Source organism: Vreelandella jeotgali Hwa (assembly GCF_000334215.1).
In the GTDB taxonomy this organism is placed as follows: Bacteria; Pseudomonadota; Gammaproteobacteria; order Pseudomonadales; family Halomonadaceae; genus Vreelandella; species Vreelandella jeotgali.
Map to the genome: position 1 here is coordinate 1 of NZ_AMQY01000002.1, position 57,671 is coordinate 57,671.

Consider the following 57,671-nt stretch of genomic DNA (forward strand, 5'->3'; position numbering starts at 1 on the left):
GGGTCCCGTGTGATTAACAACCCGCTTGGTAAATAACTCAGGTCGCTTGGCCTGCCACTCCTTCATCGCCGCAATCGGTGATTGATGATGCAGTGCCTTCTGCGAGATGTGGTGATTGTACAGCCAAGCGTAGCGTTTGAGCGTCTGCTCCAGATCCTCGCCTGAGGTATAGCGCCGGGTGGCCAGCACGTCGCTGATGCGGCCGTTGAACCGTTCTACCATACCGTTCGTCTGCGGCCTTCCCGGCTTGATCAGGCGATGGTCGATACCATGGGCCTGGCACTCCAGATCGAAGGGATGGCGGCCGCTGGGCCTGCGCTCACCTGCCCGCGTGAAGCGATCGGTGAACGACTTGCCGTTGTCAGTCAGCACCGTCTGGATCGTGAAGGGCGCCTTTTCCTCCACACACTTCATGAACGCCTTGGCATCCCTGGCGGACTGGCTGCGCCTGACTTCCAGATAGACCCAACGTGTGGCACGGTCGATGGCAACATATAGGTAGCGCTTTTGCTCCTCGTCGGGCATCTGGGGCAGGTGCTTGATATCGACATGCACATACCCAGGCTCGTAGTCCTTGAAGGGCTTGTGCCGAGGCTTGCCATCATCTCCGGCATCCTGACGGGCCAGTTCCGCGAGTGTCGGCACCTCACGGCGCTTAAGCATGCGATGCAAGCCGGAGCGTGACAACCGAGGATTCAGAAACTCACGTGCCACGACGAGCAAGTCATCCAGACCGAGGCGCAGGAACTCGCGAGCGGCGATCAGCACTTCCTCCTGCTCGGACGTGAGCGTAGCCAGCAGGTTATGGCGTGTATGGGACCGATCATGAACATCGTCGCGGTACCGCCAACGGCGTATCGTCGAATCACCAACACCGTACTGGCGCGCCAACTCGCTATCGCTGATGCTGGCGGGCGCTGCCTGGATGTCAGCACGGATCTTTGGTGTGGTGGTGGCCTGCTTATGCAGCTTGATGTCCATGTCTCTGCTCCCGGATGAACTGCTGTAGAAGCTCTCTTGCTATCAGCAGAGGGTAACTTCTATCACTCATTTGATCATCAGGGACCCTACAGTTAAAGAAGCCCTGGAACTTCATCGGTACAGGGCCAGCTGCGAACGGGAATTTCCACGCCAAGTTAAACTGAGTGTAGTCGTCAAACTCGACTTCCGAACCACCGTCTTTAAAGCCGTTATGGTTCCACTCGTGGGAGTAGAAGACGCTAAAGTCCATAAAGCCGACGGGAACGTCGAACTTGAACGTTGGGCCTACCAGCAGCTGACGTTTGCGCGGGGCGAACTCGGTGTTCTTGGTGTTGAGGTCGACACCGCCGGTCAACGCCACGTCCTTGACCGGGCCGAAGGACAGCGGATCGCCGAACAGCTTGCCGTAGTGCAGCTGGTTGCGGTAGGTGACATAGGCCTCGGTGGCGCCGGTGTCGTCGCCGCTGGCCGGGTCATTGCTGTCGGACTGCAGCAAGTCAATATTCAAGAAGTGCTGGCCCAGCGAGTGGCCGCCTACATAGTTGAACTGCAGAATGTTTTTTTCCACGTCCTTGTCATTCTTCGGTTCGGTAAATTCGGTGCCGTAGCGGTAGCCGATAAAGGAGTCGCTCCAGGTCGCCGCCTGAGCTTGGGTGAAGGCGCAGGCGGCCAGCGTAGTGGCGCCAACCAGCGCAGCCACGGAATGCTTGGTGGTGAACATCAGTCGATACCCTTTGGTTTTATTGTAAGCGTCAGGATCAGCACAAGTGCTGGCTGTTTTGGGGCGGGGCGGCGTGAAGCACTGCTTCATGGCGCTTTTGGCATTGTTGTTCAGTGCCGTTGTTGAGTGCCGCAGCCCGTATCGGATACGTCGTCTCTGGCGTACCGCTTTATTGCCCGTTCCCTGCTTCGGCGCGTTGCCGAAGGCGCATACACCGGACAGGCTTCCGGCCGTGGCCACCGCGTATCCCGAAGTCGGTTCACGATGCCGCCATGCGTTGTATACATGAATAACGTACACAAAACACGAAAACGCCACAACAGTATTGGCGCAATGTTGTCGCTTTTCGCACCGCCGCATTGTGCTTCATGGCTGAAGTGTCTTTGTTCTGGCAATCTGCACGCGGGTAGATGTCTGAAGGGGAACCGCAGTCTCTTTCGCGTGGGATACCGACACAAAAACGACGCCGGAAAGGCGTCGTTTTAGCGCGTTGCGGGTGGCGGTTTATCACGGGGGGCCGGCCGCTGCGCGCCGGCGTCACGGATAACGGCGGGTCAGCTCATCGCGGCATTGGCGCCGAAGATGGCCATCAGGTCGGTTTCCGACTCTCGCGGGCAGAGATCCAGCAGGCTTTCCAGACTGTCGAGGTGATGGTGTACGCCGGCCCTGGCGGCCTCTGCGTCGCCACGCTGGAGGCTTTCCAGCAGGCCGGGATGATCCCCCGCCAGGTAGCAGGAGCCCAGACCGGAACGCTTGTACAGCGCAATCACGATGGAGGTACGCACGATCAGATCGGGGAGCATGGCGCTCAGAATGCGGTTGGGGGTCTGCTCGGCGACCAGGTAGTGAAAACTCAGCGAGTGCTCGATACGCGCCTGCTCGTCGCCCTCGGCGAAGGCCTGCTGTTCGCGGTCGGCATGTTGTTCCAGCCTGTTCAGCGACCGATCATCCAGCTTGCCGGCCTGCAGCGCCGCGGCTTCGCCTTCCACCAGCCGGCGGGCGGAAAACGTATCCCGGGTTTCTTCAATGGTGGGCGCACGCACCCGGGCCACCTGATTGGGCCGCTGGTCGATCACGTATTCCGAAGCCAGCCGCGTCAGCGCCTTGCGTACCACCGAGCGGCTGACGCCGAACACCTCGCCCAGAGTGACCTCGGGCAGCCGGGTATCCGGCGGCAGGCGCTGCATCAATACCGCCGCCCGCACATGATCGACAATATCCTGATCGCTGACGCGCCCGCGCTCCTGCGCCGACTGCGCCAGCGTTTTACGCCAGCCGGAGGTCATCTGCTGCTCTCCCATGATCCTGCATCAGGTTGATGCCATACAAAATAACGCATTCTAGCCTTGAATGACGCCCGGGGAACAGCACCCGAACGCCTGCGCCCGACGTATCGTTCGGCAGCGCCGCCGATTAACGCCCCTGGTGATCGGCGGTCACGCTGAGGATCTTCATGGTATTGGTGCCGCCGTGGGCATTCATGTGGTCACCGCGCGTCATGATGACGCGGTCGTTGACCCGGGTCAGGCCGTGCTGCACCAGTAACGCCAGAGCATTGTCGTTAAGCGCCCCGGCTTCCATGCCGCTGGTATCAAACGCCAGCGATACCACGCCGCGATACAGTGCCATGCGGCGCTGGGCCACGGCGCTGTGGGCCAGCCCCACAATGGGCAGGCCGGAGTGAATGCGCGAGGCAATCAGCGCCGTGTAGCCGCTCGAGGTCATGCAGGCAATCGCCGAGACGCCTTCCAGGTGGTTGGCGGCATACATGGCCGACAGCGCCACGGTCTCGTCGCTGCGGGCGAAGCCCTGATGAATGCGGTGGCCGGATTCCTGGGCGCTGCGTTCGCGCTCGGCGCCCAGCGAGACGCGTTCCATGGCTTCGACGGTTTCCACCGGGTAGTCGCCGGCGGCGGTTTCGGCGGACAGCATCACCGCGTCGGTGCCGTCGAGCACGGCGTTGGCCACGTCAAACACTTCGGCGCGGGTGGGCAACGGCGCTTCGATCATCGACTCCATCATCTGGGTCGCCGTGATCACCGCGCGGTTGAGGCTGCGGGCGTGCTTGATAATGCGCTTTTGCACGCCGATCAGCTCGGAATCGCCGATTTCCACGCCCAGATCTCCCCGGGCGACCATGACCGCTTCGGACGCCCGGATAATACCGTCCAGGGTGTCGTCGTCGGCCACGGCCTCGGCGCGTTCGACCTTGGCCACCAGGCCGATTTCCCGGCCTTTCTCGCCCAGCAGCTTGCGCGCCTCGTCCATGTCGGCGGCGCTACGGGGAAACGACACCGCCATATAGTCCACGCCGATATCCAGCGCGGTTTGCAGGTCTTCCCGATCCTTGTCGGTGAGCGCCGGCGCGGACAGGCCGCCCCCCAGCTTGTTGATGCCCTTGTTGTTGGACAACGTGCCGCCGACAACCACGTGGGTGTGAACTTCCCGGCCCCTGACGGCGTCCACGTCCAGCACCAGACGGCCGTCATCCAGCAGCAGGCGGTCGCCCACGCTCAGGTCGTCGGCCAGGGTCTTGTAGTCACAGCCCACGCGGTGGATATCGCCGTCTTCATTGCCCAGCTCCATGTCCAGCACGAAGGGCTGACCTTCTTCCAGCTCGACTTCGCCGTGGCTGAAGCGGGCAATGCGAATCTTGGGGCCCTGCAAGTCCGCCAGCGCCGCCACGCTGCGGCCGATACGATCGGCGATCTCGCGCACCTGGCGCAGGCGGTTGCGGTGGTCTTCCGCCGAGCCGTGGGAGAAATTGAGGCGTACCACGTCAACGCCGGCGCGCAGCATGCGTTCAAGCTCGCCCTCGCGGTCGCTGGCAGGGCCCAGGGTGGCGACGATCTTGGTACGGCGAATGGGAGCATAGCTATTGTTATTCATAAGAACCTCGGCAGCAGCGGCATGGCGCCAATCAGGGTAACGCGGGTGCGGGGCGAAAAAGGCATCGGATAGCGCCCCGAGCCCGGCGACTTCCTTCGATAAAAATAATGTTGATACGGGAATTTATGTAAATGACCTTGTGCAAAAGCGTCCTCGGCGAAGCGTGTTATCCACACCGGTTATGATCAAGGCGCTGTGGGTAAACGGGCGCACCCAGGTCGTTTACGTAAATTCCTCCAGCCGGTGGCATAAAAAAACGGCATCAGGCGAAACCCGAAAAAAGCGCTGCCTGATGCCGTCAAAATCAACAAGTCACAATGAATAGCAGCGGCAGACGCAACCAGTATCTGCCGTGGTTTCCGGAGCAGGGCGTTACCCTGCCCCGAGCCCGGACAGCCGGGTGGCAGCGGACCGGCGGCTGTGCCGACGGCCCAGTCGGCCCGTATTACTCGCCGATTTCGTGATTGGCCAGCTTTTCCAGCGCGCGCGCCATGCCCGCGTGGTCCCAGTCGGCGCCGCCGTTGGCCGCGCAGGCCTGGAACAGCTGCTGGGCGTTGGCGGTACCCGGCAGCGACATGTTCAGCGTGCGCGCGCCTTCCAGCGCCAGGTTGAGATCTTTCTGGTGCAGCTTGACCTTGAAGCCCGGATCAAAGGTGCGGTCGATCATGCGTCCGCCGTGCACGTCCAGAATCTTGGACTGCGCCAGACCGCCGAGCAGCGACTCGCGCACCTTGGACACGTCAGCGCCCGCCTTGGAGGCGAACAGCAGACCTTCGGATACCGCCTCGATGGTTAGCGCCACCACGATCTGGTTGGCCACCTTGCAGGTCTGGCCGGAGCCGTTTTCGCCGATATGGGTGATGGACTTGCCCATCACTTCCAGAATCGGGTTGGCGCGCTCGAATGCCTTGTCGCTGGCACCGACCATGATGGTCAGTGCGGCGTTGATGGCACCGCCTTCGCCGCCGGAAACCGGTGCGTCGACGTAGTCGCCGCCGGCATCCTGAATGCGCCTGGCGAATTCCTGAGTGGGCACCGGCGCGATCGAGCTCATGTCGATGACCAGGGTGTCCTTCTTGAGGCCGTGGATCACGCCCTCGTCGCCGAACAGTACCTTCTCGACGTCCGGGGTGTCCGGCACCATGGTAATCACGATGTCCGACTCTGCCGCGACCTCCTTGGGGCTGGCGCAGACGTTGGCGCCCTTTTCCTTGAGATCAGAGGGCAGCGGGCTGTTGTGCACCACGGTGTAGATGTCGTGGCCGGCGTCGAGCAGGTGGCCTGCCATCGGGCGACCCATGATACCCAGTCCGATAAAACCGATCTTGCTCATGATATGTCTCCTGTCACGTGAATCGTGCGCGTCGGATAAGTGTCGTTGTGCGCCTGGCCGAATACCGGCAAACGGCGCGCTGCCTAGCGTGCGCTGTCCAGCCAGCCCAGGCCTTCCTTCGTGCCGGCCCTGGGCTTGTATTCACAGCCGATCCAGCCGTCATAGCCCAGCCCGTCGAGATGGCTGAACAGGAAAGGATAGTTGATTTCGCCGGTGCCCGGCTCGTGGCGGCCCGGGTTATCGGCCAGCTGTACGTGGGCGATACGCTTGAGGTGCTTTTCGATGGTCGGCGCGATGTCGCCTTCCATGATCTGCATGTGATAGATGTCGTACTGAAGCTGCAGGTTATCGCTGCCGACCTCGTCGAACAGCGCCAGCGCCTGCTCGGTACGATTGAGGAAGAAGCCGGGAATGTCGCGGGTATTGATCGGTTCGGAGATCAACAGCAGGCCGGCGGCCTTGAGCTTGTCGGCGGCAAAGCGCAGGTTATCCACCAGCGTTTTGTGTGCCTGCGCCTCGCTGACGCCGTCCGGCTTGATGCCCGACAGGCAGTTGACCTGGGTGTTACCCAGCACTTTGGCGTATTCGATGGCCTTGTCGACGCCTTCGCGGAACTCTTCCACGCGGTCCGGGTGGCAGCCAATGCCGCGCTCACCGGCGCCCCAGTCACCCGCCGGCAGGTTGAACAGCACCTGCTCCAGGCCGTTGTCGTCGAGACGCTTTTTGATCTCGGCGGCGTCAAAGTCGTAGGGAAAGAGGTATTCCACGCCCTTGAAGCCCGCGTCGCCGGCTTCCTTGAAGCGATCGAGGAAGTCCACTTCGGTGAACAACATGCTGAGATTGGCAGCAAATTTAGCCATGTAAATCTCCCTGTGTCGTTGCGTTGGTCGCAAAGCGCATTGCATCGGTGTCATGACACCCGGCAGCGTAACGCACAGCTGCCGGGCATGGGGCGCATGTTAGCGCAGGGCGGCGATGGAGCTCGGCGCGTCGGCTTCGTTGTCGGCCAGCGCTTCAAACTCGTTGACGGTACTCAGGTCCTTGCCGCTCATGGAAATGTTGGTGACGCGCTCAAGGATGATTTCCACCACCACCGGTACCTGGTGCTCTTCCTTCAGCTGCTTGGCTTTTTCCAGCGCCGGGGCGATGTCTTCCGGGTCGGTGACGCGGATCGCCTTGCAGCCCAGGCCTTCCACCACGGAGACGTGATCCACGCCGTAGCCGTTGATTTCCGGGCAGTTGATGTTCTCGAACGCCAGCTGTACCTGGTAGTCCATGTCAAAGCCGCGCTGGGACTGGCGGATCAACCCCAGGTAGGAGTTGTTCACCAGCACGTGGATGTAGGGCAGGTTGAACTGCGCACCCGCGGCCAGCTCTTCGATCATGAACTGGAAGTCGTAGTCGCCGGACAGCGCGACAATTTCGGTTTTCGGGTCGGCGCGACGCACGCCCAGCGCCGCCGGCACGGTCCAGCCCAGCGGGCCGGCCTGGCCGCAGTTGATCCAGTGGCGCGGCTTGTACACGTGCAGGAACTGCGCGCCGGCGATTTGCGACAGGCCGATGGCCGATACGTAGCGGGTGTCCTTGCCGAAGGTCTTGTTCATTTCCTGGTACACGCGCTGGGGCTTGACCGGCGTGTCCTTGAAATCGGTCTTGCGCAGCATGGCCGGATCGTTCTTGCGATCGTAGCACTCTTTTGACCAGGCGCTGCGATCCGCCAGCTTGCCGGCGGCTTTCCACTCCTTCGCCACTTCCACGAACATCTCGAGCGCTGCCCTGGCGTCGGAGACGATGCCGTAGTCCGGGCCGAAGATGCGGCCGATCTGAAACGGCTCGATGTCCACATGGACGAACTGACGGCCTTCGGTGTACGCGCCGACATCGCCGGTGTGACGGTTGGCCCAGCGGTTGCCGATGCCCATGACGAAGTCGGATTCGAGCATGGTGGCGTTGCCGTAGCGGTGGTGGGTTTGCAGCCCCACCATGCCGGCCATCAGCTCGTGGTCGTCGGGGATGGTGCCCCAGCCCATCAGCGTGGGAATCACCGGCACGCCGGTGGTTTCGGCAAACTCGGTGAGCAGGTCGCTGGCGTCGGCGTTGATGATCCCGCCACCGGCTACCAGCAGCGGCTTGTCGGACTCGTTGAGCATGCCCAGCGCCTTTTCGACCTGCGGGCGGCTGGCGCTCGGCTTGTACGCCGGCAGCGGCTCGTAGGTATCCGGGTCGAACTCGATTTCGCTCATCTGTACGTCGATGGGCAGGTCGAGCAGCACGGGGCCGGGGCGCGAGCTGCGCATCAGCTGGAAGGCCTGCTGAAAGGCGCGCGGCACCTGGGCCGGCTCCAGCACGGTAATCGCCCACTTGGTCACCGGGCCGGCAATCGCCTGAATATCCACCGCCTGGAAATCTTCCTTGTGCAGCTTGGCCGCCGGCGCCTGGCCGGTAACACACAGAATCGGAATGGAATCGGCGCTGGCCGAGTACAGGCCGGTGATCATGTCGGTGCCGGCCGGGCCGGAGGTGCCCAGGCACACGCCGATGTTATCGGCTTCGGTGCGGGTATAGCCCTCGGCCATGTGCGACGCGCCCTCCACGTGGCGCGCCAGGACGTGATCCACGCCGCCGACCTTGCGCATGGCCGCGTAGAAGGGGTTGATCGCCGCGCCGGGCAGGCCGAACGTCACGTCCACGCCTTCTTTCTTCAATACATGAATGGCAGCTTCTGCCGCAGTCATCCTGGCCATTAGAACTCTCCTCAATGCCTTGATCAGCAAACCCCGGCTACCGGCAGGCGCCAAAGGCTCTGGATAAAACAGGTCCTGCCGTTCGGCCCACCGCCTTTAGCCGTGGTCCCGCGCCAGCCGTCGTGCTGCTTGTATGTTCTGTCTTGCCGAATCGTTTGTGCCGGGCGGCGGGGCTCACTGTCGTCCCCTAATTTGTTGTCTCCTGCTTGTTGTCCCCTACCGGCACGCCCGTTCAACGCCACAATTTTTTGTATACAAGAAGCTGGCTACAGCAGTACTCATTGCCTGTATTCAAAAATATGCGCCACGCGCTGAGCTGTCAATCATTTGTGGAAATATTTTCCACAAAACTGAAAAAGCGCGCAAAGGCACTGCCTGCCGGGCTTTCAGGCGCTACGGCACTGCCAACGCACAGGCAGGAAACAGCGAGACAGAGTGAAAACGAAGAGGGAGCTTTAGCGATGGGCGGCCGGCGGCAGATTCCGCCGGCCCAAGCGGTCAGGCAGACGGGAGCGTCAGCAGCCCCGCTGATTGCGCCAGCGCGGCATCGAAGGCGTTGAGCAGGCGAACGCCGGTCGGCGGCGTCAGCGCTCCGTGGAGCCCGGCCAGGGCCGCGCCGCCCACGATGATGACCGACGGCGCATGGCGAGCGGCCTGGGCGTCAATCAGCCGCTGCAACTCGGGCAGCGCCCGGTCCTGTTCTTCGGGCAGCCGCAGGTCATCCAGCACGATGGCGTCGATACCCAGGCAGTGCCGCGCTATCCCCAGCTGCGTCAGGGTGTCGTCGATCATGCGCGGCCAGCGCTGCCCCGGGGTCACAATCGAGAAACGCTCGCCCAGCTGCATGGCGGTGAGCAACGACGCCTCCAGCATGCTGATCACCGGCACCGGGCTGATATCGCGCACCGCCGCCAGCCCCGGGTCACCAAAACAGCCGAGCAAAAACGCATCCGGCGGCGATGCGGCAGGGTCGCGGTTTGACGTCAGGCACTGCTCGGCCAGGCCGGCAGCCGCCTCGGCGGCTTGGGCACAGGTGCGCGGCGAACCGATATAGGCCGCTCCGTCCGCCGCGGTATGCGCCGACACCCTGGCCACGCCGGCAAGCCGCGTTCGCGCCAGGCGCGCCATGTGATCGGTCATGCCGGTATTGGTGTTGGCGTTGATCAGGGCAAGATGCTGCATCAGCGCACCATGCCAAAGATCTGATGCAGGTCCGGGGCGCTGGCGGTTTCTTCCACGACCGACAGCGACGCCTCGATTTCCTTGAGGTGATGGTGCATCAGGGTTCGGGCGTGGTTGCCTTCGCCGCGTTCCAGCGCGTCCACCAGGTCGTCGTGATCGTGAGCTTCGCAGCCCAGGGGCCCGGTTGTGCCATAGACCGCGAGTATCAGCGATGACCGCGAACACAGCTGACGCACAAAGGCCGCCAGGGTGGCGTTGCCCGACAGCCCGGCGAGGCGTTCGTGGAACGCGGCGGAGAGCTTGATCGCCCGGCTGTGCTCGCCGGCGCGCAGTGCCTCGCGTTCATCGCTGGCCATGCGCTTGAGCTCACGGGCGGCGTCGGCGGTCATGTAGTCGGCCACCTCCGGCATCAGGCCGCATTCAACCAGCTGGCGGGCGGCAAACACATCCCGGGCTTCGCTTTCCGTCGGGCGTGTCACGCTGGCGCCGCGGCGGGGCGTCAGCGTGACCAGCTGTTCCAGCGCCAAACGCTGCAGAATCTTGCGAATACCGGTACGGCTGACATGAAACACCTCGGTCAGCGCGTCTTCGCGCAGCCGGGCGCCGGGGCGCAGCTGGTGCTCGATGATCGCATCGCTGATGGCGTGGTAAATGGCATCATGGCGATCGGCGCCATCACCGTTTTTACCCGCACGGCGAGCACGCGGCACCGCGCTTCCCGGCTCCTGCGGGTGTGGGTGTGAGTGTGGCTGCCCCGACGCCGGCCCGCGCCCCCGCGGACGTTCGTTGGCGCTATCCCGCGACTGCGCCTGCTCCTTGTGTAACGATGCTTGCGCATGCTCTTGCGACTGCCTTGATAAAGGCTCTTGCGACCTTGGCATAGCAGTGTCCTTATCGCCCTGTCCGGTTCCTGTGGCATGGCCGTTACCGGCCCGGTATGTCGTGATTGTGGTTGTTGGTCTGAATTGTTGGTCTTAGTAGTTGCTGGTCGTGGTGGTTGGTCGTAGCTGCTGTCAGTTGGCGGGCTTCGGTATGCAGTTCGTCGTTTATGCCTACTGCTACCCACGCACGCTGTGGCTCACGCACAGGATCGGTGGGTATCCCGGCGTCGGGATAAAACGCTACCGCCAGCCACGCCTTGTATACAAAAATCAGGCGACAAAAAGCGCATTAGACTAAAGGACCAATCGCCCCGACGGCGCTTCTTATGCCTATCGTGCATCTTCCCGACAAACAGCACAATCCTTGCCGCTGCCGGCTTCAATGCCACAAATACAACATTAAAACGCTGTTTTAAAAAGCGATTTATGCTGGGTCCGTTTTTCAGCGATACCATGCCGCCCGGTCCGGAGCAGATCGGCCGCCCGCCGGATGCCGCTCCCGCAACACAAAGAAAAGCCATCAGCGTATTTATTTTATACAATTTCCTTGTGTACAGTGATTCGACCTCAGCGAAACAGAAAGTCCCTTGTAGTGCATACAACACCGACGTATACAATACCGACAGACGACAGTACAGACAGAGACAACAGCGCCTACAACAACAAACGATGGAGAGAATCCTGATGAGTGAAGCCAACGTATCTCCCGAGACGGGGAAGCAGGCCGGGACGCGCAACACCTCCCTGTTTGACTTCTACAGTCGGCCCCGATTCGTGAAGGCCCTGCCGATTGCGCTGCAGCACCTGCTGGCAATGATCGCGGGTGTCATCACGCCGCCCATCATCGTCGCCGGCGTGGTCGGCGCCAGCCCCCAGGAGCAGCTGCTGCTGGTGCAGATTGCGGTACTGGCCTCCGGTGTCTGCACGCTCTTCCACCTGTATGGCGTGTGGAAGTTCGGCGCCCGCCTGCCGGCCATTTTTGGCGTGGGCTTTGCGTACGTGCCAACGCTGATTGCCGTGGGTAACGGATTTGGCATCGAAGGGATTCTCGGCGCCCAGCTGATCGGCGGTATCACCATGATGGTGGTGGGTTACTTCATCCAGTACATCCGCGACCTCTTCCCGCCGGTCGTCGCCGGCACCGTGGTGCTGGTAATCGGCCTGTCGCTCTACGACATTGCCGTGAAGTACATGGCCGGCAACGGCAACCCCACCGCTGAAGGCTTCGGCGACCTGATCAACTGGGCCGTGGGCGGCATTACCCTGGTCACCGTGCTGATCGCCTCGCAGTTCGGCAAGGGCGTGATCAAGCTGTCGGCGATCATCGTCGGCATTGTGGTGGGCTACCTTATTTCTCTGGCGCTGGGCATGGTCGACTTTTCCAACATGCACGACGCCGCCTGGATCGCGGTGCCCAAGGTCATGCCGTTCGAAATGGAATTTCACGGTGCTGCCATCGCCTCCATGGTCGTGATCTGTGTGATCAACTCGGTGCAAACCATTGGCGACCTGTCGGCCACCTCCGTGGGCGGCATGAACCGCGAACTGAAAACCAAGGAACTCACCGGCGGCCTGCTGGGCAACGGTTTGACGACCACGGTCAGTGCCTTTTTCGGCGCGCTGCCGACGTCTACCTTCAGCCAGAACGTGGGCATCGTGGCCATGACCAAGGTCATCAGCCGCTTTGTGATGGCGATTACCGCCGTGTTCATGATTCTTGCCGGCCTGAGCCCCAAGTTCAGCGCGGTGATGACTACCATCCCCTACCCGGTGCTCGGCGGCGCGACCATTACCGTATTCGGCATGATCACCATGACCGGCATCCAGCTGCTGGTTAAAGACGAGATGTCCGCGCGCAACATGACCATCGTGGGCCTGGCGCTGGCGCTGGCGCTGAGCCTGGGTATTACATCGGCGCCCGAGGCGATCGCCCAGTTCCCCGAAGTGCTGCAGAACATCATCGGCGATGCGCCGATCGTGGTGGCGGCCATCGTGGCCTTTGGGCTCAACATCGTACTGCCCAACAAGTCGCTGTCCGATGAAGCCAAGGAGCGTGAAGAAATCGAAGCCGCGGAAGCCGAGGCCAAAACCGATCAGACAACATCATCCGATGCGACCCGCTAGGGACATGGCGGAACGCCGGGAAGGATTCCCGTTCCACGCTGCCGGTTTGGCGGAGTAGTTTCGATGCCGTGGGCACGCCGTGTTCACGGCATTTTTGTATAACGCCAACCCCCGATCCCGGCGGCTGCGTTCCCGTTCCAATCTACTGTTCCACCTTACTGTTCCATCCTGCCGTTCCACCCTGCCGTTCACGGGCCGCCTTGTCTTACGGATGGCCTATCTCCTGAACGGTCCGGTCCCGGGCGGCATGTTTTCCGGGCAGCATGTGCCAACACCGGAGGGCCAGACCCATGCAACTCTGGAACAACCTGACCATGCGCATGAGCTGGACGCTTGTCCTGCTCGCTTTTCTGATACTCCTGCTGGCCCTCAGCGGCACCGGCCTCTACGCCGTTGAACACAGCCGCCAAAGCATCCAGCAGCTGACACGGGTGAACGTCAGCCAGCAGTCAACGCTCAATCGGGCCAACTCGACGCTGCAAAGCGCGCGTATCGGCATGGCCCAGCTTTACCAGACGCTGCGCGAGCGGAACGCCGCGCCGGATGCCGAGGCCCGTCAGCGCCAGACGCGTGACCTGGCAGAACAGCTTGATCAAACCGACAAGATTTTTCAGCGCTTTCTCGAACTGCCGGCCGAGGCGCGCCACGCTACGCTGATTGAACCGGTCAAGACACGCTTTAACCGGCTGCTGGACGCACACCTGCGCCCTCAGCTGAAAGCCCTGAAGCGGGGCAATCTGGCGGCGTATCAGCGCGGGCGCGCCGATGCCCAGAGCGCCTACGACGACTTTTACCAGGACGCCGTGGCGTTTTTCCACACCATCGAAGATCAGGGCAATACCCGGCTGGAGCGCTTTGATCGGGTGGTCAGTCTGTCCACGGCGGCCATCATTGCGGTATTTCTGATGGCGCTGCTGGTGACCGCGGTGGTGTACTGGGGCGTGGGCGCCAACCTGATACGCCCCATCAGGCGTATCATCCGGCACTTTGAAACCATGGCCGAAGGCGACCTTTCGCATCGTCTGGAACAGCGTGGCAGCAACGAGATCGGCCAGCTTTATGCCGCACTCAACCACATGCAGCAGGCGCTGCTGGAAACCGTAACCCGGGTGCGCGAGAGCGGAGGCGAGGTATACACCGGCGCCCGCCATATTGCCCAGGGCAACCAGGACCTGTCGGCGCGTACCGAGCGCCAGTCCGCCTCGCTGACTCAGACGGCCTCCAGCATCGAGGAAATGACCTCGACCATGGAGCGCAGCAGCGATAATGCCTCCCGGGCCCGGCGCGTCGCCGACGATACCGCCGGCAAGGCCGAAGACGGCAGCCAGGTGGTGAACAGCGTGGTCGAACGGATGCAGGCCATCCGCGAAAGCTCGCAGCAAATCACCGATATCATTACCATGATCGACGGCATTGCCTTTCAGACCAATATCCTCGCACTGAATGCCTCGGTAGAGGCGGCACGCGCCGGGGAGCATGGGCGCGGATTCGCCGTGGTCGCCAGCGAGGTCCGCCAGCTCGCCAACCGCAGTGCCAGCGCCGCCACCGATATCCGCCGGCTGATCGACACGTCCGCCGCGCAGGTCGAGGCCGGCGCGCACAAGGCCGACCAGGCCGGCGAAACCATGAGCGGCATTATTGCCTCGGTGAAACACGTCACCGCGCTGATGGAAGACATCGATGGCGCCACCCGGGAGCAGCGCAGCGGCATCCGGGAGATCAATACCGCGGTCAACGACATGGAGCAAACGACCCAGCAAAACGCAGCCATGGTCGAACAGGCCAGCACCGGCGCGCAGCAGCTACAAAGCGAAGCCGACCGCCTGAACCGGGCGGTGGCGCGCTTTACCCTGCCGGGCGAAGACGACAAGCGGACGCTCCCGGCTCCCTGATGGCATGGCCCAAGACCCGTATGATCGGCACGGCACTATTCAGCCGGGCCGTATAGCAACCGGGCCTGGCGTTGATTCGGCGTTCACTGACGCTTTTCACACTGACTCTTTTCACATTTCACACTGACGATTCCTCACAGGAGATACATCATGCGAAAAATCACAGGCTACCTACTGCTGCTCGGACTCGCTTCGGGCCTCGCCGGCTGTGCCTCACAAACGGGTAACAACGCCTCCAACGACACAGCCGATACCGCCGTCGATACCACCCCGGACGTGGCACTGGCCGATACCTACTGGAAGCTCACCGCTCTGGCAGACGGCGAGATAGCCGAACCGATCGACAACCAGCGCGAAGCGCACCTGGTGCTGCACCGCGAAGAACAGCGCCTGGCGGGGGCCACCGGCTGCAACCAGCTGATGGGGAACTACGAGCGCGACGCCAGGCAGATCACCTTTGACCAGGTGGCCACCACCATGATGGCGTGTCACAACGGTGCCGACACCCAGCGGGCCCTGCTCGACGCGCTAGCCCGGACCGACAGCTGGGCCGTGGACGGCAAGACACTGACGCTCAGCGATGATCAGGACGAAACGCTCGCACGCTTCAAGGCCGTGCACCTGTATTAATGCCCGTATTGTTCCCCGTGGCTTGATACCCGCTGTGTCTTGATGCCCGTTGGCCTTTCCCCCGGGCTTTAACCTCGGGGTTAACAACAGCCTCCAGGGTTACAACATCGGAAGTTACAACATCGGAGGAGGTACAACATCGAGGGAAGTACAACAATGGGGGGGTCGCGTAAAAACGCTGGACGAATCGACCACAGGGCGTCACGGTGATGGAGGCAGCGATGGGAGTGCGCTATATTGAAGTGCGCGCTGGCGAAAACGCGCTCCACACCGCAGGAGACAAGGATGCAACGCCGGCTCAGTGCCGTCCTGCCGGTCGTGGCGGTTGCCCTCCGGGCAGCCGCCGGCCAAGCATTCGGTAGCCACGGCAAAACCATCGCGTTTTGCCACGACAACCAGAACCGGCCGCCGAGCCTGTATTTCGCGCATGGCCGGTGGCAAGGCCATGACATGGATGTACTCAACCAGCTGTTTGCCGGCAACGAGCGGGACTTCCACCTCGAAGCCCTGCCCTGGCAGCGCTGCATGCAAAGCACTGCCAAAGGCGAGAACCACCAGGTCGTACTAAGTGCCACCTACAGCGCCCGCCGCGCCCAACGCTACTATTTCAGCGATAGCTACTACTCTCTCGCCCCGGGATATCTCTACACCACGGCGGACGGTCGAAGCCCTCCGGATATCAGCCGCCCGAGCGATTTTTTCCGCTACCGGGTCTGCGGCATGTCCGGCTTCAACTACGACGGCTTCGGAATCGCCAATGCGCAGATGGATCGCGGCGCGAAAGATCTGCCGCAGCTGATCGCCAAGCTGGTCGCCGGTCGCTGCGACATAGCCCTGACCCAGCACGATGTCGCCCAGGCCCTCAAACACCGCAACCGACTGCCGTGGCCCGACGGCCTGGCGCTGCGCAAGGTGCCGCATACCCGCCCGGTGCGCTACTACATGATGGTGTCGCGTCAGGCGCCCAACGCCCGGCAGATCCTGCACTTCATCAACCGCGGTATTCAGCGGCTTGATACACCGGCACCGAGGTCACCATGAAACGCGCCGGACGTCTGCTCGACACCCGCTCGCTCACCGCGCGATTCACCTTTTTCGTGGTCACGCTCACGGTAGTCAGCGGCCTGACGCTGGGCGGCCTGCTGGGCTATGGCAGTATGCGCGACGACGTCAACGAGCAATATGCCAACGCCAACCAGCGGCTCGACTTCATTCAGGAACCGGCTCGGTTTGCGCTCTATCAGCTGGATACGGAAACCGTGGATGTGCTGCTCCAGGGCTTTCAGCAGGGGCCGGCCTATCAGCGTATCGACCTGATCAACGACCAGGGGCAGAACGTCGGCCACGTACGCCATCAGCCCACCCCGCCGGCTCTGCTGACGCCCCTGATCAAGCGCCTCTTTTTCAGCAACCTGCCGGCCCTCCGCGAGCAGCGGCTTTACTACACCTCGCCGTTCAATCCCGAAAAATCGGTCTTCGTGGGCCACCTTGAGGCGGAGTTTGACCTCAACCGGATGATCAACACCGCCACGGCAACGCTGTTTGATACCTTCTGGGCTACCTGCATCCAGGCGCTGGTGCTGGGCATTCTCGTGGCCGTGGTATTTTATGCCGCCGTGGGGCGCCCGCTTCAGGCCATTACCCGGACCATCAGCCGCCATGCCCGGGAAGGCAACCCCTTTGCCACCCTCGATCTGGCGGTCTCGGGCTTCGAACTCAAGCAGCTGGTGCGCCACTACAACAAGCACGCCCACCGCGGCGAGCGCTACTTCAACGAGCTGACCGACGCCAACCGCGTGCTGGACGAGCAGGCCCGGCGTGACCCGCTGACGCTGGACTACAACCGGCGCGAGCTGATCAAGCGTCTCAAGGCGCTGCTGGGCGGGACGGAGCCAAAACCGCCGCTGGCACTGGTTATCTGGGATATTGACGGCTTTGCGCAGACCAACGACCGCTACGGCCAGGATATCGGCGATGCGGCCCTCCGCGAAGTCTCGGCTCATCTGCGCCGGCACTTCAGCGATGCCGCACCGCTCTACCGCCTCCAGGCCGATACCTTCGCCATGCATATCGATCTGGAGCACACTCGGGACGGCCAGGCCGCCGATGACGCGCCGCTGCAACAGCCGCTGGCAGAGACGCTCAGCGTCGAGACCACGCTTGAGGCCGACAAAAGCAGCTCGACCATCGAGCTGACGCTCTCTGCCGGCATCGCCCTGTCGCCGGACCACGCGACAACGCCGGAGTCGCTGCTGCGTGCCGCCCAGCTGGGGCTGGCCAACGCCAAGCACGGCGGCAAGCAATGCCTGCGCAGCTATTCACCCGACGCCGACGACCGGCAAAAACGCAAGGTCGCCGCCCTTGTGCTGCTCAAGGAACGCCTGGCCGACGGCAACTTTACCCTCGCCTACCAGCCCAAGGTGTGCCTGCGCGACGGCTCGCTCAAGGGCTGCGAAGCGCTGTTTCGGCTGGATACTCAGGCCTCGGCCGCGCCCTGGGAGCTGCTGCAGGAAGCCGAAGCCACCGGGCTGATTGTGCCCCTCGGGTTCGAGATCATCCGCCGCGCGCTGATGGAGTTTGCTCCGCTGCTGCCCCGGCTCGGCGATGACTTCCGGCTGGGGATCAATATCTCGCCGCAGCAGCTGGTCGAGCCGGACTTTCACCATCAGCTGCAACAGCTGCTGCAGCATTACCGGTTTCCGCCCGAACACCTGGACCTGGAGATTACCGAGGCCACGCCGCTGATCAACAACCATGCGTTCAACGACAACCACCGCCGGCTGCGCGATATCGGCGTGAGCTTCTCGCTGGACGACTTCGGCACCGGCTATGCCTCGATCGAATACCTGCTGTTCATCGGCTTTGACTTTCTCAAGATCGACCGCCAGTTCGTCAAACACCTGCCCGACGATGCCAACAGCCTGCGAGTCTGCCGCGCCGTTTTGCTGCTTGCCCGGGAGCTGGGCTGCCATACGGTCATCGAAGGCATCGAAACGCCCGAGCAGGAGGCGCTGATGCAGCAGCACCAGGCAACGCTGGGGCAGGGCTTTCTCTATGCCCGGCCGCTGGGCCTCACGGATTTCATCGACTACCTCGCAGCGTCAGAGGGCCCAACCGCGTAAATACCCCGGCCGGGTTGACGATCTCTACCCAAAACCTGCACCTTACGTTAAGGTCAACATGAGTCGCGCCGATTCGCTTCCGACCGGCACTATCGCGCCAGCGCTTCTATACTGATGGCGAACTGCTGCCGACGCCGCGCCGCTGGCCGGATCGGCCGCCAGGGACTCGCAACAGAATACGCACCGGCCGGCGGGTTACCACGCCCCGCCGGGCCGCCAACATCATGGGAGGCCCTCACAAGGGGCCGTCCGTTCCTCAAGCCATTACCCCGGGAAGAGGATTATGACAACAAGAAAGTCCAGCACCGTTTACTCCCCCGTCTTTACCGACGGGTCGGAACACCGCATCCCCACTTTCAAGCTCCTCAAACAGGACGGCTCGCTGTATAAAAACGGCCGGGCGCCGGACCTCGACAAGGCCGAGGCCCGACGCATCTATCACGCCATGGTCACCACCCGAGTGCTCGACGAGCGCATGCTGGCGGCTCAGCGCCAGGGGCGGCTGAGCTTTTACATGCAGTGCACCGGCGAAGAAGCCGCGGTTATCGGCAGCACCGCCGCACTGAGCGATACCGACATGATCATGGCCCAGTACCGTGAACAGGGCGCGCTGGCCTACCGCGGCTTTACCATCGACGAGTTCATGAATCAGCTGTTCGGCAACGACCGGGACTACGGCAAGGGCCGTCAGATGCCCGTTCACTACGGCTCCGACAGGCTGCATTACATGACCATCTCGTCGCCGCTGGCGACCCAGATTTCCCAGGCGACCGGCTATGCCTACGGCCAGAAAATGGCCGGCGACGGAGCCTGCACCATCGTTTATTTTGGCGAGGGCGCGGCCTCGGAGGGCGACTTTCATGCCGGCCTTAACATGGCGGCAGTGCACCGGGTGCCGGCCATCTTCATGTGCCGCAACAACGGCTACGCGATCTCCACCCCGGTGGTAGAGCAGTATGCCGGCGACGGCATCGCACCAAGGGGCTCCGGCTACGGGATGGACACGATCCGCGTGGACGGCAACGATATTCTGGCGGTCTACCAGGCCACCGAAGCCGCCCGCCGACTGGCCGTGGAAGACAACCGTCCGGTCCTGATCGAGGCCATGACCTACCGTCTGGCGGCGCACTCCTCCTCCGATGACCCGTCCGGCTATCGCAGCAAGGACGAAGAGGCGACCTGGCACAGCAAGGACCCCATCCTGCGCATGAAATACTGGCTCGAAGAGCGCGAGTGGTGGAGCGAAAGCGAGGAAAAGGCGCTCCAGGAAAGCCTGCGCCGGGAAGTGCTGGATACCATGAAACAGGCCCAGAAGCGCCCGCCGCCGCCGCTGGAATCGCTGATCACGGATGTGTACGACGAGGTTCCGCCGGCGCTGGATGAACAGTTCGACCGGCTCAAGGCGCATATCCGCCGGCACCCGGATGCCTATCCGAAGTCAGCCGCCCACGTTCAGGGAGGGGAGTGACATGGCAGAAATGAACATGCTGCAGGCCATCAACAACGCCCTCGATACCGCCATGGCGGCCAACGAGCGCGTGCTCTGCTTCGGCGAGGATGTGGGCGTCTTCGGCGGCGTTTTCCGCGCCACCAGCAACCTGCAACAGAAATACGGCCGCGACCGCTGCTTCAACACCCCGCTGGTGGAGCAGGGCATCGTGGGCTTTGCCAACGGCTTGGCCGCCCAGGGTTCGTATCCGGTGGCGGAAATCCAGTTTGCCGACTACATCTTTCCCGCCTTCGACCAGATTGTTAACGAATCGGCCAAGTTCCGCTATCGCTCGGGCAACCTGTTCGACGTCGGCGGCCTGACCATCCGCGCGCCCTACGGCGGCGGCATCGCCGGCGGCCTGTACCATTCCCAGTCGCCGGAAGCCTATTTTGCCCATACGCCGGGGCTTAACGTCGTGGTACCCCGCAACCCGCATCAGGCCAAGGGGCTGTTGCTGGGAGCCATCAACGACCCCAACCCGACGCTGTTTTTTGAACCCAAGCGGCTCTACCGCGCCTCCACCGGCGAAGTGCCGGACGGCGAATACCAGCTGCCTCTCGGCAAGGCCGAGGTTCTCAAGGAAGGCACCGACGTGACGGTGCTAGGCTGGGGTGCGCAGATGGAAGTGATCGACAAGGCCGTGGAAATGACCGAGAAAGACGGCATCTCCTGCGAGGTGATCGACCTGCGTTCGATCCTGCCCTGGGACAGGGAAACCGTCGCCGCTTCGGTGCTTAAAACCGGCCGCCTGGTTATCACTCACGAGGCGCCCATGACCGGCGGCTTTGCCGGTGAAATTGCCGCCGCCATCCAGGAGCGCTGCTTCTTGTATCTGGAATCCCCGATTACCCGGGTAACGGGGCTGGACACGCCTTTCCCGCTGGTGCTGGAAAAAGAACACCTGCCCAACCACCTGAAGGTCTACGAGGCCATTCGGGAAAGCGTCGAGTTCTAAGCGGATAGCCGCACCGGAGAGCAATGACAATGAGTGATTTTATACTGCCCGATATCGGCGAAGGTATCGTGGAATGCGAGCTGGTCAACTGGCTGGTCAGCGAAGGCGACCTGATCGAAGAGGATCAGCCGGTGGCCGAGGTCATGACCGACAAGGCCATGGTGGAAATTCCCGCGCCCTACAAGGGCCGGGTGACTCGCCTGTACTGGAAGGAAGGCGACATTGCCAAAGTGCATGCGCCGCTGTTTGAGCTGGTGGATGAAAGCGGCGAAGCGCCCGACGCTGCACCGGCGCCGGAGGAATCACCCCGGGACGCCCACCAGGAAGTGCCCCCGGTCGCCGAGAAAGCGGCAGCCGAGGTGCCGAGCGAGCCCGCGCCGCTGAGTGCCGCATCGCCCCACCGGCGAATACCCGCCAGCCCCGCCGTGCGCCGACTGGTGCGTGAGTACGACCTGACGCTGGCGTCGATCGCCGGCTCGGGCAAGGACGGCCGAGTGCTCAAATCCGACGTGCTGGCGTATCTCGATCAGCCTGCTACAACGCCTGCGGCCGAGAAAACGGCCGCCGGTACGGCCCCCTCGGGCCTCGGCGATGGCGGCAGCGATAACGTGCGCGTCGAGCCCATCAAGGGCATGCAGGCGGTCATGGCCAAACGCATGGTGGAATCCGCCTCGACCATTCCGCACTTCAACTTCAGCGAAGAGATCGACGTTACCGCGCTGATGAACCTGCGCCAGCAGCTCAAGCCCGACGCCGAAGCCCGGGGAACGCGACTGACGCTGATGCCGTTCATCATGAAGGCGATGGCGCTGGCGATCCGGGACTACCCGGTGCTCAACAGCCAGCTCAACGCCGATGCCACCGAAGTGCACTATCAGCCCGAGTGCAACATCGGCATGGCCGTTGACAGCGATGCCGGCCTGATGGTGCCCAACGTCAAGCGCGTCAATCGGCTTACCCTGCTGGAAATTGCCGATGAAGTCACCCGGCTGACCACCGCGGCACGCGAAGGCCGCGTCAGCCAGGCAGATCTCAAGGGTGGCACGATCAGCATTTCCAACATTGGCGCGCTGGGCGGCACCTATGCCGCACCGATCATCAACGCGCCGGAAGTCGCCATCGTCGCGCTGGGGCGCACACAGCAGCTGCCGCGCTTCGATGCCGATGGCCAGGTGGTAGCGCGCTCGATCATGACCATCAGCTGGGCCGGCGACCACCGCATCATTGACGGCGGCACCATCGCCCGCTTCAACCGACAGTGGCAGGGTTATCTGGAGTCGCCGCAATCCATGCTGCTCGAGCTGGGATAAGGCATGGCGCCGCCGGGTCGGTCAGCGTCGCTTTCGCCGCCGCTGCAGCAGTTCTACATTCCGGAGGAACAGTCGGAATACCTGCTCAGCCACGGCGATGCGCGCAAGCTCAAGGACTGGGTGGCGCTATGCACCACCCAGCTCCTGCAGATGGGCTACGCCGACATCGAGATGATTGGCAAGGGCGCCTACGGCTTTGTCTTTTCCGGCCGGCTGCCGCGCCAGGGCCAGCAGAGCCAGGATAATAGCAAGAGCAGGAGGGATGCCGGGCATGTCTTCAAATTCACCCGCATTACCCTGCCCCGGCATCTGCACGACCGGCTGGAAGACGAAGCCTTTCTCCTCAAACAGGTCAATCATCCTCGGGTGCCGCGCCTGATTGCCTTCCACCACGCCGGCAGCCAGCCCATGCTGGTCATGGAACGCGCTCCCGGCCTCAACCTGGAAGAAATCTCCCTGAACCAGGGGCCGCTGCCCCCGCGCCTGATCCTGCGTATTGCCGACCAGCTCGCGGACATCCTGCGCCATCTGCGCCGCGAGGCCGGCGACGGCCAGCGCCCGCTGGTACACGGCGATATCAAGCCTTCCAACCTGGTGTTTGACCACGACGACGAGACCATTGCCCTGATCGACTGGGGCTCTTCGGTTTTTGCCCAGCTGGACGCCAACCATCAGCACCTTGCCACCAACGTCATGGAGCTGATGTCGGACGACCTGCAGCACACCAACGCGCGGCTCGGCGATGTCTATTTCATCGGCGAGGAACAGCTCAACGGCGGCCTGTCATCGCCGCGATTCGACGAACAGGGCGCCGCTGCAACGCTCTACGCGCTGGCTTCGGGGCAGTCCTGTCGTTTTGGCCACCTGGCCATACCCGCTACTTCGCTGGGGCTGCCCGTGGAATTTGCGCGGATGCTGGACGGCATGCTCGCGCCCGATCCGGCGCTGCGCCAGCGCGCCGGCGACTACTTTCTGCGGGAAATGCCGCGCATCGGACGCACCGTCATGGTCGATCTCCCGACGCCTGCGCCCACCCAGCGCGTCCCCATCTGGACCCGGCAGGCCCGGCGCGATATCGACACGGTCGTCTACAGCTCACGCAAATCGTTCCTGCGCCAGCAGGGCGTCGCCGACACGCTGAGCGAAATCGACGACGTGCAGCTGGACCGTTATTACAAGGACTTCATGCACAACATGGGCGACACCGAGAAGGCATTTCTGGCCGCGGTCAGCCGGCTCGGGCGCTACCCGGTGGAAGGCGGCCTGGCGGTTCGCTGGGACGTTGACGGCGTCTATGTGGATACCTCATTGAACCTGCATGACCCCGACCTCAAGACCGCGTTTATCTCGGCAGTGAACAACATGGTCTACCTGGCGCAGGCGATCTATCGTCAGGGGATCTTCAAGAGCTGCCTGTTCAACGCCCGGGATACTCTGCACATCGAGCGCGACCGGCCGGACGAGCCGTTTGTCCCGCCGTCCGGCATGCGGCTGCCGTATCAGGTCAGTACGGCGCCGGAAGTGGAAGACCGCTCACGGGTGCATTCCTACTTCGAAGACGGCCCCGACCCCGAGGAATTTCTGGTCCTGCCGCCGGTCATCATGAAGGCGTTGGAGGCGCTCAACGACATCCACCACACGGGCATGATCATTTTTGAGGCCCTGCCCCACCACCTCAAGATCCACAGCCAGTACCACCTGCTGGACCCGTCACGGGAAGACGACTTCCGCCATCGCCTGGACGAAATTCTCGGCGCCGTGGACCGGATTACCGGGCTGGGCGTATCCGGCTTCATGAAAATGCCGTACAAGGATGCGCGCTTTTTCCCCTATATCGAACGGCTACCCGAACGCTACTACCCCCGCAACCCGAGGCAGCCGTCGACTACGGGATAACCCGGTACGCGCCGAGGGGCGTATTCCTGCATTTATCCAACAGCGCGTAAAACCTCTTCCTGATGCGCAGAGTGCGAGGAGGATGCCAGGCGTGAGCCATTACCCAACCAGCCACCATAAATGCAAGAGATTATCCGGGTCCGCATGTTGTCTCTTGCGCCACTGCGATGTTGACAGATGCAACACATACCCTCTAATCTCAGCTGTATTAACGCCCCAGGCAGTAAGCCGTCCCATATATCCCGGGATGCGCCGAGCCCTGGGGCGATTTCGTTTCCAGGAACCAGCCCATGCCCACCGCTATACTGGTAGACGGCGCTTACTTTATTAAGCGTTTTCGAAGAATAGAGCCCAATAACGCTTACGACGCCAAGCGCGCGGCAGAGTGCCTACATCGTTGGGCAGTGCGCCACCTGATTGATAGCAATGGCAAGCGTCCGCATCATACGGCTGTACGCCGAGAGCTTTACCGCATCTTTTTTACGATTGCCCACCTATAAGCAAAAAGATGCACAATCCCATCACACAAAAAGCAATTGATTTTTCAAAGACTGAAGAAGCTCGCTTTCGTAATGCTCTGCACTCGGAGCTACTGAACAAAAGGAAGTTGGCAGTTCGCCTTGGACACCTATCAGACGATGCACAATGGACCATCAAGCCGCATATTATTCGCGACCTGATCAAGGGCAAGGCAACGCTGGAAGACCTGGATGAAAGCGATGTGAAAGTGAACACGCGTCAAAAGGGCGTTGATATGCGCATTGGCGTTGACGTGACATCATTGACGCTCAAGCAACAGGTCAATCAGATCATACTGATAGCAGGCGATGCCGACTTTGTACCGGCCGCAAAAATTGCACGCCGAGAAGGTATTGATTTTGTGCTTGATCCCATGTGGCAGCGCATACCATCCGGCCTGCGCGAACATATTGATGGTTTGAGAACCACCTGCCCCAAACCTCAAAAAAACCGGTGAGCGCCAATCCTGGTAGCGGGACACAAAAACAGACCTTCAGCCTGCCCGACCGGCCACTAGAGCGAATAGCCTGGCGGTGGCGACTCATGAAGCTCCAGGTGGGCTGTCATGCTTCTCTCTACTCCCTGCCCAACCAATAGAGCGGTGGCATCATAATCTCCGCTGGTACAGGCGGTGTCCAACGTTTCGTAATAGTCGAGTCGTTCATCTACGCCAGCTTAACGGTTTCTTTTTTCACTTTCCACGAGCCAAAAAAAAGCCCCTGTTTTTCAGGGGCTTGTGCAGCATCTATTACAAAAAACCTTCAGGTGGCGATCAGAACGGAATCTCGTCGTCAAAGTCGTCAAAGTTGCCCGGGTCCGGCGCGCCGAAACCACCACCCGGCTGACCCTGTTGCGGCGGTTGCTGGGGAGGCTGCTGAGGTGGCTGTTGGGGGGCCTGTTGCGGCGGCTGCTGTTGCGGCGCCGGTTGTTGCTGAGGGTAGCCCTGCTGCGGCGCGGGCTGCTGTGGCTGGCCACCCCAGCCCCCCTGCTGTGGATAGCCGCCGCCCTGCTGGGCCATGCCGCCTCCGCCACCGCGGGAATCCAGCATCTGCATGTCGTTACAAACCACTTCGGTGCTGTAGCGATCCTGGCCGTTCTGGTCCTGCCATTTGCGCGTTTGCAGGCGTCCCTCGATATAAACCTTGGAGCCCTTGGCCAGGTACTGCTGGGCAATTTCCGCCGTCTTGTTGAACAGCACAATGCGGTGCCATTCGGTACGTTCCTGGCGCTGGCCGCTCTGGCGGTCCATCCAGTTGTCCGTGGTGGCCACGTTGAGGTTGGCAACCGCCGTACCCGACGGGGCATAACGCACCTCGGGATCCTGGCCAAGGTTGCCGATAAGAATGACTTTGTTGATACCGCGAGCCATCAGATGCTCCTTGATGCGTCAATATAAAGTATCAGCCGGCATGGCCGGCTTCGGGGGTGTCCGACTGCGCTGCGGGCAACAGCGCGTCCAGCGCCGCCTGGTCGAGGGTCTGACGGTTGACCTTGAGATAGGCCACCTGCTCTTCGGGTGCCAGCATCACGTCTTCCACGCCGGTAATGGCAGAAAGGCGTTCCAGCAGGGTGTCCGTCGACTCCGACGAGGCTTCGTCCAGCGGCACGATTTCGCTGGCCAGCGGCGGCGGTTTGGGCATCGACCACATGATACCCCACCATACCAGCGCCAGCGCCGCACAGCCGAGAAACACCGCGTCCAACCCCCAGCCGTGGGACAGCCAGCCGCCCAGGGTACCGCCGAGAAAGGCGCCGAGGAACTGCCCGGTCGAGTATACGCCCATGGCAGTGCCCTTGGAGCCCGCCGGCGCAAGCTTGCTCAACATCGACGGCAGCGTGGCTTCGAGCAGATTAAAGCCGGTGAAAAACACCAGCAGCACGAACAGCCCCGCGCCGTGGGACAGCGGCAGCCCCAGACCGGCCAGACTGAGCGTAATGACCCCGATCGCCAGCAGGCAGATGGGCTTCATCAGCTGCTTTTTCTCCGCCACGATCACCAGCGGCACCATCAGCACAAAGGCCGCGCCCATGATCGCCAGGTACGCGAGGCCATGCCAGGACTTGTCGATACCCGCGTCCACCAGCCGCAGCGGCACCGCGACAAAACTGGCCATGAGCGTCAGGTGCAGGGCAAAAATCGACAGGTCGATGCGCCACAGGTCGGGCCGCGTCAGCACCCTGCCCAGCTGGCTGCGATCCATGCCCACGTCCTTGTGCTTCACCCGGCGCGGTGCAGCGGGCACCCAGCGCCAGAGCACAAACAGCCCCACGCCGGTCATCGCCGTGGTAAACCAGAACACGCTGGACAGCCCGGCAACGGACGCCAGCCAGGGCCCCAGCGCCATGGCCACGGCAAAAGCCACGCCGATGGACAGGCCGATGGTCGCCATGGCCGCCGTGCGCACCTGTTCCCGGGTCTGGTCGGCCAACAGCGCCATGATCGCTGCCGCTACCGCGCCGCTGCCCTGGAGCGCGCGCCCGGCGATGATCCCGACAATCGAGTCGGCCAGCGCCGCCACCGCGCTACCCAGGGCAAACAGCACCAGGCCGATGGCGATCATGCGCTTGCGCCCGAAGCGATCCGACATCAAGCCAAAGGGGATCTGCAGGCAGGCCTGAGTCAGCCCGTAGATCCCCAGCGCCACGCCTACCAGCAGCGGCGTTGACCCGGCGAGGTCGTCCGCATAGATCGCCAGCACCGGCAGCACCATGAAAAGCCCCAGCATGCGCGAGGCGTAAAGCCCGGCCAGACCGCTGATGGCGCGGCGCTCGCTGGGCATCAGTAACGATGAAACCTTGGCCATAAAGCCTCGACGTTGATATCCCGGGCGCGCCCATCATGTTGACGTCTGTCCGTGAGGCCGCCCGCGAAATAAAGGGGGGAAGGCGTCATATTCTAGCGCGCTTGGGCGTCGCTGAAAATGCCGTCACCCGCAGCGGCCAGCCACCGCACACACGGGGCATCGGCCAGCGGCGTTTTGCCCCCGGGGCTCGGCAAACCGTATACTTCTCCTTTTGCCGCGCGTAATGAGGTATTGATGGAAAGCATTCAGGTCAGGGGCGCCCGCACCCACAACCTCAAGCAGATCGATGTCACCCTGCCCCGGGACAAGCTCATCGTGGTGACCGGGCTGTCCGGCTCGGGCAAATCGTCGCTGGCCTTTGACACCCTCTACGCCGAGGGTCAGCGGCGCTACGTCGAATCGCTTTCCACCTACGCGCGCCAGTTTCTGTCGATGATGGAAAAGCCCGATATCGACCACATCGAAGGGCTCTCGCCGGCGATTTCCATCGAGCAGAAGTCCACCTCGCACAACCCGCGCTCTACCGTCGGCACTATCACCGAGATCTACGACTACCTGCGCCTGCTGTTTGCCCGCGCCGGCACGCCGCGCTGCCCCGAGCACGGCCAGGACCTCGAGGCGCAAACCGTCTCGCAAATGGTCGACCAAGTGTTGAACCTCGAAGCCGGCACCAAACTCATGCTGCTCGCCCCGGTGATCAAGGGGCGCAAGGGTGAACACCTGCAGCTGCTGGCCGAGCTGCGAGCCCAGGGCTTTGTCCGCGTGCTGATCGACGGCCAGGTGCTGGAGCTTGACGATATCGCGCCGCTGGACAAGCGCAAGAAGCACGACATCAGCGTCGTCGTCGACCGCTTCAAGGTGCGCGACGATATCGCCCAGCGGCTGGCGGAGTCGTTTGAAACCGCGCTCGCTCTGGCCGACGGCACGGCGATGATCCACTACATGGACGGCGGCGCCGAAGACCTGGCGTTCTCATCTCGCTTTGCCTGCCCCGAGTGTGGCTATTCGCTGGCCGAGCTCGAGCCGCGGATGTTTTCGTTCAACAACCCCGCCGGTGCCTGCAGCGGCTGCGACGGCCTGGGCGTGCAGCAGTATTTTGATGCCGACAAGCTCATCAGCCACCCCGAGCTGTCGCTGGCCGAAGGCGTGATCAAGGGCTGGGATCGGCGCAATATCTACTACTTCACCCAGCTCAAGTCACTGGCGGAGTATTACGGCTTTCCCCTGGAAACGCCGTGGCAGGAACTGACCTCGGGCGAACGCGATATCATCCTCAACGGCACCGGCCGCGAACCGGTGCCGTTTGTCTACGCCAACGATCGCGGGCGCAAGGTAACGCGCGAGCACCCCTTCGAAGGCGTGCTGCCCAACCTCAAGCGGCGCTACCACGAGACCGAGTCTGCCATGCTGCGCGAGGACCTGGCGCGCTATGTCACGTCCAGCGCCTGCACCCGTTGCCACGGCACGCGGCTGCGCCGCGAATCCCGCCACGTCTTCGTTGACGACTACAACATCGCCGATGTCGTGCGCCTGCCCATCGGCAAGTCGCGCGATTACTTCTCGCAGCTGACGCTCGACGGCCGGCGCGGCCAGATTGCCGCCAAAATCGTCACCGAGATCCATTCGCGGCTGGAGTTTCTGGTCAACGTCGGGCTGGACTATCTCAACCTGGAGCGCAGCGCGGATACGCTCTCCGGCGGCGAGGCCCAGCGCATTCGGCTGGCCAGTCAGATCGGCGCGGGGCTGGTCGGCGTGATGTATATCCTCGACGAGCCCTCCATCGGGCTACACCAGCGCGATAACGACCGCCTGCTGAAAACGCTGGAGCGCCTGCGCGACCTGGGCAACACCGTGATCGTGGTGGAGCACGACGAAGAAGCCATTCGCCGCGCTGATCACGTACTGGACATCGGCCCCGGCGCCGGCGTCCACGGCGGCCGGATCGTCGCCCAGGGCACGCCCGACGACGTCACCCATACCCGTGAATCACTTACCGGCCAGTACCTGCGCGGCGAGCGCGAAATCGCCGTACCGCCCCACCGCATTCCCGGCAATCCGGAAAAACAGCTGGTGCTGGCCGGCGCCAGCGGCAACAACCTGCAGGACGTCACCCTGAACCTGCCGCTGGGCTGCTTTGTCTGCGTGACCGGCGTCTCCGGCTCGGGCAAGTCAACGCTGATCAACGGCACCCTGATGCCCATTGCCGCCCGCGACCTCAATCGCGCCACCACGATGTCGCCGGCACCGTACAAGACACTTGACGGACTCGACCAGCTGGACAAGGTCATCGACATTAACCAGAGCCCCATTGGGCGCACGCCACGCTCCAACCCGGCGACCTACACGGGGATTTTCACCCCCATCCGCGAACTCTTTGCCGGCACTCAGGAAGCGCGCGCGCGCGGCTACAAGCCCGGGCGTTTCTCGTTCAACGTCAAGGGCGGGCGCTGCGAAGCCTGCCAGGGCGAAGGCATGATCAAGGTGGAAATGCACTTTCTGCCGGATATCTACGTGCCCTGCGACGTTTGCCGGGGCAAGCGCTACAACCGCGAAACCCTGGATATCCACTACAAGGGCAAGACCATCAACGAAGTGCTGCAGATGACCGTGGAAGAGGCGCTGGAATTCTTCAGCCCGGTACCGGCCATTGCCCGGCGGCTGCAGACGCTGCTGGATGTGGGGCTGTCCTACGTCAAACTGGGGCAGAGCGCGACCACGCTGTCGGGCGGCGAAGCCCAGCGGGTCAAGCTTGCCCGGGAACTGGCCAAGCGTGATACCGGCCAGACCCTGTACATTCTCGACGAGCCCACCACCGGCCTGCACTTCGAGGATATCCGCCAGCTGCTGGTGGTGCTCCACCGCTTGCGCGATCACGGCAACACCGTGCTGGTCATCGAACACAACCTCGACGTCATCAAGACTGCCGACTGGCTGATCGATCTGGGACCCGAAGGCGGCGCCGGCGGCGGCCGTATCATCGCCGAAGGCACGCCGGAAAACGTCGCCACTGTCGAGGCCTCGCACACCGGACGCTTTCTCGCGCCGATGCTGAAGCCGATCGCCGACAAGGCGGCAAAGGCCACTACAAAAAAATAGCGCCCCGCAGGGCGCTATGCTGATCGCTCATTACGCTGAGTGAGCCTGTCAGTCGGTCAAAAACGGATAGTCGGTGTAACCTTCCGCGCCGCCGCCGTAAAAGGTGGTCTGGTCGGGCTCATTAAGGGTCGCTCCCTGACGGAAGCGCTCGACCAGGTCCGGGTTGGCGATATACGAGCGGCCGATCGCCACGGCGTCGGCGGTGCCCGCCTCGATAATCCGCTCGGCACGGTCGGCATCGTAATGACCGCAGAAAACCAGGCTGCCACTAAAGCGCTCGCGCAAGCCGCGGCGGAAATCGTCGGACAGGGTAATATCGCCACCCGCCCAGTTGGGTTCGTTGATGTGCAGATAGGCGATACCGCGTTCGGCCAGCTGGCCGGCGAGATAGAACGCCATCGCTTCGGGCTCGTCGTCGGTCAGGCCGAAGATCTCGATAAACGGCGACAGGCGTACGCCCACGCGGTCAGCGCCGAATACGTCAATCACGGCGTCCACCACTTCCAGCGGAAAGCGCGCGCGGTTTTCCAGTGAGCCACCGTAGCGGTCGGTGCGCTGGTTGCTGCCGGTCGCGAGAAACTGGTTGAGCAAATACGCATTGGCCGCATGCACTTCGATCATATCAAAGCCGGCGCGCCTGGCGCGCACCGCGGCCTGGCGGTAGTCATCCACGACCTCGGCCACTTCTTCCGTTTCGAGCGCCCGGGGCGTGCTGGTGGGGTGGCGCCCGGCGCTGCCGTCGTCAAACTCCACGAAGCACTGGGCGCCCTCGCCTTTCAGCGCGCTGGGCGCCACCGGCGCCTGGCCGTTCGGCTGCACCATCTCGTGGGAGACACGGCCCACATGCCATAGCTGCAGCGCCATGCGCCCGCCCTTGGCGTGCACCGCGTCGACCACGCCTTTCCAGCCGGCTTCCTGGGCGTCGGTCCAGATCCCCGGGGTGTACACATAGCCGCGTGCGCTGGGCGAAATATTGGTGGCCTCGCTAATCACCAGCCCCGCGCCGGCACGCTGGCCGTAATAGGTCTGCTGCAGCGGACCGGGCACGCTGTCGGGGGTGCGGGCGCGGGTCAGCGGCGCCATGAGAATGCGGTTGGGCAGCGTCAGACTGCCAAAATTGACCGGGGTTAACAGCGTTTCGTGTGCCATGAGGTGTCCTTGAACTTGAAAGAGTGTCCTGAAAAATGACCTGACAAAAGGGCAAACAAAGCCCGCCCGGGGAGCAGCGGGCGGGTAAATATCTCGCGTCAAACGCCTTGGCGGCCTGATATCAGAGCTTGACCAGCATCTTGCCCTGGTTGGCACCGGAGAACAGCGCCAGGAAGGCATCGGGCAGACGCTCGAGGCCTTCTTCGACGGTTTCCCGGTAGTCGATTTCGCCGCTGGCGACGCGCGGGCCAAACTCCTTGAGGAAGTCGGCGTGGTGCTGCCAGTGATCGAAGACGATGAAGCCCTGCATGCGCGCCCGGCGGACCAGCAACATCGCCAGGTTGCCGGGGCCGGCGGCCGGGGCGTCATCGTTATAGCGCGCAATCATGCCGCAGACGGCAATCCGTGCGCCGACACGCAGGTTGTTGAGCGCCGCCTCCAGGCAGTCACCACCGACGTTTTCGTAGTAGACGTCAAAGCCTTCGGGGCAGGCGTCTTTCAGCGCCGCGCTCAGCTCGGCGGCGTTCTTGCCCTTGTAGCTCACCGCTTTCACGCCTTTGGACTCGAGCCAGTCGAGCTTGTGCTGGTCGCCGGCGATGCCGACCACTGTGCCGCCCTGAGCCTTGGCCAGCTGGACGGCCAGCGAGCCCACCGCACCGCTGGCGGCACTCACCAGCACGTTATCGCCGGGCTGCATGTCGGCAATGACGTTGAGCCCTACCCAGGCGGTCGTGCCGGGCATGCCCAGCACACCAAGGTAGGCCTGCTCGGGGACGTCGAATTCGGGCAGCGGCTCGACCTGATCCGCCGGCAGCTGGGCAACGTCGCGCCAGCCGGCCATGTGGCGCACCTTGTCGCCCGGGCTAAAGCGCGCGTCGCGGGATTCCATCACCTCGCCCGTCGCCGCGCCTTCCAGCGGCGCGCCCAGGGTGAACGGCTCGATATAGGTGGTAACGCCGTCCATGCGCCCGCGCATGTAAGGATCGACCGACAGCCAGGTATTGCGAACGCGCACTTCGCCTTCGGCCAGAGCGGGCAGCTCCTGCTGCTCCAGGGCGAACAGCTCCCGCGACGGCAATCCTTGAGGGTGTTCATGGATGGTGTAATAACGGCTTTGCATGGTTGTCTCCTTGCAGTATTGATAGCGCAGCGGCGCCTATCTTTGACGCATAGCGTCATACTCGAGGCGCGGCGCTGCGTGAACGTGGGTACTTTATGCCCGCAGCCTCATATCACGCCAATGCAAGATACTTAAATCCACTATGCATTATGCTGATACCATGAGACTTGAAACCGTCTTTCACGACCACAGGGCGATACCGCCATGAATCTTGCCGACCTGGCCCGCCATGATCTCAACGCGCTGGTGACCCTGCACGCTCTGCTCGACTCGCGCAGCGTGACCCACGCCGCTCAGCGGCTGAACCTCAGCCAGCCGGCGGTATCGCGCACGCTGTCACGGCTGCGCCAAGCGTTTGACGACCCGCTGTTTGTGCGCACCCATCGCGGCCTGCGCCCCACCGCCCGAGCCGAAGCTCTGGGGCCGCCGCTGGAACGGCTATTGCAGGAGCTGGGCGCGCTGCTGGCACCGCCGGCGTTCGACCCGGCCAGCACCACGCGGCGCTTTCATATCGCGTCCACCGACTACGGCATGCATGCGTTTCTCGCGCCTCAGTGGCAGCGGCTGAAACAGCAGGCGCCGCATTTGCGCCTGGAAGTGCAAAACGGCAGCGAAGACGTGGAACAGCAGCTGGCGGAAGGCGGGCCCGAGCTGGCGCTGTGCGTGCCCGGCGAGCGGGTGCCGGCGAGCGTGCACGGCCGGGAAGTTGGCCGGGATGGCTTTGTCTGCGTCATGCGCGAGGGGCATCCGCTCGCGCAGCTACCCGAAGACGACTTTACTCTGGAGGCGTTTCTGAGCGCCGACCATCAGCTGATCAGCATGGGCGGGGATGATCGCGGCGCTGTGGATCTGGCGCTGGCCCGGCAGGGGCTGAAACGTCAGGTCAGCCTGCGCCAGCCGCATTTTCTGGCGGCCTTTTCCACGACCGTCGGCAGCGACCTGTTGCTCTGTGTTCCCGGCTGTCTGGCAGCAAGCGTCGCCGACCACTGGCCGCTGGCCGTACGCCAACTACCCCTTGAAGTGCCTTCCTTTGCCTACTGGCTGGTCTGGCACGAACGCCACCAGGCCGACGCCGGCCACCGCTGGCTGCGCCAGACCCTGTTTGACGGGCTTCAGGCGCGTCATCGCACGCTTGGTCAGGGCTACCAGTTCAACCCCACTCCGAGGTTGTAGGTGGTATCGTTGAGATCCTCGACGTTATTTTGCACCCAGTCGGTCTTGACCGACATTTCCAACGAGGCCCAGTCGGTGAGGGGATAGCGCAGACCGGTGTGGGTATCCAGCAAAAAACTGGTGGACTCGGATAGCGCGCGACCGGCGCGGCCGTTGAGGTAGACTTCAAAGCGCCGTTGCCAAAGGTGGCGATTGAACTCCCACTGCAGCACGCCCGAGTCAAACGTCTCGGCATCCTGAGTAGCATAATAATAGCGGTTGCGCAGCAGCAGCGCCGAAAGTGAAAAAGCGCCCAGCTCATTATCCCATAGCTGGTACCCCGGCCCCACGCCGGCCGTTACACGCCGCTTGAGTTCCTCGTCCCAGTCGCGGTCGGTGCTCGCCAGCCCCTGCCAGAAATTCTTCTCGGCAAAGAACCATTTGGGCGTATAGGCCAGGTGCCAATCGTTTTCCCGCCGTTCGCCGTCACGGTACTCACGCTGATAGCTGGCGCGCCACTGGTGCCGCCAGCGCCCGGCGTCGATGCGCTGACGCATATCCAGATCCAGCTCACGGGTATCGGCGGTGCTGTGCTCATACTCGAAGGTAATGTCGATGCCGCCTTTGATGGTTATACCCGGCTTTTCTTCAGGCGTTTCCGCGTCAGGCGATTCAGCTGCAATCGGCGCATTTGGTCGCATGGCGGCGGCCAGGCGCAGCGCCGGCAGGGTGTTGACCGGCACGCTCGGCGCAGATTCCGGCACCACGCGCACCACCTGCTCGGCGGCAAGCGCCAGCTCGCCGGCGACGTCGGTATTCACCCGCCAGCGTTCGGGCGTTTTCTCGATCACCTCGCCGCTGATGCGGTCGCCGTTTTTGAGCCACAGCGTATCGGCCTGCAGCGGCAGAGCCGCCAACGCCAGCGCGATACCCACCAGCCGGTTTACGCCAGGGTGCCACATATCCTGCGGAAAACGCGGGGATTAACCGATTAGCCGCACTTTGACCAGCCGCAGCCGGCGTAGCAGGTGGGGCAGCCGTCCATCATGATCAGCTCGCCGCGGCATTCGGGGCAGTGGCCGATCACCGCCGGCCCCGCCGACTGGTTCGCCTGCCCGGCCTCGTTATCGGCGTCGCCAACGGCTTCAAGCTTGCCGGCTTCCGGCGTCTCGGTGTCTGCTTCGGGCTGGGCGTCATCACCGCGAGCCATGCGCCGGGCGTAGCCCTCGACCAGCTCTTCCACCGGTACCTGGTTGCCGTCCTGGTCGAGAAACCCCCGGCGATACAGGATCTGCTGAATCGACCAGGCAATGGCCGAGACTTCCGAGTCGTGGAACACCGGCTTGCCATAGCGGTTCCAGCCGCAGCGTACCAGCCCCTTGTCCCAGGCGACCTTGCGCAGGTCGGCCACCGCCTGGGTGACGTAGCCGCCCCGGGCGGCGAGCGAGAGGCTGCGCATGGTCGCGGTAATCCACTGGTGCTCGCTGGACAGCTGCCCGGAAGGGAAGAAAAATTCCACCGGACGTTCGATGACCACGCGCTTGCCGCCGATTACGCCTTCCACGGGCATGAAAGACACCAGCAGGTAGACTTTCTTGCGGCCTTCGGCGCCGACGTAGGAGATTTTCTCCGAGACGGCCTCCAGCGTGCCTTCCGGGCGCGACGGGATGCGCACGGTGAGCGGGTTTTCGTCCGGCAGGACCGGCTCGGGGGCAGCGGGTTCATCCTGCTTGATGCGGTAACCCACAATTTTTGAGGTAATTTCAACGGCCATGATGTTCTCCACTCAACAACAGGGGCTGGATTGATAGATACGGTATAAGGCCCGGGACTCAGCCCGGGCCAAGGGCGCTTACCACTTGCCGTAAGTGCCTTCCTTCAGCGCATCAAACAGGTTGGCGGCGTTATGCTCCTCGCCATCGTAGATCACCGTGTCGTTGCCGTTAAGCTCGACGGTTTCGCCGTTTTCCAGCTCGAACTCGTAGGTGGTGTTTTTCAGGTCGTCTTCACGCACCAGCACGCCCTGAAACGCCTCGGGGTTGAAGCGGAAGGTCGTGCAACCCTTGAGACGGCTGTCGTAGGCCTGGAGGTAGAGATCCTGGAACTGCTCGAAGGGAAACTCGGTGGGCACGTTCACCGTCTTGGAAATCGCCGAATCTACCCACTGCTGGGCCGCAGCTTGCACCGCCACGTGCTGCTCGGGCGTCACGCTGTCGGCGGTGATGAAATAGCCCGGCAGGTCGCTTTCCACCGCGTCGGCGGCGATGAAATGACGATAGGCGGCAAGCTCGAACGACACGACCTCGACCTGCTCCTTGGTTTTCTTGCCGGTCTGGATCACGTTGCGGTAATAGCGATGCGAGAACGACGGCTCGATGCCGTTGGAAGCGTTGTTGCCCATGGACAGCGAAATCGTGCCGGTCGGCGCGATAGAGCTGTGGTGGGTAAAGCGCGCGCCGTGCTCGGCCAGCGCGGTCACCAGCTCCGGCTCCAGGTCCGCCACTTTGCCCATGTAGGCGCTGTAGCGAGCGTGGAGAATACGGCCGGGCACCTTGTCGCCCACTTCGTAGCCGTCCTTTTTCAGCTGCGGGCGTTCGCGCAGCATCCGCGGAGTCAGCGTGTGCTCTTCTTCCAGCACCGGCGCCATGCCTTTCTCCTGGGCAAGTTCGAGCGCCTGCTTCCAGCCTTCGATGGCCAGGTGCTGGCTGACCTCTTCGGTAAACGCCAGCGATTCCTTCGAGCCGTAGGGGATCTTGAGCATGGTCATGGTCGAGCCCAGCCCCAGAAAGCCCATGCCGTGGCGGCGCTTGGCCTCGATCTCGCGCTGCTGCTCGGGCAGCGGCAGCCCGGCGATTTCCACTACGTTGTCGAGCATGCGGGTGAAGATCGCCACCACTTCGCGGTAGCGCTTCCAGTCAAAGCGCGGCTTGTCGCTGAAGGGATCAATCACAAAGCGCGTCAGATTCACCGACCCCAGCAGGCAGGCGCCTTCGGGCGGTAATGGCTGCTCACCGCACTGCCCTGTCACCAGCCCATTAAAAATTACTGTATTGTGATCAGCCTGAGTGGTATCGAACACGGCTTCACGGCCAATGTGCTCCACAGAACTAATAGTAGCTGCGAAAGGCTGGGTTTTATTCAGTTTTTTATCTACCGTCCATTGTTGGTGCTTATCATTCTTATAATCGAGCAAAAAGCCAATTTCTTGCATGAACCATTCACGAGACTGCCCGTCAATAATCAGTTCATAATTAGCTTTACAGGCATATTCACGCATACCGCCTTGGCCATCAGGCAAACTGCGTTGGGCAGCATCGCGACGCTTATGGAGTCGACAGAAAACGCCAAAATTTGCAAGTAGCGTCTGTACATCCTGAAGCAGCTCTAATGTACTAGACGCAAGCCGCACCGAGCAGCTCTGCCTGTTACCTGACACATTAACCGTACCATCGGCCTGAAACAGGCCCCGCAGATATCCTTTGACGCACGCTTCGCTGCCACGCCAAACGACTTCAGGAACCTTGAGCTTAGTATTCTTGGTAAAACCATAATGTTCCAGCAACCGCGCCAAAATGACCGAGCGGATAAATACGTGCTGACGCTCAGCGACGGCGACCGGCGCTACTTGGTATTGCCGTCCATTTTTGGCGGAGTGGGCAATCAGCTCGTTAATGTATGCGGCAGTGACGTCAGCCAATGACCGGTCTTCACCCCAAAAATTAACGCATACGGCCTCATGGCCCGCTCCGCGGTGGGTAAAGTGGCCGTCGCCAGCGATAAGTCCAAGCAAAGTGCCCAGCTTCTCGTTGCCTTCGGGGCCAAACTGGCCTTTTCCTGACTGCACCCAGACCTGATCCCCGACCTTTACTTCTTTCAGAGGCACCTTGCCACGCTGAGTATAAAAGTCGTGCCATGCCGTCGCTTTGATTTCATAACCTTCACGGGTAGTCACTCGGTACACATTGGCTTTTTTCGCCGTCATGAAGGCCGGCACGGCTTGGCGGCTCTCCACACCTTCGTTGCCGTTTTCCAGCGCCCTATTGTCTACGCTTACCTGCAGCGCATCTCCGCGCTGATAAAGCTCGCCAATAGGCACCTGCCCAAACTGAGTATGCAATCGTGTGTCCGCCGTCACGCACGGATTAGTAGCGCGGATATCCTCGCAGAACCAGTTGTTGTTCATGCGGTTGACCTGGTCGATCAGGATAAAGCCCGGCTCGGCGTAGTCGTAGGTCGACCCCATGATGGTGTCCCACAGCTCACGGGCCTTGATTACCTCGACGATGCGGCAGGCTACGCGGCCTTCGTCATCCACGCTGTAGCCGTCTTCAATCACCGGCCAGTCGCGGTAGATGATGTCGTCGGCGCTGACATCATCCTTCTCGCCCGGATGCAGCGGGAAGGCCAGCGGCCAGTCGGCGTTGTGCTTGACCGCTTCCATGAATTCGTCGGTAATCAGCAGCGACAGGTTGAACTGGCGCAGCCGACCGGCTTCGCGCTTGGCCTGGATGAACTCGCGCACGTCCGGGTGACCGACGTCAAAGGTGCCCATCTGCGCGCCGCGCCGGCCGCCGGCAGAGGCCACGGTGAAGCACATCTTGTCGTAGATATCCATGAACGCCAGCGGGCCGTTGGTGCCGGCACCGGCGCCAAACACGAATGCTCCCTTGTGGCGCAGGGTGGAAAAATCATAGCCGATGCCCGCGCCGGACTTCAGCGTCATGCCGGCATCCACGACGGAATCGAGAATATCGCGCATGGAATCGCGCACGGTCCGCGACACCGTGCAGTTGATCAGGCTCACCGCGGGCTTGTAGGCTTCCGCGCCGGCGTTGGAAAGAATGCGCCCGGCGGGCACCGCGCCGTTTTCCAGCGCCCAGCGAAACCTGGGCAGCCACTGCTTGGCCTGGTCGCCTTCGACCTCGGCCAACGCTCGGGCGACGCGCTCGAAGGTGGCATTGACGTCGCTGTCGACCGCTTCGCCGTGGCGGTCCTTGAGACGGTATTTGGCGTCCCAGATTTCCCGCGAGGGCATCTGCAGCGGCACATCGTTGGACGATTTAGCGGCCTTGGCAGCGGTACTCATGACGCAAAACTCCTTGCCCTCGCGGGACATGAACGGGAATCAGATAGCGGGCTATAATAGCCGGTGGCCGCGTATTATACGGAGAGAAAAATAGATGTATAGACACATCTATCAATCAACATAAGACAAGAAAATTCAACCCATATACTATATATGGAAATAAGGCCCTATAGCCCGCTAAAACAAGCGCTTGGCTATTACCCTTGAATACGGCCGGTAAAAGCCGTCTTTTTCAACGACTATCAGGCAGCCATTTCATGGAACAGCAACAACCGCCGGCGGGCCCGCGTTGGCTCGCCTTTGCCGCGCTAATCGCCGGCATGCTGATGGGCAGCAGTGCGCAGGCAGCGGCGTTCGACGTCAGCGATGTGGAGACCCACGGCGATTGGCAGGTGGCCACGCTCTCGGCACCCGGCGAGGCTGAGGGACCGCGCCATTTCCGTGCCGTGGAAAGCGCCAGCTATACCGACGCTACCTTGAGCGTCAACGCCACGCCCGGCGTGTGCGATATGCCCTGGCTGGAAATGCGGGTGAGGCTGGATACGCTGGAGCAGGCAACACCGGAGACGCGTGTATTGCCCGCCCAGCTGCGGGTGGACGATAAAACCCTGCAGAAAAGCGTCGTCGAGTTTTTTACCCAACCCGCCAACAACGGCTTTTATGTCCACTTTTACCTGAATGACCGGGCGAGACTGTTGAATGACATGCGTTCCGGCGAGCAGCTATTCCTGGGCTTTGATCTGGGCGAACGCGACCCCTGGTACATGATCTTCAGCATGGACGGGGCGGGCGATGCCATCGACGCTGCACTAACGCGCTGCCGTCGCGCTACCGGCATCTGAAGCGGTATCCGCCGGTTTACGCAACACCAGCTCCACGCGCCGGTTGGCGGCGCGCCCTTCGGTAGTGGCGTTGGCCTCAAGCGGGCGGGTTGCGGCATAGCCCACGGCGCGCATGTGATCCAGGTCGATGCCCTTGTCGCTTAAATGCCGCAGCACCGCAATGGCACGCCCGGCGGATAGCTCCCAGTTGGAAGGAAAGCGTGCCGTGGAGATGGGCACGTTATCCGTATGGCCCTCAATGGAAATCAGGCCACTGAACGATTCCAGCATATCGACCAGGCCGGCAACGACGTCGCGGCCCTGATCGGTCAATCGCGCACGACCGCTGGAAAACAGCAGGCTGTTGTCAATCCGCAGCGTGACGCCCTGCTCCCCCTGACTGACGTCAACGCCGGGAATATCCATGCCGGAAAAGGCCGGGCTCAGGCCGCTGTGGCGCGGCTTGATGCCGGTCGCCATGGACGACAGCGACATGGACGGCACGGCAGTGGCGGAGCGGTCGCGCTGACTTTCGCTGTTCTCGCCGCCGCCGGGCGGTGTCAGTGCCAACAGCAGCACAAACAGCGTAATCAGCAGCGTCAGCACGTCGAGATAGCTGGTCAGCCAGCTTTCATCACCCTCACCGTCACCCCCGGCCGGCATGGGCTCAAGCGTACGGCGGGTATCCTTGTCCAGCATGTGGCTATATTCCTTTTGCCGCTATTCCTTTTTCCGCGCTTTCCTTGCCGACTTTGCCGAGGCTTTATTGCCCGAATCGCGGATTTCATCGTGGTAGTTGGCCACAAAGGAGTTCAGCGTTTCTTCAATGAACGAGGGCAGACGGCGCTTGGTAATCAGTGAAATCCCTTCCAGCACCATGTTCATGGTAATCAGGCGCTCTTCGGTACGCCGTTCCAGCTTCACGGCAATGGGTTTGAAAATCAGGTTGGCCATCAGGATACCGTAGAAGGTGGTGAGCAGCGCCACCGCCATGCGCGGCCCGATTACGTCCAGATCGCCGGCATCCATGACTTCCAGCATGTTCACCAGCCCCACCAGGGTACCGATCATGCCGAACGCGGGGGCATAGGTAGCCATGGTGCGGAAAATCTGTGCTTCGGCGTGCTCGCGCGCTTTCAGCCGGGCAATGCGCCAGCGCAACATATCGAAGATTTCTTCTTCCTTGGTGTTGGCAATCACCAGCTGAATGCCCGAGCGCAGAAAAGGATTCTGGGTGTACTGCAGCTGATCTTCCACCGCGCGCACGTCGCCCTTGAACCATAGCCGCGACATATCCACCAGTTCCTTGATGTCATCGCGTACATAGGTGTTTTCCCGCCGGAAGACCAGCCCCACCAGACGTACGACGCGAATCACCTCGCGCAGCGGATAGCTGATGAACGTGGCCGCCAGAGTGCCGGTCACCACAATCGCCAGTCCCGGCAAATTCAAAAAGCTTTCGGGAGACTCTGCGGTAAAAAACAGCACGCTTACCAGCAGCACAATGCTGGCAAACATGCCGATCAGTGTTGATGGATTCATCGACGGCTCCTCACCGGATGCGTAAAAAACAAGGGGCGTGCATCCTGCACGCCGGCGTTTCTACCATGTGTGTTATGCGCTTTCATCAGAAGACCCGGCCGGGTCGTTCAGCCAGGCGCGCAGACGGCTGACGGCCTGGCTGTGGAGCTGGGAGACGCGAGACTCGGTAACCCCGAGCACCGCCCCGACCTCCTTGAGGTTCAGCTCTTCCTGATAATAAAGCGCCATGAGCAATTTCTCGCGCTCGGGCAGCGCCTCGATAGCCTGTGTCAGGCCTTCACGCTGCTGCTGACCCAGCAGCCGATCGAACGGCAGGCCCAGGGCTTCACCGCCCCCCGGCGCCTCGCCGTTATCCACCGTCAGCTCTTCGTAGGGCAGCAGGTAGCCGCTGTTGGCGTCGTGCAACAGCTGCTGATAGTCCGCGAGCGGCATATCCAGCTCACCGGCAATTTCGGGCTCTTCGGGCGCGCGGCCAAGACGTTGCTCCAGGCGCCGCACGGCGCCATCCACCGAGCGCGCAGCACGACGTACGCTGCGCGGCAACCAGTCGCGCGTGCGCAGCTCGTCCATCATGGCGCCGCGAATTCGCTGGCTGGCAAAGGTGGCGAAGCTGGCTCCCTGGCTGGCATCGAAACGGCCGAGCGCTTCCAACAGGCCCAGCGTACCGGCCTGGATCAGGTCATCCAGCTCGATGCTGGCCGGCAACTTCACCTGCAGACTCAGCGCCTGGCGCCTGACCAGCGGCATATACTCGGTCAGCTGATCCTGTTGCTTGTATTTGCCTTGTGCTGTGTACATCGTCTCGCCTCAAAGCCCTTGATACGTCCCGTTGCCCTTATTGATAGTTCACGATGACTGTTGACTCCTTGACGCGAAACGGGCTTTCCCCGGGGGGCAAACGAAAACGGAATTCCAATGGCGCATCGGCAGGATAGCCGGCAAATGCGCGAGTTGTGCCACGCCGCTGTGTCAGCGACAGGCAATCCTGCGGATGGCATAGCCAGGCATCGACCAATCTGCCCGGCGGCGTGGCAAAACGCCATTGCACGCGCCCCATGACGCGCCCCGCCACGTCGGCGGAGGCCGGCGGCACCGCCGCCTGGGTGGCGCTGGTACGGTCGCTCATCGCCACCATTCTGCCCGGCACCGATACCACCCAGCTGCCGGTCGCCGCCAACCCGGGCGTCAACCCGGCGCCCAGCAGCAGCGTCAGGCACAGCCCCGGTAACCGCGAGGGCGTTGTTACATGGCGCATGCTGTTCTCCCTTCCGCGTTCGGCGATTCACCGACGCTGCTAGCGGGCCAGCACCAGCAGGTCGATGCCGGCATAGGCGTGAGCCGCTCCCTGCAAGTTATCCAGCAAGCCGGCGCGTGGCAAGTGCGGCTCGTGCAGCGCCAAAAGGCGCCTGGGGCCCCCGCCGCGAGCCAGGTCGCACAGGGTGCGATAGGTCTCGGTAAAGGCATCGGCGCTGCTGTCGACCCACAGCGCCCAGCGCGCGTGCTCTTGCGCGAGGCGGGGCAGCGCCGGATCGTCGGGCATCACCGGGCGGACATCCCAGTCGTCCGACGTACCGGCCCAGCGCCGCCCCAGTGCCGACCATTGGCCGAGGCGTTCCTTGACGCGCTCCATCTGGCGCGGCCCGCGGCCGGGTAGCCCGACCACCATGAGCACGGCCCGAGTACGCGGCGAACGCTGCGGCGGCGGTGACGGCGCCGGCTCTGTATCGGGCAATGTCGGCGCAGCGTTGGCCCGGGAGGCGCCGGCAACGTCAGGCATACGTTCATTGGCTTCGCCATTGGCGTTGGCGTCGGCACTGGCGTTGTCGCCGTCATCGGCCTGTTGATGGCGCTGCAGGCTCGCCCACTGGCGCAGCCCGGCGGCCTGATCCGTCCGGTTACCGCTCACACCACGCCCTCCTGGTTGACGCTACCCAGTTGGCGGATCGCATCGCGCGCCATCAGCGCATACAGCAGAGCATCGAGCATGGCCGTATCGCGGCGCCGCCGACGGGCACCCAGCAGCGCCAGCAAATCCCGCCGCAGGGTGGCGGCGGCCTCATCATCGGCCATGTCCAGGTGGCCGACAACGGCTGCGGCACCGCTGGCCATAAGCAGGCGCACTTCGGCGCTGACATCACCGTCGTCATCGTTTCTGATTTGCTCAAAAGCCCGCCTGGTGAGCGCAGCCAGCCCTTCTCCCTGAAGCTGAGTGATCAGCAGTGACAACACTTCGGCACCCAGCCGGCGCGGTGTCAGCCAGTAGCGGCGCACCACGGTTTTGGCGCTTTCGGGATCGCACACCTCACCGTACCACGCCAGCATCGGCCGGCCTTCGTCATCGGAGACTTCGGCGTAGACATTCCACAGCTGCATGTCCCGGGCGCGAAAACGCACGCCCGACTGATGGGTCAGGGTGCTGTCGAGAAACAACTGGCGCAGCGATGTCCGCTCGCCGTCGGCATACACTCGCTGCGCCCCGCGGGACTGGCTGACCCAGGTCAGCCTGCCGGCTTCCAGCCAATCGCAGGTTGCCGCATCGGGCAGCGTCGGCAACAGGTGCACGGCAATACCGTCGCGCTCGGTCAGCGTTTTCACACGCTGCTGCCACCCGGCGGGCTGGCGGTGCTGCAGCCAGGGCAGCGCCAGGGTCGCGCCATCCGGATCCAGCCCCACGTCCGGCATGGCCCAGTCGCAGCCGCGCTCGTTGCGCCTGGCCGACCAGCGCACACCCAGCGCTTCCCCGTCTGCCGGATACATCTCCAGCAGCTGTTCAAGCCGCGTCAGCTGCACAGCGCCGGGCATCGCGGCCAGGTCCCAGCATTGTTCCAGGGCGTCAAAGCCCCCAACCCGGCTGCGCAAGCGTCCCAGCAGCGACGACAGGCGGCGCCCCTGCCCCAGCACGTCCTGCGACCAGCGCGGTAGACGTACCGGTGCCGGAGGTGGCGCCTGGGTGCTGCCCGCCGCTCGCGGGGCGGCGCTGTCCAGCGCCTGGCTCATCAGCTCGGAAGCGTCGGCCACCGCCATATCTTCGGGCACTCGCTGGCCGTGAGAGCCGAACAGCACGCGCATGCCGTGGCGCATGACAATGTCGAGCACCGGTCCCAGGCGGCCGGCCTCGTCCTGCTTGGTAATAATCCCGTCATCCAGCCCGGCACCCGCGGCGCGGGCGGCCTGGCGGTAGCGCAGGACGACTTCTTCCAGCGTCTCCGGCTGGCTGGCGGCATTGAGCAGCAGCGCCATACGGACCCGGGAGTGGCCGTCCTGCAGATGGGCGATCTGTTCGATAACACGCTGATCGCGCTGACTCATGCCGACGGTATCGACGATTACCCATTGTTTGCCCTGCAGTCGGTGCAGCAAATCATCAATGGGCTGTTCGGCATCCAGCGCGTACATGGGAATATCCAGCAGACGCGCATAGATACGCAGCTGCTCGTGGGCACCGATACGAAAGCTGTCCGTGGTAACCAGCGCCACCGGGCGAGTGCCGTGGCGCATGACAAAGCGCGCGGCCAGCTTGGCCGTCGTCGTGGTCTTGCCCACGCCGGTGGGGCCGACCAGCGCGACAATACCGGTCTGGTCGAAAAAAGCGTCTTCGTCATCGAGTACCGCCAGCTTTTGCACCAGCTGCTCGCGCAGCCAGGCCAGTGGCTGATCATTGTCTTCAGGCAACGCGGCGAGCTCGGCCGGCAACCCTTCCAGCAACTCGTTGGCAATTTCCACGCTGAAACCCAGATCAAACAGCATCTGATGCAGACGCACGCGCCAGCCCTGGGGCGTCGTCTTGTCCGGGACGCTGGTGCTGCCGGCGAGCAGCTCGCGCATGTCCTGCATTTCCCTGAGCAGCTTCTCGCTCATGGTAGCCACCGGGTCCGCCGGGCTTGCCGACGACGACGATGCGGATGATGGCGGCGTAGAGGGCGGCTGCGAAGGCGTCTGCTGCGAGGAAGTTGGCTGCGAGAAAGTCGGCTGCGAGGGAGCGGGCTGTGCCTGCTGCGCCTGCTGCTGAACCTGCGCATAGCTGCCCGCAGGGGTTCTGGCGGGAGGCGGCGTCGCCGGCGCATCGGCCGCGGATGACGCCAGGCCGTCTACCGCCCCGTCGGCCATGGCCAGAATTTCCACGCCATCGTCCATCCGGCGGTTGGCCACAATCAGCGCATCGTCGCCGAGCGCATCGCGAACCTGGCGCATAACCTCACGACTGGTGGCTCCCACGAAACGTCTTACGCTCATGCTTTATCCTTTAGCTGGGTTAACCTTGGTGTCCGACGCACGCGATCAGGACCCGCCGCCGACAACCGTCACCACGCGCAGGGTGCGATCATCGGGTATTTCGGCCTGCGACATGACCACCAGATGTCGCAAACGACGGCGCAGGAAGCGTGCCAGAACCGCGCGCAGCGAGTGCTGCACCACCAACACCGGCGGCTCGCCGGCTTCTTCATGGCGCCCCAGCGCCTGCTCGGTCTGCGTCATGAGCGTATCCGCCAGCCCCGGCTCCATGGCGCCGTTGCCGTTCATGGCCTGCAGGAGAACCTGCTCCAGCTGGGCATCCAGCCCCATGACGTTGAGCGTCTCCTGGCCGACAAACCACTGCTGGGTGATCGCACGCCCCAGCGCGACCCGCACCAGCGAGGTGAGCTCGCCGGCATCCTGCTGCTGCGGTGCGTATTCGGCCAGGGTATCGAGAATGGTGCGCATATCGCGGATGGAGACATCTTCTTCCAGCAGGTGCTGCAGAATGCGCTGCAGCACGGTGAGCGAGATGGCCTTGGGCACCACTTCCTCGACCAGGGCCTTCTGATCGTCACCCACTTTATCGAGCAGTTTCTGCACTTCCTGACGCCCCAGCATTTCCGGCGAGTGACGGTGCAGCAGGTGGTTCAGGTGGGTCGCAATCACGGTGCTGGCATCGACCACGGTGTAGCCGAATACCTGGGCATGTTCGCGCTGTTCGCTGTCGATCCACACCGCCGGCAGGCCAAAAGCCGGGTCTTCGGTGGCCGTGCCCTGCAGCTCGCCGGATACCTGACCGGGATCAATCGCCAGCCACTTGCCGGTCTGGGCTTCGGCGCGCCCGATTTCGGCGCCTTTCAGCGACAGCACATAGGCGCTGGGATCGAGCTCCAGGTTATCGCGGATATGCACCACCGGGGGCAAGAAGCCGACTTCCTGGGCAAATTTCTTGCGCACGCTCTTGATGCGCCCCAGCAGTTCTCCCTGCTGACGCGCATCCACCAGAGGGATCAGGCGGTGGCCGACTTCCAGCCCCAGGGTATCCACCAGCTGGACGTCGTCCCAGCTGGCCTCCGGCGTTTCCTGAACCGGAACCGGCGTTTCCGCCATGTCCTGCTCGACCAGCTGCTGATCCTTCTGCCGGGTCAGGAACCACGCCAGCGTTGCCAGCAGCACGGTGAAAATAATGAAGACCAGGTTGGGCATGCCCGGGATGATGCCCAACAGCCCCATGACAATAGCGCCCAGGATCATCACCTGCGGGTTGACGAACAGCTGGCTCATCATCTGCTGGCCAACGTCCTGATCGGTGTTGACCCGCGATACGGTAACGCCGGCGGCCGTCGAGATAACCAGCGCGGGAATCTGTGCGACCAGGCCGTCGCCGATGGTCAGCAGGGTATAAGTCTGGCCGGCATCGGCAAAGCCCATGCCGTGCTGCAGCATGCCGATCATCAGCCCGCCGAGCACGTTGACCACCATGATCACCAGGCCGGCCATGGCGTCGCCGCGCACGAACTTGCTCGCGCCATCCATGGAGCCGTAAAAGTCGGCTTCCTGAGCGACTTCTTCGCGGCGGTTCTTGGCGTCTTCTTCACCGATCAGTCCGGCGTTGAGGTCGGCGTCGATGGCCATCTGTTTGCCGGGCATGGCATCGAGCATGAAACGCGCGCCCACTTCGGCAATACGGCCCGCGCCCTTGGTGATAACCATGAAGTTGATCACCACCAGGATGATGAAAACCACCAGGCCCACCGCAAAGTTGCCGCCAACCAGAAAGGTACCGAACGCTTCGATCACCTTGCCCGCTGCGGCACCGCCTTCATGGCCGTTCAACAGTACGATCCGGGTGGAGGCCACGTTCAAGGACAGGCGCAATAGCGTGGTAAACAGCAACACCGAGGGAAACGCGGCAAATTCCAGCGGTTTTTCGGCAAACATGCTCACCAGCAGGACCAGGATGGCCAGGGCGATATTGAAGGTGAACAGCAGGTCGAGAACGAAGGGCGGCAGGGGCAGAATCATCATGCCCAGAATCATCAGGATGAGCAGCGGCCCGGCCAGCAGCTTCATCCGTACCTCGCCCATCCAGTCACGCTGGTTGAAAAGCTGAGTCATGCTTTTCATGGCGATGCCTCACTGCCGTTGTTACGGCTGTCCATTTCCGGCGGGACCGGAAGGTGTTCGGGGGTTGGGGGCACCTCGCCTCCTTGGTCGGTAACGTGCCTCAGGCGGTACGCCCAGGCCATGACTTCGGCAACAGCGGTATACAGCTGGGCGGGAATTTCCGTATCCAGGTCCACGTGATGGTACAGGGCGCGTGCCAGCGGTGCGGCTTCCAGCCGGGGAACGCGGGCGTCTTCACCGACCTCGCGAATCCTGTCGGCAACCGCGTCGGCCCCTTTGGCTACCAGGCGCGGCGCGCCCATCCTGCCTTCCTGATACTTGAGCGCCACAGCATAGTGGGTCGGGTTGGTAATGACCACGTCGGCGTCGGGGACTTCGCTCATCATGCGCCCGCGCGCCATCGCCTGCTGCTGCTGGCGGATGCGTGCCTTGACCTGGGGATCACCCTCTGACTCCTTGTGCTCGCGCTTGACTTCGTCCTTGCTCATGCGCAATTTCTTGGCATGGCTGTAAAGCTGGAAAGGGATGTCAATCAGAATAACCACGATCAGCGCCAGCACCATCAGACCGGCCGCCTGGGCGGCCATCATTAGTGCCGTTGCCAGCCCCTGGCGTACCGACAGATCCATCAGCGACAGGAACTTGCCCACGTTGAGATACAAAAACGAGGCCGCCACGCTGCCAACCAGCAAGGCCTTGAACAGCGCCTTGAACAGCTCGATCAGCGCCTGAAGGGCAAAAATGCGCTTGATGCCGGACACCGGGTTGAGCTTGGAGATCTTGGGCTGCATCGACTTGGCGGAAATCAGCCAGCCCCCCAGCAGCGCCGGTGCGACCATGGCAATCAAGGCCAGCAGCAAGTATAACGGCATCATGGCAAACAGCACGCGCTTGCCCGAATCCAGCGCAGCGATCAGCATCGACGTGGTTTCAAACACCTGGCGGCGATCAAACAGAAAGGCCTGCTCCATCACCCCCCCGATCTTGCCGAATAGCGTCGGCCCCATGCCGGCAAGGCCAATGACCCCGCCCAGCAGCATAAGAAAGGTTGTCAGCTCGCGTGAGCGCGGTATCTGCCCTTCCTCGCGCGCTTTTTCTTCGCGTCGGGGCGTGGCATCTTCGGTTTTTTCCTCGTCGCTATCGCTATCTGCCATTACTACTTGCCTTGACGCGATGCGCCATGAAAAAACATGCCTTGAAGCGCCGCCTCAACGTCGCTGGCAGCTGCCGGTTCCCGGGCGATTCAGCAGGTGCAACAGCGCTTCCCTGCGGTCACGGTCGGGCACAGCCCATCAGGTAGAGGCTAAAAGCCCAGGTCGTCGAGCAAATCGTCGACCTGGTCCTGATCGCTGACCGTCTCGGGCTCATCATCCTTGACCTGTGGCCCGTTCAAAAGCTCTTCGTTGCGCCGATTATTCTCGCTTTCCCACTGATCTTCGGCCTTGCGCTGCATGGTTTCGCGTGCGTCGGCCTCGGGCATGCTGTCGATGAGCACCTGTACCAGCTGCTGCTCGATCTCGCGGATCACGTCCATCATCTTCTTGATCACCTGGCCGGTCAGGTCCTGAAAGTCCTGGGCCATCATGATTTCAAGAAGTTCCTTGCCGGTATCAGAGGTCATGTCGGGCACCTCACCCAGATACGAGCGGGTATCCCTGACCAGTGCCCTGGCGTCTTCCAGCTCCTGGGGTTCGGCAAACCACTGCGCCCAGCGGGTATCCAGCGACTGGGCGCGCTCGGACAGCTTATCCTGCACCGGCTGGGCACGATCCACGGCGTTGAGCGCGCGCTCGGCCGCCTGTTCGGTCATGGCCCCGACGTAGTGCAAACGATCCCGCGCATCGGGGATCGCTTCCGCGGCCTTTTCCACTTCCTTGTCCAGGCCCAGCTCGCGCATGTTTTCACGCAACATGCGCGTTAGCTTGCCAATACGATGAATCAACTCATCGGAGGCTTCATCAGATGGCTCGGCCGACTCGGCCTGATCGTTCGGACTCATGTGGGTGCCCCTCTGTGTTTACGCCGCCGTATCATCGCGATGTCATTTGCCCAGCTTGTCAAAGATCTTGTTGAGCTTCTCTTCCAGCGTCGCAGCCGTGAACGGCTTGACCACGTAGCCGTTGGCACCGGCCTGAGCGGCAGCGATGATGTTTTCCTTTTTGGCTTCGGCCGTGACCATCAGCACCGGCAGGTCCTTGAGCGCATCGTCTTCACGCATTTCCTTGAGCATTTCCAGCCCGTCGAGATTGGGCATGTTCCAGTCGGACACCACAAACTCGAAGTTGCCGGCGCGCATCTTGTTCAGTGCATCCTGGCCGTCCTCGGCTTCCTCGACGTTGGTAAACCCCAGCTCCTTGAGCAGGCTGCGCACAATGCGGCGCATGGTGGGGAAGTCGTCAATAACCAGAAAGCTCATGTTCTTGTCTGCCATTTGTGATCCTCTTTGTGTACATGGCATGGGTAGGGTGCCCCATGGCACGGGCACCCGTCAGTTGATACGCCAGGCGCCCGGTACGGGCGCGTGGTCAATCGCGTCGTTAAAATTCTTCCCAGTCGTCGGTATCGCTCGCCGACGAAGCCGGGATATCCGGCGCTGCCTTCGCATTATGCGGTTCTCGGCGCGATGTTTCACGCGCTGTTTGTGCCGAGACGGACGCATTACCTGGCAGGGTCGCGGAAGACGCGCCGCCATGGCCGCTCAGCTGAAACACGGACACGGCATCTTCCAGACGACTGGCCTGGTCCTCAAGGGCCGAGGCGGCAATCGAAGCCTGCTGAACCAGCGAAGCGTTTTGCTGTGTTACCTGGTCCATCTGGCCCACCGCCTGGCTGACCTGCTCAATGCCGTCGCTTTGTTCATTCGAGGCTGCCGAAATTTCATCCATGATATCGGTCACCCGGCGTACCGAGCTGAGCGTTTCCTCCATGGTCGAGCCGGCCTGCTCCACCAGCGTCGAGCCTTCGTTGATCTGCGAAACCGAGGCGTCGATCAGCGTCTTGATTTCGCGCGCGGCATCAGCGCTGCGGCTGGCCAGATTGCGTACCTCTCCGGCCACCACGGCAAACCCACGCCCCTGTTCGCCGGCGCGAGCCGCCTCGACCGAGGCGTTGAGCGCCAGAATGTTGGTTTGAAACGCAATGGAGTCAATCAGCCCGGTAATATCGGCCACCTGCTGCGAACTCTGCGAAATACCGTGCATGGTGCTGACCACCTGGCCCACCACTTCCCCGCCATGCTCGGCGGTTTTGGTGGCCTCCTGCGCCAGACCGTTGGCCTGGCGGGCATTATCGGCGTTCTGCCGCACGGTAGCGGTCAACTGCTCCATGCTGGATGCGGTTTCCTGCAACGAAGACGCCTGCTCTTCGGTACGCGAGGACAGGTCGGCGTTGCCGCCAGCGATTTCCCGTGCGCGACCGTAAATCGTCCCCGTACCCTCGCGCACATTGCCGACGGTCTGGGTCAGGCTTTGCTGCATGTCGCGCATGGCAGCAAACAGCTGGCCGATCTCGTTACGGCTGAGCACGCGGACCTCTCCGGTAAGATCAGCTCGGGCGATACGCTCGATATGGCTCACTGCCTGTTGCAGCGGGCGAATCACGATTTTGCGCAAGCCCAGATAAATGATCGCTACGACCAGCACCAACACCGCCAGCAACCCGATCCGGGCCCACTGGAACATGCCGGTCAGCTCGTCGTGGTCGCTGATGACGTTTTCACCGCGCGAGTCGGCATAGTGAACAAATTCGTTCAGCGCGGCATACATGGCATCCAGCGACGTGCCCATACGCTCGCGCTGCGCATGAAAGGCGTCAACGTTACCCTGCTCCAGCCGGTCATGCTGATCGCGCACCAGCCCGATCACCTTGCTGAACGTCGTTTTGACCTCGTTGACCAGGGGCTCGCCTCGTGGCGTCACCGGCACGGATTTGAACGTATTAAAACGGCTTTCGGCGCGCCGGACCAGATCCTGCGATGATGTCAGCCGGTTGGCGACGGAACCCTCCCGACCACTGACCAGCTGGCTTGCAGCCACCTCGAGTTCACCCATCGCACCGCGCAGCAGCGAATCAGCCCGGTTGATTTCATTCAGCTGGTTCACGTTGATCGTCACCAGCGTATCCAGAGCCTCGTCAGCGGAGCGCTCACTTACTTTCATCATGCTTAACAAGGCGATGAAAAGCACCACGAAACAAACCAGCACCGCAATCATCAATTTGTGGATACTGATCCGGCGCAAAAACGTTACCATACGAGCTTTCCCTGTCGCGTTGAATAATCGGGTGGTTGTTCTTTGGACTGTCGTTTTCTGGATTGCTGTTTCTGGACTATTGTTCTCTGGATTGCGGTTCTCTAGACGCGTTGGGCGTGGCCGGAGGCCGCTACCAGCGACATCATGCGACCGGGGATATCATCCAGAGCAACGGCTTCGGCCGCTGCACCGTTGGCCAGCGCCTCGCGCGGCATGCCGTAAACCACACAGGTTTCCTCGTTCTGGGCCAGCGTTGCCGCACCCGACTGACGCATTTCCGCGAGCCCCTGAGCGCCATCCCTGCCCATGCCGGTGAGAATCACGCCGATGGCGTTTTTGCCCGCCTGCTCGGCCGCCGAATGGAATAGTACATCCACCGACGGTCGATGCCGATTCACTGGTGGGCCGTTATCCAGTCGTGCGACATAGTTGGCGCCGCTGCGCACCAGCTTCAGGTGCTGATCCCCGGGTGCAATGTACGCATGCCCCGGAAGCACACGTTCGCCGTCGCTGGCTTCCTTGACCGTGATTTTGCACAGGCGGTCAAGGCGTTCGGCGAAGGAGCGGGTGAACCCGCCGGGCATGTGCTGGGTAATCAATACCGCCGGCGCGTTGGCCGGCAAAGGCTCAAGCACGGCGCGAATGGCCTCGGTACCGCCGGTAGAAGCACCGATGATCAGCAGCTTTTCACTGGACACCATCGGGGCCTTGACCGTTTGTTTGGGTGGCGTGTTTTTGTGTCTTGCCTGACGCGGCCGTGAACGGGCGGCGGCACGCAGCTTTTCGGCAATTTCCTGGGCATATTCCATCATGCCGTTGCGGATCCCCAGGCTGGGCTTGGCAACAAAATCCAGCGCCCCCAGCTCCAGGGCCTTCAGGGTAATTTCCGAACCGGACTGCGTCAGCGATGACACCATCAACACCGGCATCGGACGCAAGCGCATCAGCCGCTCAAGAAAGTCCAGGCCATCCATACGCGGCATTTCCACATCCAGCGTGATGACATCGGGATTGTGTTTCTTGATCAGATCCCTGGCTACCAGCGGGTCCGGCGCCACGGCAACGACTTCCATATCGGCCTGCGTATTGATGATTTCGGTCAGCAAGTCACGAATCAACGCCGAGTCATCGACACATAAAACCTTGATTTTTCTTGCGTTCAACGCATGCCTCCTTTCAGTTGGGCACCCGGTAAGCAAGCTAAATGCCACCTCGGATCACAACCTCCCGAGATACCCTTAGCTTTCCTATCGGATCACTTTTTCGGGGCTGCCTGGGAGTGGGCGGCCAGGGTATAAACGGTTTGCCCACGCAGCTTGAACTCGGGGCTGATATAGGAAAAGTTTTCCGAATGCCCGGCAAACAGCAACCCGTCGGGCTTGAGCAGCGGGGCAAAGCGCCTCAGGATGTCGGCCTGAGTTTTCTTGTCGAAGTAAATCATGATGTTGCGGCAGAAAATCACGTCGAACGGACCCTCTACCGGCCAGCGCGAGTCCAGCAGATTCAGCGGCTTGAACTCGACCAGCTCGGCCACGTCGGAACGTACGCGCGCATATCCCGAACGCCGCCCGGTTCCCTTCTGGAAAAACTGCTTGACCCGCGATTCATCAATTTTGCGCACCTGATCCAGCGGGTAGACGCCGGTGCGAGCTTTTTTCAGCGCTTCGGTATCAATATCCGTCGCCACAATCCGGGACTGACTGGCGCGTGCACCCAGCGTTTCCACCAGGGTCATGGCCAGCGAATAGGGCTCTTCACCGGTTGAGGCTGCCGCACACCAGATTTTGACCGGACCGCCCACCTTCCTGAGGTGGTCGGCCAGCAGGGGAAAATGGTGCGCCTCACGAAAAAACGCCGTCAGGTTGGTCGTCAGCGAATTGGTAAAGGTTTCCCACTCGTGGGAGTCGGGATGATGGTCAAGTTTGGCCAGATAATCACTGAAGCGTGTCAGACCATGATGCCGGAGCCGCTTGGCCAATCGGCTGTACACCATTTCCCGCTTGTGTTCGGCGAGGACAATACCGGCACGTTGATAAATCAGCTCCCGGATGCGCCGGAAGTCGGCGTCGGTCAGAATCAGATCACGTTCCATGTGGCTGCTACCTTTCCAGGCAGTACCACCCATTCCGGCAGACATTTCGCTCAAGAGACCTCCTGCAACGCCGCAGGGGCCGATACCTGCCGGGACGGCAGAGCATCCTGTCCTTCCGTGCCAACACGGAAGCGTTTCACTGTCTCCTGAAGACGCGAGGCGTCACTTTCGAGCCGGTTGGCGCTTTGCGACGCCTGTTGCACCAGCTCGGCATTCTGCTGAATAACATCATCCATCTGCGTGACGGCCTGGTTGACCTGATGAATGCCCTGGGTCTGCTGCCCGGAGGCCGCGGCAATATCGTCCACGATATCGTTGACCTGATGCACCGATGTCACCAGTTGCTGCATCGTCTCGCCGGCGCGATGCACCGTATCGGTACCCGCATCCACCTTGCCGAGCGACGTATCGATCAGCGCACGAACGTCTCGCGCGGCATCAGCACTGCGCCCGGCCAGGCTACGAACCTCCTGTGCCACGACACCAAAGCCGCGGCCGTGCTCGCCGGCACGCGCCGCTTCAACGGACGCATTCAACGCCAGAATATTGGTTTGAAACGCAATGCTGTCTATTAACGTAATAATATCGGCAACCTGATGTGAACTATGGCTGATGTCCTGCATGGTCTCCACGATCTGCCCCACTTCCTCGCCGCTACGCTGCGCCGTTCGGGTGGCATCGCCGGCCAGCTGGCTGGCCTGCCGGGCATTGCCGGCATTGTGCTCAACGGCCGAGGCCAGTTCCTCCATGCTGGACCCTGTCTGCTCAAGCGAAGTCGCCTGCTGCCGGGTCCGCACCGCAAAGTCGTTATTTCCCTGGGCAATCGACTCGGCGCGGGCATGAATCGAATCGCTACTCTCGCGCACCACGCCCACGGTGCCGGCCAGCGAGGCCTGCATGTGTTGCATGGCGGTATAGAGGCGGCCAATTTCATTGTTGCCCGGCGATACGGAGCGTTGGCTCAGGTCGCCCTGTGCCATTGTCTCGAAATGACCGACCAAACGATCCAGCGGGCGGAGTACGTTGACGGCGACACCCCAGAGAACCCCCAGGGCGGTCAGCGCTGTCAGTACCAGAACGCCTGCCAGCAGCCAGCGCATGTGCCCGGCGAGTTCTTCAAAAGCAGCCTGACGCGTGTCGCTCGCATGCACCATCAGCTGGCTGCCCTGATCCAGGGCGTAGTACCCCACGCCGCACGCCAGCAGTATCAATAGCGAGAAGGCTACGATAACCAGCATCCAGCTGAGTCGTACCGTCATGTTGTACATTATATTGCGCAGCAACTCTAATCACCCACCTGTCTCATCTGCTTGATAGCCGACTCTGTACCGGAGCAATTGTCCTTGTCGCCGGCGCCATCCGGCATGCCGTTACAACCGTGTTGTTACAGCCGAGTCGTTACAATCATGCTGTGACAGCCATGCCGTCACAACAATCGATCGTTATGCCCGGCCGAAGCGCTACCGCTAGCTGTCGCGAGTGCTTTCAACCAGCGCCATTTCCTCGCTGGTCAACAGCTTGTCGATATCCACCAACACCAGCATGCGGTCTTCCAGGCTGCCAAGGCCGTTGAGGAAATCGGAAGACAGCGTTACCCCGAATTCCGGTGCCGGCTTGATCTGTTCGGGCGTCAGCGTCATCACGTCGGAAACACCATCCACCACGATACCCACGATACGATCGGCTACGTTCACCACGATAACCACGGTCTGGCCGCCGTATTCGACGCTATCGAGGTTGAACTTGATGCGCAGGTCGACAATCGGCACGATCACGCCGCGCAGGTTGGTGACGCCCTTGATGAAATCCGGCGCGTTGGCAATCCGGGTAACGTTTTCATAACCGCGGATTTCCTGAACCTTGAGAATATCAATGGCGTACTCTTCTTCGCCCAGGGAAAACACCAGGAATTCGCGGTTTTCCGCTTCTGAAGCGGCCTGCACCGCATCGTTGTTCGTTTGGCTCATGATGACTCAGCCTCCTTCGACAGGACCGGGGTTGGTTGGTTGGCATGGTTGCCGGCTTCTTTTCGCGCTCGGCTCAGGCGGTGAAGGCCGGTAATATCCAGAATCAGGGATACACTGCCATCGCCCAGGATAGTGGCGGCCGATACGCCGGGTACCTTGCGATAGTTGTCTTCCAGGTTCTTGACCACCACCTGCCGCTGGCCCAACAGTTCGTCTACCAGCAAGGCATAGCGCCGGCCTTCGCCCTGAACAATAACGGCAATGCTGCGGGTCGGGTCGGTAATCGCGCCCTCCACGTCAAACACTTCGTGGATGGCGATGACCGGCAGGTATTCATCGCGGACCTTGAGCACCACATCGTCACCGGCCATGGCGTACATGTCTTCCTTGGCCGGCTGCAGCGACTCGAGAACGGCAGACAGCGGCAGGATGAAGGTTTCCTCGCCAACCTTGATGGACATGCCGTCAAGAATGGCCAGCGTTAGCGGCAGCACAATGCTGGTGTTGGTGCCCTCGCCCATTTTTGACTGAATTTCCACGCGGCCGCCCATGGCCTGAATATTCCGCTTGACCACGTCCATCCCCACGCCGCGGCCGGAGACGTCGGTCACTTCTGCGGAAGTGGAAAACCCCGGGGCAAAAATAAGCTGCCAAACGTCTTCATCCGGCATGGTATCGCTCACGTTGAGGCCGTTTTCCCGAGCTTTTTTCAGCAGCACTTCGCGGTCCATGCCGGCGCCGTCATCCTTGACCTCGATCAGGATGTTCCCGCCCTGGTGGCGAGCGGAGAGCGTCAACTGGCCCGTGCGCGGCTTACCCACGGCCTCGCGGTCGTCGGGCATTTCAATACCGTGGTCGAGACTATTGCGCACCAGGTGGGTCAGCGGGTCGGTAATGCGCTCGACCAGACTCTTGTCCAGCTCGGTGGACTTGCCTTCGGTGACAAGCTCTATGTCCTTTTCGAGCTTGCCGGCGGTATCACGCACGACGCGAGGAAAGCGGCTGAACACAAACTCCATCGGAATCATGCGGATCGACATGACCGCTTCCTGCAGATCACGGGCGTTACGCTGCAGCAGGCTCATGCCATTTTGCAGTGAACTGTTGCCGACCGACTGATCGTCCAGATCGCTGACTGTCTGATCCAGCATCGACTGAGTGATGATCAGCTCGCCCACCAGATTGATGATCTGATCCACCTTGTCCACGGACACACGAATGGAGGTTGACTCGGGGGCTTTTTTCTTGGGCTTGGGCTTTTTCTTCGGCGCCTTGGGTGGGCTGTCCGGCTGGCTCTGAGCCGGTGTTTTGTCGTTTTCCTTTGCCGGCGCGGCCTCGGATGCCGGCGAGGCACTTTGGGGCTCTGATGCGGAACCTTGCGCTTCGCTGGCAGCGGCTGTCTGATCGGATGAGGCCGAGCTGTCATGCTCTGGCGCACTTTCCCCGGCAGCGGACTCCGCCGGCGCGGCATCGGTGATTTCGATCTGTTCGGGCTCGATGATAAAGCACATGACGGCTTCGATATCGTCAGCGCTGGTGTTTCCGCTCAGCGTTACCT

General features: G+C 62.2%; 45 protein-coding genes (1 of these 45 running past the window's edge). 13 read left to right on the forward strand and 32 right to left on the reverse strand.

The window, feature by feature from the left end:
• The 9 genes from C793_RS0100560 to C793_RS0100600 all read right to left on the reverse strand — a co-directional run.
• The coding region (locus tag C793_RS0100560) for an IS481 family transposase (RefSeq protein WP_017428992.1) at positions 1-981 on the reverse strand (981 nt) is incomplete at its 3' end.
• Entirely contained in the window at positions 962-1,942 is a 981-nt protein-coding gene (locus tag C793_RS13230) for a hypothetical protein (RefSeq protein ID WP_156804815.1), read from the reverse strand. The genes C793_RS0100560 and C793_RS13230, both read right to left, overlap by 20 nt.
• Before the next feature lie 314 nt (positions 1,943-2,256).
• A complete protein-coding gene (locus tag C793_RS0100570) occupies positions 2,257-2,988 on the reverse strand; it encodes a GntR family transcriptional regulator (RefSeq protein ID WP_040475197.1) in 732 nt (243 codons plus the stop codon).
• Between the two features lie 127 nt (positions 2,989-3,115).
• Positions 3,116-4,591, reverse strand: a complete 1,476-nt coding sequence (gene pyk, locus C793_RS0100575) for a pyruvate kinase (protein ID WP_017428995.1) — start codon at positions 4,589-4,591, stop codon at positions 3,116-3,118.
• A 445-nt stretch (positions 4,592-5,036) separates the two neighbouring features.
• On the reverse strand, positions 5,037-5,924 hold the full coding sequence (locus tag C793_RS0100580) for a 2-hydroxy-3-oxopropionate reductase (protein ID WP_017428996.1): 888 nt from the start codon (positions 5,922-5,924) through the stop codon (positions 5,037-5,039).
• Positions 5,925-6,007: 83 nt separating this feature from the next.
• Complete coding sequence (gene hyi / locus C793_RS0100585; RefSeq protein ID WP_017428997.1) at positions 6,008-6,784, reverse strand: hydroxypyruvate isomerase; 777 nt, start codon at positions 6,782-6,784, stop codon at positions 6,008-6,010.
• A 99-nt stretch (positions 6,785-6,883) separates the two neighbouring features.
• A complete protein-coding gene (gene gcl, locus C793_RS0100590) occupies positions 6,884-8,668 on the reverse strand; it encodes a glyoxylate carboligase (RefSeq protein ID WP_017428998.1) in 1,785 nt (594 codons plus the stop codon).
• A gap of 498 nt (positions 8,669-9,166) precedes the next feature.
• On the reverse strand, positions 9,167-9,850 hold the full coding sequence (locus tag C793_RS13235) for an aspartate/glutamate racemase family protein (RefSeq protein ID WP_017428999.1): 684 nt from the start codon (positions 9,848-9,850) through the stop codon (positions 9,167-9,169).
• Positions 9,850-10,560: a GntR family transcriptional regulator gene (locus C793_RS0100600; RefSeq protein WP_017429000.1), complete on the reverse strand. Its 711-nt coding sequence runs from the start codon at positions 10,558-10,560 to the stop codon at positions 9,850-9,852. The genes C793_RS13235 and C793_RS0100600 overlap by 1 nt, the downstream gene beginning before the upstream one ends.
• 855 nt (positions 10,561-11,415) lie before the next feature.
• On the opposite strand from C793_RS0100600, the gene C793_RS13240 reads away from it, so the two are divergent.
• The 10 genes from C793_RS13240 to C793_RS13245 all read left to right on the forward strand — a co-directional run bounded on the left by C793_RS13240 (position 11,416) and on the right by C793_RS13245 (position 25,128).
• A complete protein-coding gene (locus tag C793_RS13240; RefSeq protein WP_017429001.1) occupies positions 11,416-12,855 on the forward strand; it encodes a uracil-xanthine permease family protein in 1,440 nt (479 codons plus the stop codon).
• A 290-nt stretch (positions 12,856-13,145) separates the two neighbouring features.
• The gene (locus tag C793_RS0100610; RefSeq protein WP_017429002.1) at positions 13,146-14,747 is read left to right on the forward strand and encodes a methyl-accepting chemotaxis protein; all 1,602 of its coding nucleotides are present in this window, start codon (positions 13,146-13,148) and stop codon (positions 14,745-14,747) included.
• Between the two features lie 150 nt (positions 14,748-14,897).
• Positions 14,898-15,377 carry an META domain-containing protein gene (locus C793_RS0100615; RefSeq protein ID WP_017429003.1) on the forward strand — a complete coding sequence of 160 codons (480 nt, stop codon included), beginning with the start codon at positions 14,898-14,900 and terminating at the stop codon, positions 15,375-15,377.
• 285 nt (positions 15,378-15,662) lie between these two features.
• Positions 15,663-16,418 (forward strand): substrate-binding periplasmic protein, encoded by a 756-nt coding sequence (locus tag C793_RS0100620; RefSeq protein WP_017429004.1) that lies wholly within the window; start codon positions 15,663-15,665, stop codon positions 16,416-16,418.
• Positions 16,415-18,499 carry a putative bifunctional diguanylate cyclase/phosphodiesterase gene (locus tag C793_RS0100625; RefSeq protein WP_017429005.1) on the forward strand — a complete coding sequence of 695 codons (2,085 nt, stop codon included), beginning with the start codon at positions 16,415-16,417 and terminating at the stop codon, positions 18,497-18,499. Before C793_RS0100620 ends, C793_RS0100625 begins: the two co-directional genes overlap by 4 nt.
• A gap of 283 nt (positions 18,500-18,782) precedes the next feature.
• Positions 18,783-19,967 (forward strand): thiamine pyrophosphate-dependent dehydrogenase E1 component subunit alpha, encoded by a 1,185-nt coding sequence (locus C793_RS0100630; RefSeq protein WP_017429006.1) that lies wholly within the window; start codon positions 18,783-18,785, stop codon positions 19,965-19,967.
• Between the two features lies 1 nt (position 19,968).
• Positions 19,969-20,946, forward strand: a complete 978-nt coding sequence (locus C793_RS0100635; RefSeq protein WP_017429007.1) for an alpha-ketoacid dehydrogenase subunit beta — start codon at positions 19,969-19,971, stop codon at positions 20,944-20,946.
• Positions 20,947-20,975: 29 nt separating this feature from the next.
• Complete coding sequence (locus tag C793_RS0100640; protein WP_017429008.1) at positions 20,976-22,256, forward strand: 2-oxo acid dehydrogenase subunit E2; 1,281 nt, start codon at positions 20,976-20,978, stop codon at positions 22,254-22,256.
• Between the two features lie 3 nt (positions 22,257-22,259).
• On the forward strand, positions 22,260-24,152 hold the full coding sequence (locus C793_RS0100645) for a protein kinase domain-containing protein (protein ID WP_017429009.1): 1,893 nt from the start codon (positions 22,260-22,262) through the stop codon (positions 24,150-24,152).
• A 508-nt stretch (positions 24,153-24,660) separates the two neighbouring features.
• Complete coding sequence (locus C793_RS13245) at positions 24,661-25,128, forward strand: NYN domain-containing protein (protein ID WP_217994446.1); 468 nt, start codon at positions 24,661-24,663, stop codon at positions 25,126-25,128.
• Positions 25,129-25,443: 315 nt separating this feature from the next.
• Here C793_RS13245 and ssb read toward each other — a convergent pair whose 3' ends face one another.
• On the reverse strand, positions 25,444-26,040 hold the full coding sequence (gene ssb, locus C793_RS0100655) for a single-stranded DNA-binding protein (RefSeq protein WP_017429010.1): 597 nt from the start codon (positions 26,038-26,040) through the stop codon (positions 25,444-25,446).
• Between the two features lie 31 nt (positions 26,041-26,071).
• On the reverse strand, positions 26,072-27,475 hold the full coding sequence (locus C793_RS0100660) for an MFS transporter (protein ID WP_017429011.1): 1,404 nt from the start codon (positions 27,473-27,475) through the stop codon (positions 26,072-26,074).
• Positions 27,476-27,709: 234 nt separating this feature from the next.
• Between C793_RS0100660 and uvrA the strand changes: the two genes are divergently transcribed.
• A complete protein-coding gene (gene uvrA, locus C793_RS13250) occupies positions 27,710-30,571 on the forward strand; it encodes an excinuclease ABC subunit UvrA (RefSeq protein ID WP_017429013.1) in 2,862 nt (953 codons plus the stop codon).
• 48 nt (positions 30,572-30,619) lie between these two features.
• On the opposite strand, the gene C793_RS0100675 is transcribed toward uvrA, so the two are convergent.
• Together C793_RS0100675 and C793_RS0100680 are read right to left on the reverse strand one after the other, a co-directional pair.
• On the reverse strand, positions 30,620-31,720 hold the full coding sequence (locus tag C793_RS0100675) for an alkene reductase (protein WP_017429014.1): 1,101 nt from the start codon (positions 31,718-31,720) through the stop codon (positions 30,620-30,622).
• Between the two features lie 121 nt (positions 31,721-31,841).
• A complete protein-coding gene (locus tag C793_RS0100680; protein WP_017429015.1) occupies positions 31,842-32,840 on the reverse strand; it encodes an NADP-dependent oxidoreductase in 999 nt (332 codons plus the stop codon).
• 204 nt (positions 32,841-33,044) lie between these two features.
• Between C793_RS0100680 and C793_RS13255 the strand changes: the two genes are divergently transcribed.
• Positions 33,045-34,013 (forward strand): LysR family transcriptional regulator, encoded by a 969-nt coding sequence (locus C793_RS13255; protein ID WP_017429016.1) that lies wholly within the window; start codon positions 33,045-33,047, stop codon positions 34,011-34,013.
• On the opposite strand, the gene C793_RS14015 is transcribed toward C793_RS13255, so the two are convergent.
• The 3 genes from C793_RS14015 to C793_RS0100700 all read right to left on the reverse strand — a co-directional run bounded on the left by C793_RS14015 (position 33,983) and on the right by C793_RS0100700 (position 39,078).
• Positions 33,983-34,954 carry a DUF481 domain-containing protein gene (locus tag C793_RS14015; RefSeq protein ID WP_017429017.1) on the reverse strand — a complete coding sequence of 324 codons (972 nt, stop codon included), beginning with the start codon at positions 34,952-34,954 and terminating at the stop codon, positions 33,983-33,985. The two genes, C793_RS13255 and C793_RS14015, sit on opposite strands and share 31 nt — an antisense overlap.
• Before the next feature lie 29 nt (positions 34,955-34,983).
• Entirely contained in the window at positions 34,984-35,766 is a 783-nt protein-coding gene (locus C793_RS0100695) for a hypothetical protein (protein ID WP_017429018.1), read from the reverse strand.
• A 78-nt stretch (positions 35,767-35,844) separates the two neighbouring features.
• The gene (locus C793_RS0100700; protein WP_017429019.1) at positions 35,845-39,078 is read right to left on the reverse strand and encodes a ribonucleotide reductase barrel domain-containing protein; all 3,234 of its coding nucleotides are present in this window, start codon (positions 39,076-39,078) and stop codon (positions 35,845-35,847) included.
• A 257-nt stretch (positions 39,079-39,335) separates the two neighbouring features.
• Between C793_RS0100700 and C793_RS0100705 the strand changes: the two genes are divergently transcribed.
• On the forward strand, positions 39,336-39,920 hold the full coding sequence (locus tag C793_RS0100705) for an invasion associated locus B family protein (RefSeq protein ID WP_017429020.1): 585 nt from the start codon (positions 39,336-39,338) through the stop codon (positions 39,918-39,920).
• Here C793_RS0100705 and C793_RS0100710 read toward each other — a convergent pair.
• From C793_RS0100710 to cheA, 16 genes are all read right to left on the reverse strand, one after another.
• A complete protein-coding gene (locus C793_RS0100710; protein WP_017429021.1) occupies positions 39,888-40,598 on the reverse strand; it encodes an OmpA/MotB family protein in 711 nt (236 codons plus the stop codon). The two genes, C793_RS0100705 and C793_RS0100710, sit on opposite strands and share 33 nt — an antisense overlap.
• Before the next feature lie 21 nt (positions 40,599-40,619).
• The gene (locus C793_RS0100715) at positions 40,620-41,441 is read right to left on the reverse strand and encodes a motility protein A (protein WP_017429022.1); all 822 of its coding nucleotides are present in this window, start codon (positions 41,439-41,441) and stop codon (positions 40,620-40,622) included.
• 72 nt (positions 41,442-41,513) lie between these two features.
• On the reverse strand, positions 41,514-42,239 hold the full coding sequence (locus C793_RS0100720; RefSeq protein WP_017429023.1) for an RNA polymerase sigma factor FliA: 726 nt from the start codon (positions 42,237-42,239) through the stop codon (positions 41,514-41,516).
• A 37-nt stretch (positions 42,240-42,276) separates the two neighbouring features.
• A complete protein-coding gene (locus C793_RS14175) occupies positions 42,277-42,696 on the reverse strand; it encodes a flagellar protein FlhE (RefSeq protein ID WP_083871868.1) in 420 nt (139 codons plus the stop codon).
• 39 nt (positions 42,697-42,735) lie between these two features.
• On the reverse strand, positions 42,736-43,347 hold the full coding sequence (locus tag C793_RS0100730; protein ID WP_017429025.1) for a hypothetical protein: 612 nt from the start codon (positions 43,345-43,347) through the stop codon (positions 42,736-42,738).
• The gene (gene flhF, locus C793_RS0100735) at positions 43,344-45,674 is read right to left on the reverse strand and encodes a flagellar biosynthesis GTPase FlhF (RefSeq protein WP_017429026.1); all 2,331 of its coding nucleotides are present in this window, start codon (positions 45,672-45,674) and stop codon (positions 43,344-43,346) included. The genes C793_RS0100730 and flhF overlap by 4 nt, the downstream gene beginning before the upstream one ends.
• A gap of 45 nt (positions 45,675-45,719) precedes the next feature.
• Complete coding sequence (flhA, locus tag C793_RS0100740; RefSeq protein WP_017429027.1) at positions 45,720-47,804, reverse strand: flagellar biosynthesis protein FlhA; 2,085 nt, start codon at positions 47,802-47,804, stop codon at positions 45,720-45,722.
• Entirely contained in the window at positions 47,801-48,958 is a 1,158-nt protein-coding gene (flhB, locus tag C793_RS0100745) for a flagellar biosynthesis protein FlhB (protein WP_017429028.1), read from the reverse strand. Before flhB ends, flhA begins: the two co-directional genes overlap by 4 nt.
• Positions 48,959-49,107: 149 nt before the next feature.
• Positions 49,108-49,803, reverse strand: a complete 696-nt coding sequence (gene cheZ, locus C793_RS0100750; protein ID WP_017429029.1) for a protein phosphatase CheZ — start codon at positions 49,801-49,803, stop codon at positions 49,108-49,110.
• A 42-nt stretch (positions 49,804-49,845) separates the two neighbouring features.
• Positions 49,846-50,235 carry a chemotaxis response regulator CheY gene (cheY, locus tag C793_RS0100755; protein WP_017429030.1) on the reverse strand — a complete coding sequence of 130 codons (390 nt, stop codon included), beginning with the start codon at positions 50,233-50,235 and terminating at the stop codon, positions 49,846-49,848.
• 106 nt (positions 50,236-50,341) lie between these two features.
• Positions 50,342-52,054 carry a methyl-accepting chemotaxis protein gene (locus C793_RS14765; RefSeq protein WP_017429031.1) on the reverse strand — a complete coding sequence of 571 codons (1,713 nt, stop codon included), beginning with the start codon at positions 52,052-52,054 and terminating at the stop codon, positions 50,342-50,344.
• 101 nt (positions 52,055-52,155) lie between these two features.
• Complete coding sequence (locus tag C793_RS0100765; protein WP_017429032.1) at positions 52,156-53,217, reverse strand: protein-glutamate methylesterase/protein-glutamine glutaminase; 1,062 nt, start codon at positions 53,215-53,217, stop codon at positions 52,156-52,158.
• 92 nt (positions 53,218-53,309) lie between these two features.
• The gene (locus C793_RS0100770) at positions 53,310-54,146 is read right to left on the reverse strand and encodes a CheR family methyltransferase (protein WP_017429033.1); all 837 of its coding nucleotides are present in this window, start codon (positions 54,144-54,146) and stop codon (positions 53,310-53,312) included.
• Between the two features lie 50 nt (positions 54,147-54,196).
• A complete protein-coding gene (locus C793_RS0100775; protein ID WP_017429034.1) occupies positions 54,197-55,414 on the reverse strand; it encodes a methyl-accepting chemotaxis protein in 1,218 nt (405 codons plus the stop codon).
• Between the two features lie 198 nt (positions 55,415-55,612).
• Positions 55,613-56,113 carry a chemotaxis protein CheW gene (gene cheW / locus C793_RS0100780; protein WP_017429035.1) on the reverse strand — a complete coding sequence of 167 codons (501 nt, stop codon included), beginning with the start codon at positions 56,111-56,113 and terminating at the stop codon, positions 55,613-55,615.
• On the reverse strand, positions 56,110-57,671 hold the 3' portion of the coding sequence (gene cheA / locus C793_RS0100785; protein WP_017429036.1) for a chemotaxis protein CheA. 661 nt of this gene lie beyond the right edge of the window; the window shows 1,562 of its 2,223 coding nt (coding positions 662-2,223); the start codon falls outside the window, past its right edge; its stop codon occupies positions 56,110-56,112. The genes cheW and cheA overlap by 4 nt, the downstream gene beginning before the upstream one ends.

Excerpts from the sequence above, each read along its gene's own strand:
- gcl (WP_017428998.1), bottom strand. The coding sequence starts at position 8,668 with ATGGCCAGGATGACTGCGGCAGAAGCTGCCATTCATGTATTGAAGAAA.
- C793_RS0100710 (WP_017429021.1), bottom strand. The coding sequence starts at position 40,598 with ATGCTGGACAAGGATACCCGCCGTACGCTTGAGCCCATGCCGGCCGGG.
- C793_RS0100680 (WP_017429015.1), bottom strand. The coding sequence starts at position 32,840 with ATGCAAAGCCGTTATTACACCATCCATGAACACCCTCAAGGATTGCCG.
- C793_RS14175 (WP_083871868.1), bottom strand. The coding sequence starts at position 42,696 with ATGCGCCATGTAACAACGCCCTCGCGGTTACCGGGGCTGTGCCTGACG.
- flhA (WP_017429027.1), bottom strand. The coding sequence starts at position 47,804 with ATGAAAAGCATGACTCAGCTTTTCAACCAGCGTGACTGGATGGGCGAG.
- C793_RS0100620 (WP_017429004.1), top strand. The coding sequence starts at position 15,663 with ATGCAACGCCGGCTCAGTGCCGTCCTGCCGGTCGTGGCGGTTGCCCTC.
- C793_RS0100625 (WP_017429005.1), top strand. The coding sequence starts at position 16,415 with ATGAAACGCGCCGGACGTCTGCTCGACACCCGCTCGCTCACCGCGCGA.
- C793_RS0100675 (WP_017429014.1), bottom strand. The coding sequence starts at position 31,720 with ATGGCACACGAAACGCTGTTAACCCCGGTCAATTTTGGCAGTCTGACG.
- C793_RS0100640 (WP_017429008.1), top strand. The coding sequence starts at position 20,976 with ATGAGTGATTTTATACTGCCCGATATCGGCGAAGGTATCGTGGAATGC.
- pyk (WP_017428995.1), bottom strand. The coding sequence starts at position 4,591 with ATGAATAACAATAGCTATGCTCCCATTCGCCGTACCAAGATCGTCGCC.
- C793_RS0100645 (WP_017429009.1), top strand. The coding sequence starts at position 22,260 with ATGGCGCCGCCGGGTCGGTCAGCGTCGCTTTCGCCGCCGCTGCAGCAG.
- C793_RS0100630 (WP_017429006.1), top strand. The coding sequence starts at position 18,783 with ATGACAACAAGAAAGTCCAGCACCGTTTACTCCCCCGTCTTTACCGAC.
- C793_RS0100715 (WP_017429022.1), bottom strand. The coding sequence starts at position 41,441 with ATGAATCCATCAACACTGATCGGCATGTTTGCCAGCATTGTGCTGCTG.
- C793_RS0100610 (WP_017429002.1), top strand. The coding sequence starts at position 13,146 with ATGCAACTCTGGAACAACCTGACCATGCGCATGAGCTGGACGCTTGTC.
- C793_RS0100635 (WP_017429007.1), top strand. The coding sequence starts at position 19,969 with ATGGCAGAAATGAACATGCTGCAGGCCATCAACAACGCCCTCGATACC.
- hyi (WP_017428997.1), bottom strand. The coding sequence starts at position 6,784 with ATGGCTAAATTTGCTGCCAATCTCAGCATGTTGTTCACCGAAGTGGAC.
- C793_RS0100660 (WP_017429011.1), bottom strand. The coding sequence starts at position 27,475 with ATGGCCAAGGTTTCATCGTTACTGATGCCCAGCGAGCGCCGCGCCATC.
- uvrA (WP_017429013.1), top strand. The coding sequence starts at position 27,710 with ATGGAAAGCATTCAGGTCAGGGGCGCCCGCACCCACAACCTCAAGCAG.
- C793_RS14765 (WP_017429031.1), bottom strand. The coding sequence starts at position 52,054 with ATGGTAACGTTTTTGCGCCGGATCAGTATCCACAAATTGATGATTGCG.
- C793_RS0100770 (WP_017429033.1), bottom strand. The coding sequence starts at position 54,146 with ATGGAACGTGATCTGATTCTGACCGACGCCGACTTCCGGCGCATCCGG.
- C793_RS0100695 (WP_017429018.1), bottom strand. The coding sequence starts at position 35,766 with ATGGCCGTTGAAATTACCTCAAAAATTGTGGGTTACCGCATCAAGCAG.
- flhB (WP_017429028.1), bottom strand. The coding sequence starts at position 48,958 with ATGGCAGATAGCGATAGCGACGAGGAAAAAACCGAAGATGCCACGCCC.
- C793_RS0100705 (WP_017429020.1), top strand. The coding sequence starts at position 39,336 with ATGGAACAGCAACAACCGCCGGCGGGCCCGCGTTGGCTCGCCTTTGCC.
- C793_RS0100720 (WP_017429023.1), bottom strand. The coding sequence starts at position 42,239 with ATGTACACAGCACAAGGCAAATACAAGCAACAGGATCAGCTGACCGAG.
- C793_RS0100775 (WP_017429034.1), bottom strand. The coding sequence starts at position 55,414 with ATGTACAACATGACGGTACGACTCAGCTGGATGCTGGTTATCGTAGCC.
- C793_RS13245 (WP_217994446.1), top strand. The coding sequence starts at position 24,661 with ATGCACAATCCCATCACACAAAAAGCAATTGATTTTTCAAAGACTGAA.
- ssb (WP_017429010.1), bottom strand. The coding sequence starts at position 26,040 with ATGGCTCGCGGTATCAACAAAGTCATTCTTATCGGCAACCTTGGCCAG.
- cheY (WP_017429030.1), bottom strand. The coding sequence starts at position 50,235 with ATGGCAGACAAGAACATGAGCTTTCTGGTTATTGACGACTTCCCCACC.
- C793_RS13235 (WP_017428999.1), bottom strand. The coding sequence starts at position 9,850 with ATGCAGCATCTTGCCCTGATCAACGCCAACACCAATACCGGCATGACC.
- C793_RS0100570 (WP_040475197.1), bottom strand. The coding sequence starts at position 2,988 with ATGACCTCCGGCTGGCGTAAAACGCTGGCGCAGTCGGCGCAGGAGCGC.
- flhF (WP_017429026.1), bottom strand. The coding sequence starts at position 45,674 with ATGAGCGTAAGACGTTTCGTGGGAGCCACCAGTCGTGAGGTTATGCGC.
- C793_RS13240 (WP_017429001.1), top strand. The coding sequence starts at position 11,416 with ATGAGTGAAGCCAACGTATCTCCCGAGACGGGGAAGCAGGCCGGGACG.
- cheW (WP_017429035.1), bottom strand. The coding sequence starts at position 56,113 with ATGAGCCAAACGAACAACGATGCGGTGCAGGCCGCTTCAGAAGCGGAA.
- C793_RS0100580 (WP_017428996.1), bottom strand. The coding sequence starts at position 5,924 with ATGAGCAAGATCGGTTTTATCGGACTGGGTATCATGGGTCGCCCGATG.
- C793_RS13255 (WP_017429016.1), top strand. The coding sequence starts at position 33,045 with ATGAATCTTGCCGACCTGGCCCGCCATGATCTCAACGCGCTGGTGACC.
- cheZ (WP_017429029.1), bottom strand. The coding sequence starts at position 49,803 with ATGAGTCCGAACGATCAGGCCGAGTCGGCCGAGCCATCTGATGAAGCC.
- C793_RS0100700 (WP_017429019.1), bottom strand. The coding sequence starts at position 39,078 with ATGAGTACCGCTGCCAAGGCCGCTAAATCGTCCAACGATGTGCCGCTG.
- C793_RS14015 (WP_017429017.1), bottom strand. The coding sequence starts at position 34,954 with ATGTGGCACCCTGGCGTAAACCGGCTGGTGGGTATCGCGCTGGCGTTG.
- C793_RS0100615 (WP_017429003.1), top strand. The coding sequence starts at position 14,898 with ATGCGAAAAATCACAGGCTACCTACTGCTGCTCGGACTCGCTTCGGGC.